At 39.7% G+C, this 43,728-nt stretch carries 39 protein-coding genes and 3 tRNA genes (1 of these 42 cut by a window edge); 32 read left to right on the plus strand and 10 right to left on the minus strand.

Annotated features, from left to right (window positions below; translation table 11 throughout):
- The 3 genes from mscM to rsgA all read right to left on the minus strand — a co-directional run.
- A protein-coding gene (gene mscM / locus JEP36_RS11995) for a miniconductance mechanosensitive channel MscM (RefSeq protein ID WP_198630248.1) crosses the window boundary here: on the minus strand, positions 1 to 2,429 show its 5' portion. It extends 907 nt beyond the left edge of the window; only the first 2,429 of its 3,336 coding nucleotides appear in the window; the start codon lies at positions 2,427 to 2,429; its stop codon lies off the left edge, out of view.
- A 22-nt stretch (positions 2,430 to 2,451) separates the two neighbouring features.
- Positions 2,452 to 3,348 (minus strand): archaetidylserine decarboxylase, encoded by an 897-nt coding sequence (gene asd / locus JEP36_RS12000; RefSeq protein WP_151436684.1) that lies wholly within the window; start codon positions 3,346 to 3,348, stop codon positions 2,452 to 2,454.
- An 88-nt stretch (positions 3,349 to 3,436) separates the two neighbouring features.
- Entirely contained in the window at positions 3,437 to 4,495 is a 1,059-nt protein-coding gene (rsgA, locus tag JEP36_RS12005; protein ID WP_198630249.1) for a small ribosomal subunit biogenesis GTPase RsgA, read from the minus strand.
- Between the two features lie 115 nt (positions 4,496 to 4,610).
- Here rsgA and orn point away from each other — a divergent pair, with 115 nt between their 5' ends.
- The 4 genes from orn to JEP36_RS12025 all read left to right on the plus strand — a co-directional run bounded on the left by orn (position 4,611) and on the right by JEP36_RS12025 (position 5,621).
- Positions 4,611 to 5,156: an oligoribonuclease gene (gene orn, locus JEP36_RS12010; RefSeq protein ID WP_109372712.1), complete on the plus strand. Its 546-nt coding sequence runs from the start codon at positions 4,611 to 4,613 to the stop codon at positions 5,154 to 5,156.
- A gap of 166 nt (positions 5,157 to 5,322) precedes the next feature.
- Positions 5,323 to 5,398: transfer RNA gene (locus JEP36_RS12015), tRNA-Gly, on the plus strand.
- A gap of 36 nt (positions 5,399 to 5,434) precedes the next feature.
- Positions 5,435 to 5,510, plus strand: a tRNA-Gly gene (locus tag JEP36_RS12020).
- Positions 5,511 to 5,545: 35 nt separating this feature from the next.
- Positions 5,546 to 5,621, plus strand: a tRNA-Gly gene (locus JEP36_RS12025).
- 865 nt (positions 5,622 to 6,486) lie between these two features.
- On the opposite strand, the gene queG is transcribed toward JEP36_RS12025, so the two are convergent.
- Positions 6,487 to 7,641 carry a tRNA epoxyqueuosine(34) reductase QueG gene (queG, locus tag JEP36_RS12030; RefSeq protein ID WP_109372709.1) on the minus strand — a complete coding sequence of 385 codons (1,155 nt, stop codon included), beginning with the start codon at positions 7,639 to 7,641 and terminating at the stop codon, positions 6,487 to 6,489.
- Positions 7,642 to 7,865: 224 nt separating this feature from the next.
- On the opposite strand from queG, the gene tsaE reads away from it, so the two are divergent.
- The 16 genes from tsaE (at position 7,866) to rplI (ending at position 24,362) form a co-directional block, all read left to right on the plus strand.
- Entirely contained in the window at positions 7,866 to 8,333 is a 468-nt protein-coding gene (gene tsaE, locus JEP36_RS12035; RefSeq protein ID WP_198620234.1) for a tRNA (adenosine(37)-N6)-threonylcarbamoyltransferase complex ATPase subunit type 1 TsaE, read from the plus strand.
- Positions 8,334 to 8,346: 13 nt separating this feature from the next.
- Positions 8,347 to 9,678, plus strand: a complete 1,332-nt coding sequence (locus JEP36_RS12040; protein WP_198630250.1) for an N-acetylmuramoyl-L-alanine amidase — start codon at positions 8,347 to 8,349, stop codon at positions 9,676 to 9,678.
- Between the two features lie 23 nt (positions 9,679 to 9,701).
- Entirely contained in the window at positions 9,702 to 11,714 is a 2,013-nt protein-coding gene (gene mutL / locus JEP36_RS12045; protein WP_198630251.1) for a DNA mismatch repair endonuclease MutL, read from the plus strand.
- The gene (gene miaA, locus JEP36_RS12050; RefSeq protein WP_196533568.1) at positions 11,683 to 12,624 is read left to right on the plus strand and encodes a tRNA (adenosine(37)-N6)-dimethylallyltransferase MiaA; all 942 of its coding nucleotides are present in this window, start codon (positions 11,683 to 11,685) and stop codon (positions 12,622 to 12,624) included. Before mutL ends, miaA begins: the two co-directional genes overlap by 32 nt.
- Before the next feature lie 109 nt (positions 12,625 to 12,733).
- Positions 12,734 to 13,021, plus strand: a complete 288-nt coding sequence (gene hfq / locus JEP36_RS12055) for an RNA chaperone Hfq (protein ID WP_075672788.1) — start codon at positions 12,734 to 12,736, stop codon at positions 13,019 to 13,021.
- Between the two features lie 94 nt (positions 13,022 to 13,115).
- A complete protein-coding gene (gene hflX, locus JEP36_RS12060) occupies positions 13,116 to 14,399 on the plus strand; it encodes a ribosome rescue GTPase HflX (protein ID WP_198630252.1) in 1,284 nt (427 codons plus the stop codon).
- A gap of 92 nt (positions 14,400 to 14,491) precedes the next feature.
- A complete protein-coding gene (gene hflK / locus JEP36_RS12065) occupies positions 14,492 to 15,766 on the plus strand; it encodes an FtsH protease activity modulator HflK (RefSeq protein ID WP_198620231.1) in 1,275 nt (424 codons plus the stop codon).
- Between the two features lie 2 nt (positions 15,767 to 15,768).
- Positions 15,769 to 16,773, plus strand: coding sequence for a protease modulator HflC (gene hflC / locus JEP36_RS12070; RefSeq protein WP_075672791.1), 1,005 nt, complete (start codon positions 15,769 to 15,771; stop codon positions 16,771 to 16,773).
- A 456-nt stretch (positions 16,774 to 17,229) separates the two neighbouring features.
- Positions 17,230 to 18,528 carry an adenylosuccinate synthase gene (locus tag JEP36_RS12075; RefSeq protein WP_099076371.1) on the plus strand — a complete coding sequence of 433 codons (1,299 nt, stop codon included), beginning with the start codon at positions 17,230 to 17,232 and terminating at the stop codon, positions 18,526 to 18,528.
- Positions 18,529 to 18,954: 426 nt separating this feature from the next.
- Positions 18,955 to 19,383, plus strand: a complete 429-nt coding sequence (gene nsrR / locus JEP36_RS12080) for a nitric oxide-sensing transcriptional repressor NsrR (RefSeq protein ID WP_109372704.1) — start codon at positions 18,955 to 18,957, stop codon at positions 19,381 to 19,383.
- A 39-nt stretch (positions 19,384 to 19,422) separates the two neighbouring features.
- Positions 19,423 to 21,915, plus strand: a complete 2,493-nt coding sequence (rnr, locus tag JEP36_RS12085) for a ribonuclease R (RefSeq protein WP_198620230.1) — start codon at positions 19,423 to 19,425, stop codon at positions 21,913 to 21,915.
- Positions 21,916 to 22,017: 102 nt separating this feature from the next.
- On the plus strand, positions 22,018 to 22,749 hold the full coding sequence (gene rlmB, locus JEP36_RS12090; protein WP_164996193.1) for a 23S rRNA (guanosine(2251)-2'-O)-methyltransferase RlmB: 732 nt from the start codon (positions 22,018 to 22,020) through the stop codon (positions 22,747 to 22,749).
- Between the two features lie 163 nt (positions 22,750 to 22,912).
- Entirely contained in the window at positions 22,913 to 23,311 is a 399-nt protein-coding gene (rpsF, locus tag JEP36_RS12095; protein ID WP_023583607.1) for a 30S ribosomal protein S6, read from the plus strand.
- Positions 23,312 to 23,319: 8 nt separating this feature from the next.
- Positions 23,320 to 23,640: a primosomal replication protein N gene (priB, locus tag JEP36_RS12100; RefSeq protein WP_006535746.1), complete on the plus strand. Its 321-nt coding sequence runs from the start codon at positions 23,320 to 23,322 to the stop codon at positions 23,638 to 23,640.
- A 4-nt stretch (positions 23,641 to 23,644) separates the two neighbouring features.
- The gene (gene rpsR / locus JEP36_RS12105; RefSeq protein ID WP_000135199.1) at positions 23,645 to 23,872 is read left to right on the plus strand and encodes a 30S ribosomal protein S18; all 228 of its coding nucleotides are present in this window, start codon (positions 23,645 to 23,647) and stop codon (positions 23,870 to 23,872) included.
- 40 nt (positions 23,873 to 23,912) lie between these two features.
- On the plus strand, positions 23,913 to 24,362 hold the full coding sequence (rplI, locus tag JEP36_RS12110) for a 50S ribosomal protein L9 (protein WP_023583606.1): 450 nt from the start codon (positions 23,913 to 23,915) through the stop codon (positions 24,360 to 24,362).
- Positions 24,363 to 24,447: 85 nt separating this feature from the next.
- Here the strand turns inward: rplI and JEP36_RS12115 are convergent, their stop codons facing one another.
- Both JEP36_RS12115 and JEP36_RS12120 read right to left on the minus strand, forming a co-directional pair.
- Positions 24,448 to 25,092 (minus strand): LysM-like peptidoglycan-binding domain-containing protein, encoded by a 645-nt coding sequence (locus tag JEP36_RS12115; protein ID WP_232805453.1) that lies wholly within the window; start codon positions 25,090 to 25,092, stop codon positions 24,448 to 24,450.
- 68 nt (positions 25,093 to 25,160) lie between these two features.
- On the minus strand, positions 25,161 to 26,855 hold the full coding sequence (locus tag JEP36_RS12120) for a hypothetical protein (protein ID WP_198630254.1): 1,695 nt from the start codon (positions 26,853 to 26,855) through the stop codon (positions 25,161 to 25,163).
- Between the two features lie 235 nt (positions 26,856 to 27,090).
- On the opposite strand from JEP36_RS12120, the gene JEP36_RS12125 reads away from it, so the two are divergent.
- The 3 genes from JEP36_RS12125 to zinT are packed head-to-tail and all read left to right on the plus strand — an operon-like array spanning position 27,091 to position 28,127.
- Positions 27,091 to 27,339, plus strand: a complete 249-nt coding sequence (locus tag JEP36_RS12125; RefSeq protein ID WP_023583603.1) for a type B 50S ribosomal protein L31 — start codon at positions 27,091 to 27,093, stop codon at positions 27,337 to 27,339.
- A gap of 10 nt (positions 27,340 to 27,349) precedes the next feature.
- Positions 27,350 to 27,475: a type B 50S ribosomal protein L36 gene (gene ykgO / locus JEP36_RS12130; RefSeq protein ID WP_006535739.1), complete on the plus strand. Its 126-nt coding sequence runs from the start codon at positions 27,350 to 27,352 to the stop codon at positions 27,473 to 27,475.
- A 4-nt stretch (positions 27,476 to 27,479) separates the two neighbouring features.
- Entirely contained in the window at positions 27,480 to 28,127 is a 648-nt protein-coding gene (gene zinT / locus JEP36_RS12135; RefSeq protein ID WP_198630255.1) for a metal-binding protein ZinT, read from the plus strand.
- A 142-nt stretch (positions 28,128 to 28,269) separates the two neighbouring features.
- Here zinT and JEP36_RS12140 read toward each other — a convergent pair whose 3' ends face one another.
- On the minus strand, positions 28,270 to 29,718 hold the full coding sequence (locus JEP36_RS12140; RefSeq protein ID WP_198630256.1) for an NAD-dependent succinate-semialdehyde dehydrogenase: 1,449 nt from the start codon (positions 29,716 to 29,718) through the stop codon (positions 28,270 to 28,272).
- Between the two features lie 260 nt (positions 29,719 to 29,978).
- On the opposite strand from JEP36_RS12140, the gene JEP36_RS12145 reads away from it, so the two are divergent.
- The gene (locus tag JEP36_RS12145) at positions 29,979 to 30,599 is read left to right on the plus strand and encodes a peptidylprolyl isomerase (protein WP_006535733.1); all 621 of its coding nucleotides are present in this window, start codon (positions 29,979 to 29,981) and stop codon (positions 30,597 to 30,599) included.
- Between the two features lie 142 nt (positions 30,600 to 30,741).
- Complete coding sequence (cysQ, locus tag JEP36_RS12150; protein WP_196533595.1) at positions 30,742 to 31,482, plus strand: 3'(2'),5'-bisphosphate nucleotidase CysQ; 741 nt, start codon at positions 30,742 to 30,744, stop codon at positions 31,480 to 31,482.
- A gap of 53 nt (positions 31,483 to 31,535) precedes the next feature.
- On the opposite strand, the gene JEP36_RS12155 is transcribed toward cysQ, so the two are convergent.
- Positions 31,536 to 32,096 carry a YtfJ family protein gene (locus JEP36_RS12155; protein WP_198626356.1) on the minus strand — a complete coding sequence of 187 codons (561 nt, stop codon included), beginning with the start codon at positions 32,094 to 32,096 and terminating at the stop codon, positions 31,536 to 31,538.
- A 283-nt stretch (positions 32,097 to 32,379) separates the two neighbouring features.
- Between JEP36_RS12155 and JEP36_RS12160 the strand changes: the two genes are divergently transcribed.
- Positions 32,380 to 32,586, plus strand: coding sequence for a DUF1107 domain-containing protein (locus JEP36_RS12160; protein WP_100159789.1), 207 nt, complete (start codon positions 32,380 to 32,382; stop codon positions 32,584 to 32,586).
- Between the two features lie 79 nt (positions 32,587 to 32,665).
- Here JEP36_RS12160 and JEP36_RS12165 read toward each other — a convergent pair whose 3' ends face one another.
- Positions 32,666 to 34,045: a hemolysin family protein gene (locus tag JEP36_RS12165; RefSeq protein WP_109372696.1), complete on the minus strand. Its 1,380-nt coding sequence runs from the start codon at positions 34,043 to 34,045 to the stop codon at positions 32,666 to 32,668.
- A 149-nt stretch (positions 34,046 to 34,194) separates the two neighbouring features.
- Positions 34,195 to 34,773 carry a peptide-methionine (S)-S-oxide reductase MsrA gene (gene msrA / locus JEP36_RS12170; protein ID WP_232799444.1) on the minus strand — a complete coding sequence of 193 codons (579 nt, stop codon included), beginning with the start codon at positions 34,771 to 34,773 and terminating at the stop codon, positions 34,195 to 34,197.
- A 186-nt stretch (positions 34,774 to 34,959) separates the two neighbouring features.
- Between msrA and tamA the strand changes: the two genes are divergently transcribed.
- From tamA to JEP36_RS12200, 6 genes are all read left to right on the plus strand, one after another.
- Positions 34,960 to 36,702, plus strand: a complete 1,743-nt coding sequence (tamA, locus tag JEP36_RS12175) for an autotransporter assembly complex protein TamA (protein WP_198620223.1) — start codon at positions 34,960 to 34,962, stop codon at positions 36,700 to 36,702.
- Positions 36,699 to 40,523 (plus strand): autotransporter assembly complex protein TamB, encoded by a 3,825-nt coding sequence (gene tamB, locus JEP36_RS12180; RefSeq protein ID WP_198630258.1) that lies wholly within the window; start codon positions 36,699 to 36,701, stop codon positions 40,521 to 40,523. Before tamA ends, tamB begins: the two co-directional genes overlap by 4 nt.
- A gap of 5 nt (positions 40,524 to 40,528) precedes the next feature.
- The gene (locus JEP36_RS12185) at positions 40,529 to 40,876 is read left to right on the plus strand and encodes a gamma-glutamylcyclotransferase family protein (RefSeq protein ID WP_109372692.1); all 348 of its coding nucleotides are present in this window, start codon (positions 40,529 to 40,531) and stop codon (positions 40,874 to 40,876) included.
- A gap of 337 nt (positions 40,877 to 41,213) precedes the next feature.
- Complete coding sequence (locus JEP36_RS12190) at positions 41,214 to 41,483, plus strand: XRE family transcriptional regulator (RefSeq protein WP_198620221.1); 270 nt, start codon at positions 41,214 to 41,216, stop codon at positions 41,481 to 41,483.
- 49 nt (positions 41,484 to 41,532) lie between these two features.
- Positions 41,533 to 42,825 carry a dTDP-4-dehydrorhamnose 3,5-epimerase family protein gene (locus JEP36_RS12195; protein ID WP_198620220.1) on the plus strand — a complete coding sequence of 431 codons (1,293 nt, stop codon included), beginning with the start codon at positions 41,533 to 41,535 and terminating at the stop codon, positions 42,823 to 42,825.
- 8 nt (positions 42,826 to 42,833) lie between these two features.
- The coding region (locus tag JEP36_RS12200) for an MFS transporter (protein WP_198630259.1) at positions 42,834 to 43,728 on the plus strand (895 nt) is incomplete at its 3' end.

Raw genomic sequence — 43,728 nt, forward strand, 5'->3', positions numbered from 1 at the left:
GTGTTTAATTCAGACCACAATAAGATCATCGAGACTAATGCAATCATCGTTAGAATAGAGCGAACTAAACCAATGGATTGCGCACTGATAGTATCAAGGTCTATTTCTTGAGCTTCAATTTCAAGCCCTACTGTGCTCTCACCACTGCTCCCAACAATCGTATTTTCATCTTCACCTTTTGCACGCTGAGCCAGAATTTCTGCACGCTTTTGTTTAGCTCGTTCAAAGGCTAATTTTCGGCGCTGAATAAGCATCCATCGCTGAATAATGTGGTAGATAATCAGTAGAGCAAACCAAATGGCGACAGACATTTCTAAACGACCGAGTAAGACAATCGATGTAGAAAGGTAACCTAAGACGGCGGCTAAACCTGCAATAACCGGAGCAAGCAGTAAGAACCACCATAAAATGGTATTGATAAGGTTATCGCCAGATCCATGTTTATCTAGATAAAGTGGGACGTGAGCTTTTTTAAGGCTAGAGGTAATAAAGCTTAGGGCGATACAGAGCAGTAAGAAACAGAAACGACCAACCGTTGGCGCAAATTCTCTATCGCTATAATATTCAAAGGTAACTAATGACATCATCAGCGGAACGATGACAAAAATAGAAAGCTGGTAAAAGCGCATCGCTTTTTTAACACGGCTCTCTTTCCATTTAAATTGAGCAATAAATAGACCGTTATGACGTGCAAAGGTTGCACTTATCATAAATAACCACAGCACAGGTGCTGCTGCTGTGACTCCATATCCAATCGCTCCCGCCATTGGATAACGCCATTCAACACTTTGTAAGCCATAACCTACAGCAGACCATAACAGAGGTAATGGCAACGCAATTAAAATAGACCAAAAAACCGTGCGTATCGTCAGTGAAAAGTGATCTTGTGTGACTTTACCAATACGGTTGCTGACTCTTTCAAGAAATGCGTTGTAGTGTTTTCGAGTGCGCAGACTAAAGCCCACAATAGATAAAGTGACAAATAGGAACAAAAAGGTATCTTGATTTTTAAGCATGCTGACAGCCGCATGACCTAATTGTGAAAAGGTATCTAGCGAAAGCAATCGAGTGATATCTTTGACTAATAAAACCGGATAATTAAATTTGATGGGGCTGATATCAGCAACCCAGAACATATAACGGTTTGTGGCGTCTTTTGTCTCTTTTAATGCATCCGCTAATTGAGTTGTCGCCACTTTTAGTTTTGTTAACTCAAGAATTTGAGAGTCATAACCGGATAACAACGAATTCAATAATTCATGACGTGCTTGGATAAGAGAATCAAAAATATATTGCTGAGCTTCAGGCAATTTAGAGCCATCTGCGGTTTCTGGCGGCTGGATCTTACTTAAGTTTTCCAGCATATCCTCATAGCCTAAACGCTCGACACGTAACTGAATAATATCTCTATCAAGTTCTTGTGAACGAGGCATTTCAGGTAAGCGGGAAAGTTGTGTTCTTAATGCTTCACCTAATGCTGTGGAGCCACTTAACCACTGTGCTTGCTCTCGAATAGTGGTAAGCGTTTGGCGAACTTGTTGTGTCTGCTGGGTGGTAATGCGTTGTTTTTCTGATAACTCACTCATTTCCTGTGTTTGTTTATTCAGGATTTGAGAGAGTTCACGGTTAGTTTGGATCTGTTTTGTCAGAAACTCAGGGAGCTCACCACCTTTCTCCGCTAACATCTCTGTTTTTTCTAATGCCAGATCAGCCACTTCTTGGCGCTTTATATTTAATAAGCTGCGCAATTGTTGTAGTTGCACATCAAGACGCTGATAGCGTTTTTTAAATAATTCTAAGCGAAGGCGAGCAATTTCTTGGCGGTTATTAGCCGAAAGTTGTGCCATTTCAAGCTCATTAACCATTGCTTTACGTGCGGTGACTTCAGCTTGTGTTAGCTTATTTTGTGCCTCTGTTAACGGTGTTGTTGACGCACTGGCAGCCGCGAGTCTTGCTGTTGCATCGCTGAGTAAACGGCGCGCTTCAGAAAGCTGTTGGGGTAATAAGTTTAAAGATTCGCTAATTTCTCGGCTTTTATCTTGCTCTTGTTGCTGAAGCCTTGCTTGTTCCATTAATTGGCTACTGATTTGAATAATTTTCTGTTCTAAATCAGGGATGCTAATTTTTTCTGGAATAGTAGGAACAGCATGGCTTTCTTCTAGAAGTTTAGTTCTTAGCTCTTGCGTGATTTGAGGGTAATCATCAATGGTTTTTTGATAATTATCTGCATTCGTTTGCGCTTTTTCACCATCATTAATCCAATTGATAGTGCCTTGTAGCGCCTGAACTGCCTCAATATCTTGAGGATTGGTACTTCCTTCAAGTTGTTTAATATCTTGACGTAATTTCTCTACATCCGCTGATATTGCAGATGAGCTTAACGAAAGCGTCAAAAAGAGCGAGAAGAAAAGACTGATTATCAGGCGCACAAAGGTTACTCCGAATTACGTGTTATTCACTGATGGCATTATTGTCATTACCAGCGACATTGATGATGGAACCCAATTGTTCCCCCATTAATGTAACGGAGCCATTCATAAGATCTTTATTCAGTTGAACGGTATTTTCTGGGAAAAGGTTGATGACCGTTGAGCCTAACTTAAATCGACCCATTTCTTCACCTTTTTTCAAGAATATCGCTCCTGCTTTATCCGCTTGAGGATATGTCCAACGTTTAATAATACCTTCACGAGGTGGCGTTACCATGCCACACCAAACCGTTTCAATACTACCAACAATTGTTGCACCAACTAGAATTTGTATCATTGGACCAAATTGAGTTTCAAAGAGGCAAATAATACGTTCATTACGTGCAAATAAGTTAGGGACATTAGCCGCTGTTAATGGATTAACAGAGAAGAGATCGCCTGGAACATAAATCATCTCTTTTAATAAACCATCACAAGGCATGTGAACGCGGTGGTAATCACGAGGTGAAAGATAAGTCGTAATAAACTGACCATTACGGAATTTATCTGCCAGCATAAAATTACCTGCAAGTAACGCTTCAAGGGTGTAATGATGTCCTTTGGCTTGCAGAATTTGATCGTCTTGAATAAGACCGAGTTGGCTTACTGCGCCATCAGCAGGCAATGCGAGTTGGTCATCACCTTCGATAATAGGACGAGCGCCGTCTTTTAATGCACGAATAAAGAAATCGTTGAATGAAGAATAAGCTTGGAACTGGCTATCTTTTGCTTCATTCATATCGACTTTATAGGCTTTAGCAAAGGCTTTGATCGCAAATTGGGTAATTACACCCGCTTTTTTGTTTGCAAACCAACCTGCTAGCTGTGTGAGCCATAATTTAGGCAATAAATACTGTAGTTTAATTTTTAGCTTGTCCAAAATGGCAACCTCTGGGATTGAACGATAAAAAATAGACAAAAGGGGTCTATTGTACCTACCCTTAATAGGGTTGTCAGTGAATCAATTATTAAGAGTCTAAATTAATGTTCTTACGAACTTTCACCTGACTCATACTTTCTAAAATACGATGGTAATTTTCAAAGCGCGTTTCTGAGATCTCACCGTTATTTACGGCTTCACTAATTAGGCAACCTGGATCGTCTAAATGCTTACAATCGCGGAATTTACAACCACCAAGGTACGGTCTGAATTCAATAAACCCTTTTGTTACTTGTTCTGGTGTTAAATGCCAGAGACCAAATTCACGCACACCCGGCGAGTCAATGACATCTCCTCCTTGCGGGAAATGGTAAAGGCGTGATGCGGTGGTGGTATGCTGACCTAAACCTGAATTATCAGAAACCTGATTAACCAGAATGCTTTCTTCCATTGGTGGTAATAACGTATTGAGTAAGCTTGACTTTCCGACACCAGATTGCCCCGCAAAAATGGAGATACGGCCAATCAACTCTTGTGTCAATGCATCAAGACCTTCTTTGGTGTAGCTAGAGACTTCAAGAACACGATAACCAATATCTTTATAAGTTTGCATCCATTCACTGATAGTCTTACGGCTTTCCTCGTCTAACATATCGATTTTATTGAGTACAATCAGAGGCTCAACGTTTAAAGTCTCACATGCGACAAGGTAACGGTCGATAATATTTAAAGAAAGTTCAGGCAAAATAGCCGAAACGATAATAATTTGATCAATATTAGCAGCAATAGGCTTAATGCCATCATAATAGTCAGGACGAGTAAGTACTGAAGTTCGTTCGTGTACAGCTTCTACAATACCATTTACGCGGACATTTTCTTGTGTTTGTAGCGCAGGACGCCAAACAACTTTATCACCCGTTACCAGTGATGAAATTGTGCGTCGAATATTGCATCGTGTAATAGTGCCGTCAGTAGCTTCGATATCTGCATGTTGACCAAAACGGCTGATCACTAAGCCTTCGGTCGCTTCGCCTAATTGCGTATCGTCTAATTCAACGTGGTTTTTTTTCTCTTTGCTCTGCAAACGCTTTTTATGATTTTCTTGTACTCGGCGTTGCTGGCCTTTAGATAATTTACGTTTTGTCACCGATCCTCACTTGTATTATTCGGTTAGATGTTCTTCTGTCGTGCTTATTGAGTAAACGCGCTATGATAAACGCTAAAATATCATGTCTCACACTTAGAAACAGCTAGGATATATTATGTCAAAAAGCGAGAACAATCTGATCTGGATAGATCTGGAAATGACAGGTCTTGATCCTGAATGTGACCGTATCATCGAAATTGCCACTATCGTGACAGATCCTCAACTTAATATTTTAGCCGAAGGCCCTGTAATTGCAGTACACCAATCTGATGAACAATTAAGTTTAATGGATGAATGGAATACACGTACCCATACTGGTAGTGGCTTAGTTGAGCGCGTAAAAAACAGTTCATATGATGACAATTCAGCACAAAAAGCGACAATTGAATTCCTAGAAAAATGGGTACCAAAAGGCGTATCACCTATCTGTGGTAATAGTGTGGGGCAAGATAGGCGTTTTCTATACCGTTACATGCCAGAGCTAGAGCAATATTTTCACTACCGTTATCTTGATGTGAGTACATTAAAAGAATTAGCACGTCGTTGGAAACCTGAAATTTTAGAAGGTTTTGAGAAAAAGAATACTCATCAGGCATTGGATGATATTCGTGAGTCCATTGCAGAGCTAGCTTATTATCGTAAAACCTTTATTAAAGAGTAAAAAGCGTGCATTCATGATTGATATTGCATCATTGTGATGATTTTATCGGCATGTAATCAAAAAAACGTATTTTTTTGTTGATAAGGGCTTGCGGTTAAGCATTTTTCTCGTATAATGCGCTTCCCGTACCGATGAAGAATTTCGTTTGTACGGGTGTAAGAAAGACGCGGGAATAGCTCAGTTGGTAGAGCACAACCTTGCCAAGGTTGGGGTCGCGAGTTCGAGTCTCGTTTCCCGCTCCAATCTTTCTTAGGCAGTTATGAGTAGTGTTATGCGACGCGGGAATAGCTCAGTTGGTAGAGCACAACCTTGCCAAGGTTGGGGTCGCGAGTTCGAGTCTCGTTTCCCGCTCCAAATCTTTCACTTATAATTGTCAAAACTTACCAAATGCGGGAATAGCTCAGTTGGTAGAGCACAACCTTGCCAAGGTTGGGGTCGCGAGTTCGAGTCTCGTTTCCCGCTCCAAGTTTTTCTCTTCTAGTTTTATTCTTCTAATCAAAAATCAATACGTTATCCTAATAGTCTACGGCTAAGTAGCGCTTTCATATCTCGTCTACCATCAGTAATAACGTAAATAATAATTTGCCGAAATTTATGAATACCTAAAGTTTGTAACTCATAAGGTACAGTTGCTTTATTCGCTAGTCTAAAATATAACCAAAAAATCTTTATTTTTTCTCTCGCTTTTTTAAATATCGACTACACTGTTTTAGGGTGCAGATTAGGGAATTTTACTTAATACTCGTAAAGAGAGTGTGTTGGATTATTGTTCAAAAAAGAAAATGTCATTAATACATGTAAGATCAAGCTATTTTTTTGTGATCTATCTTTGATCTTTGCTTGCATTTCTATTTTGACAGCACTAGAATGTGCGCCTTTCCTCATTTAGAGGGGAAATTAGAGGCAAGATCATTTTTTAGGTTTTAGGCCTTTATTCTGTTAAACATGCATTGAATAGTATTTTAGAAAAAGAAAAGGGTTTCTCAGGCTTTTCTTTAAAAAAATGTGATATATATTCTACTATTCTTAAAATCTTCCCAAATCGATTTATCCACAGTGAGATGCTAATAACCACCGCATCTAAGCACTATTTATTTTTTTACTGCACAGAGTTATCCACAAGCACGTATCCTTAAGTGATAAGGATATTATTCTCTTCAACAAATTGATTGGATTTTATATCTAATTGATAACTAAGTTTATTTTAATTTTTTTAAATTTTGAGTCTTAGTTCGCTTGAATTTTTTTTTCATGTTGATAGGCAAGGGATTTTTATTTTATTCACAGAGGAAATTAATGGTTATTCGTAATGCGTTTATCCTGTTAAAAATTAAGCGTCACGAGGTAAGCCTTTAGTTATCGCCCTTACTAAGCGTTTTTGTTGTGAAGTCTGTATTTTTACTTCTTTTTCATTTCTCTTCGCTGTCTGCTGTGCAATCGCCCAGTTTAAATGTTCATCTAAAACATCACTCAATCCAAAGCGTTCTTGCAAGGCAAGTATAATTTTATCTTGATAAGGTGCATTTCCTAACGCCACGCTAATATTTCTAAGCCAACGTAAATAACCAATACGACGGATCGGCGAACCTTCAGTGATACGCAAAAATTTATCTTCATTCCATTGAAAGAGATCGAGTAATTCTGGGGTATGAAGTGCTCTTCTTGGTGAAAAATCTTCTTCGTCAGTCAGTGATGAAAAACGATTCCAAGGACAGATAAGCTGGCAATCATCACAACCATAAATGCGATTACCCATTAGAGGGCGAAATTCTTCAGGAATAGCACCATCGAGTTCGATAGTGAGATAAGAAATACAGCGACGAGCATCAATAGTATAAGGTTCAACAATGGCACCTGTCGGACAGGTTGTCATACAGGCGACACATTTACCGCATTGCTCTTCAACTGGGCTATCAATAGGTAACGGCAAATCAATCAGTAGTTCACCAAGGAAAAACCAAGAGCCTGCTTGATTATTAATAACAAGTGAGTGTTTACCAACCCAGCCAAGTCCTGCCTTAACAGCTAATGGGCGTTCCATAATAGGGGCTGAATCAACGAAAGGACGAAAGTTGACTACCCCTTGATATTCAAATTGCTGACAATATTGTGAAATTTTTTCGCCGAGTTTTTTAAGACGCTGCCTTAATACTTTGTGATAATCCCGACCAAGCGCATAACGGCTGATATAGCCTTGTTCTGGGTTATTTAAGGTTCGTGCAAAAGCCGCATCCGTGGGGAGATAATTCATTCTGACACTGATAACGCGTAATGTACCCGGAACCAGTTCATGAGGTCTGGCTCGTGTCATTCCATACTTTTCCATCCATGCCATTTCACCATGATATTGCTTATCTAACCAAGCTTGCAGGCGAGGTTCTTCAAGTGATAAGTCAGTATCACATATCCCTGTTTGTTGAAAACCTAGCTCAGAACCCCATAATTTAATGTTTTGAGCGAGAAGATTAAGATCGAGTGATGACATGAATAAACCGAATCAGTAGGTAAGAGGTGAGTCCTAAGAGCGCGCAGTGTATCATAGTGAGGCGGTAGGAAAAATCCTCGCAATAAATAGATTTATGGTATGGTTATTTGATAGTAATTTCGATAACTATTTGCCTTAAGAAAACATATAAAGCTTAGTATTTGATGTTCTCCAACGATCTCTCTTTATTAAGCCGTTATAACTTAACAATAGATTATATAAATATGAAAGAATGGGTTGTTACATTAGAAGATGAAGCGGCAACAGTTGAACTAGGGCGTACTGTTGCAATAGCGACGGATCATAGCGGATTGATCATTTATTTATATGGCGATCTTGGTGCTGGAAAAACAACCTTTAGCCGAGGCTTTTTACAAGCGCTTGGTCATCAAGGGCATGTTAAAAGCCCAACATATACATTAGTTGAGCCTTATATGCTTTCGCCAAATCCCGTTTATCATTTTGATCTCTATCGTTTAGCTTCCGCTGAAGAGCTGGAATTTATGGGAATACGCGACTATTTTGAACAAGATGCGTTATGTCTTGTTGAATGGCCATCTCAAGGCGAAGGCTTTTTACCCAACGCAGATTTAGAACTTCATTTAAGCTACGAAGATGAAGGTCGAAAAGCGCGTTTTGTTGCCCTTTCACCAAGAGGGAACACTGTTTTATCCCGTATTCAGTCTGCATAAAGGAATATTGATTATGTCGAGTCTCATCACTACTGTGAGTCAAAGTCAGCGCTATGTTGTTGCCTTTCTGTTGGTTGTTTTGTCTTTATTTTTTGTGCAAATAGCACAAGCCGCTACTGTGACAGAAGTAAAAGCAGAAAACGGTATTTCAGCAACAACCCTTACATTTACTTTTAGTGATGGGAAGCCTAGTTATCGATATTACTCATTAAAAAGTCCTGACCGTTTGGTGATGGACTTTAAACAGGGTACAAAAATCACGGGATTACCAGTAACATTAGGCAATGGGCAGTTAGTCCATAAAATTCGCTCAACGCAATCAAAAGATAGCCAATACCAAAGTATGGTCGTGGAGCTTGCTCAGCCTGTTGTGGTGACTGAAAGTTTGATGAATGTAAGTGGTGGCTATAAGTTAGTGCTTACTATCAAAGCTATGAATGCTCGACAAAATAGCAATGCCCAATCGACAGTAAGTGTTGTTGCGTTATCACCAACTGCAACAGCAACGACATCACATTCAAGTGCAAATACAAATCGGGAAATGGCGCCTTTAATGACTAAGCCAGTAACCGAGGTTACGCCTGTTGTTCCCATTGCAAAACCACGCACCACACCTTCAAAACCGCAAGCAGGCTCTCGCCAAATTATTATTGCGATAGATGCGGGTCATGGTGGGCAAGATCCCGGTGCGATTGGTCAGAAAGGTAATCGTGAAAAAGACGTGACGCTAAGTGTGGCAAGAAAGTTAGAAGCTCGCTTACGTAATGATCCTATGTTTAAGCCTGTTCTAACACGCAGCGGCGATTATTTTATCTCAGTTGCGGGGCGTTCTGAAGTCGCCCGTAAGCAAAGTGCAAATATGTTAGTGTCTATTCATGCAGACTCAGCACCCAATCGTAGTGCAAGAGGCGCTTCTGTATGGGTGCTTTCTAATCGTCGTGCAAACAGTGAATTAGGTAAGTGGCTTGAGCAAAGCGAGAAACAATCTGAATTACTCGGTGGTGCGGGTGATGCATTAGACGGGGCTGATCCTTATTTAAGCCAAACAGTACTCGATTTACAGTTTGGTAATTCACAGCGAGTGGGTTATGACGTTGCCGTTGCTGTATTGTCTGAACTAAGAAAAGTGGGTTCACTACATAAGAAAACACCAGAGCATGCAAGCTTAGGTGTTTTACGTTCACCCGATATCCCTTCAATTTTAGTTGAAACAGGCTTTATCAGTCATGCGTCAGAAGAGCAATTACTGATTTCTGATGCTTATCAAGAGAAACTTGCGGCATCTATTCACGCTGGTTTAAGAAATTATTTTCTGGCTCACCCTTTACAAAACGCGCCTAATTGATTGAGTAGAATGGAATAAAGGTAATGGCGATAAATTTATTACCTCCTCAGCTTGCAAACCAAATTGCCGCAGGGGAAGTTGTTGAAAGACCCGCCTCTGTTGTTAAAGAGTTGCTGGAAAATAGTTTAGACGCAGGCGCGACCTCAATTGATATTGATATCGATAAAGGTGGCGCCAAGCTAATTCGCATTCGTGATAATGGATGCGGTATCAATCGTGATGATTTGAAGTTAGCACTTGCTCGCCATGCAACTAGCAAAATATCAAGTCTTGACGATCTCGAAGCCATAATGAGTATGGGTTTTCGTGGAGAAGCATTAGCGAGCATTAGCTCAGTTTCTCGTTTAACGCTGACATCGCGTACTCAAGATCAAGAAGAGGCATGGCAAGCTTACGCCGAAGGCCGAGATATGGCTGTGACGGTTAAGCCTGCGGCTCATCCCGTAGGAAGTACGGTTGAAGTCCTTGATCTGTTTTATAACACGCCAGCAAGGCGTAAGTTTTTACGTACTGAAAAAACAGAGTTTGCACATATTGATGAAGTGGTGCGCCGCATTGCGTTATCGCGCTTTGATGTCTCCATCAATCTTACTCATAACGGTAAACGTGTTCGGCAATACCGTGCAGTGAAAGATGAAAGTCAGCAAAATCGCCGTTTGAGTGCGATTTGTGGTAATAATTTTGTCAACCAATCAATGCAGTTATCGTGGGAACATGGTGATTTAGCAATAAAAGGTTGGGTAGAACATCCTTTATCACCTGTGCAAAGTAGTGAAATTCAGTATTGTTATGTGAATGGACGAATGATGCGTGATAGATTGATTAATCATGCTATTCGTCAAGCCTATGATGGGTATTTACAAGGAGAGCAGCAACCCTCTTACATCTTGTATTTAAGCGTTGATCCTCACCAAGTTGATGTTAACGTCCATCCTGCTAAACATGAAGTTCGCTTCCATGAGTCTCGTTTGGTTCATGATTTTATCTATCAAGGTGTGCTGAGTGTTTTACGACAAGCAACGCAAGAGTCTTTATCACTCACTTCAGATGATGAAGAAGAACACGAAACAGCGTTAAACTTTCCTGAAAATCGTCAAGTTGCGGGTGAAAACGTATTTTCTCAGCCTTATCAAGCACCCGTAGCTCAAACTCCGAAAAATACATCATCATCACACCAATTCAGTGAACGAGAGCACAACAATAACTCACCTCAAAAGCAAGCCTCTCAATTTGGAGATCGTCGTCAGTTTGGTGAGAGCTATCAACGGACACAAGGCGCGCTTTATCAAAAAATGATGCAAGAAAGTATCTCTACATCAAAAGATAAAGAGAAAATACCACTATTTCCTGACCGTGCCCCATTGAATTTAGGTGAAATCGTTCATACAACTAATAATATCGAAGAAGATACTATTTCGGTGATGCCTCGTTCTGTCAATGCGAAAGATGGACGAACTGATTATACTTTTGGGCGAGTATTGGCAATTTATCAGCACAAATATGCGTTAATAGAATCTTCACAAGGTCTTGGGTTGTTATCATTGGAAGAAGCAGATTTTCTGTTAAAATGTGCGCAATTACTGCCTAAAGATGAAACATTGAAGCCACAACCTTTGCTAGTGCCTTTAAAGTTGGCATTGAGTAAAGAGGAGATTAGCGTATTCAATCAGTTTCAATCGCTAATCAGTCATTTCGGGATCGTTATCGAAATTTCTCACGGTAAAGCAACAATACATGCTGTGTCGTTACCTTTGCGCCAGCAAAATTTACCTATGTTACTGACAGCATTATTAGCCTATTTGTCAGCAGAGCAATCTTGTACCGAGCAACAACTTGGACAGTGGTTTGCAAAACAATTAGGTGCAGAGCAAGCACAGTGGTCGCAAGCTCAAGCAGTAGGACTATTGGCTGATATTGAAAGACTTTGTCCGCAATATGTCAGACGGCCAGCAAAAAACTTATTACAATTAATAGAATTACAACCGGTGGTAGCGGCATTAAATAATGAGCGAAGTAAACACGCAAATAAAACCTAAAGCAATTTTCCTAATGGGGCCTACAGCGTCAGGTAAAACGGCATTAGCAATTGCACTAAGACAAAAGTTGCCTGTAGATATTATTAGTGTGGACTCTGCGCTTATCTATCGTGGTATGGATATTGGTACTGCAAAGCCAGATGCGACAGAGCAATCGCTTGCGCCACATCGATTAATTGATATTCTAGACCCCGCATTACCCTATTCCGCAGCTGATTTTCGACGTGATGCATTAAATGCCATGGAAGAAATTACCGCAGCTGGGCGAATTCCACTATTAGTGGGCGGGACTATGCTATATTTTAAAGCGTTACTTGAAGGTCTATCGCCTTTACCCAGTGCAAATCCTGATGTTCGTGCTGAAATAGAGAAAAAAGCAGCAGAACAAGGGTGGGAGGCAATACATAAAGAGTTAGCATTAGTTGATCCTGTTGCAGCACAACGGATCCATCCTAATGATCCTCAACGACTTTCTCGTGCACTAGAAGTTTACCTGATTTCAGGTAAGACAATGACAGAATTGACAAAAATATCAGGCGAGTCTTTGCCCTATGATGTTTATCAATTTGCGATTGCTCCGAAAGATAGAAATGTTCTTCACCAACGCATTGAAGCTCGTTTTAAACAGATGTTAACGTGTGGATTTGAAGATGAAGTAAAATCATTATATGAACGGGGCGATCTGCATGAAGATTTACCTTCTGTACGTTGTGTCGGTTATCGCCAGATGTGGTCATATTTATCTGGCGAAATAGATTATGATGAGATGGTTTATCGAGGGATCTGCGCTACCCGGCAATTAGCGAAGCGACAAATCACCTGGTTAAGAGGTTGGAATGACATTCACTGGCTTGATAGTGAAGATCCAAAACAATCTCTTGACACTGTTTTGCAGGTAGTTAGTGCATAGATGGTAGGTTTGTGTAAAATTGATAGTTGCCAAAGCGCAATTTTTGAGTAGTTCATTTTTCGAACCAATTGGGTTCTAATATAAAACAACAAAATAAGGAAAACATAGAATGGCTAAGGGGCAATCTTTGCAAGATCCTTTCCTGAACGCATTACGTCGTGAAAGGGTTCCCGTTTCTATCTATTTGGTAAACGGCATTAAATTGCAGGGTCAGATCGAATCTTTTGACCAATTTGTTATTTTGCTGAAAAACACAGTAAGTCAGATGGTATACAAACATGCTATCTCTACCGTGGTACCTTCGCGTCCTGTTTCTCATCATAGCAATACAGGCACGAACCAAACTGGTACAGGCTACAATGGTGGTGCTGCTCAGCAGGATGATGTTGCAGAGTAATAATTCAATATTATTCTTGATATAAGAAAAACATAGGTAGGGAGACTTTACCTATGTTTTTTCCTGTTTTTATAAAGTCCAAGAGGTTTCGCCTTTGTTTGATCGTTATGAAGGTGGCGAATTAGCCGTTTTAGTGCACGTATTCTTTTCTCAAGAAAAGAACGTTGATGATTTGCAAGAATTTGAATCTTTGGTGACATCTGCGGGTGTTAAACCGGTTCAGATTATTACAGGAAATCGTAAAGCACCTCATCCTAAATATTATGTGGGTGAAGGTAAGGCAGAAGAAATTGCCGAGGCTGTAAAAGCAAGTGGTGCAGATGTTGTTTTATTTAATCATGCACTGACACCTGCACAAGAGCGAAATCTGGAAAGACTTTGTGAATGCCGTGTGGTTGATCGCACGGGAGTTATCCTTGATATCTTTGCTCAAAGAGCAAGAACTCATGAAGGAAAGCTACAGGTAGAACTCGCCCAGTTACGTCACTTATCAACCCGTTTAGTCAGAGGGTGGACTCACCTTGAAAGACAAAAAGGGGGGATCGGGTTACGAGGACCAGGCGAAACTCAGCTAGAAACAGACCGCCGCTTACTCCGAGGTAAAATTAGTCAAATTCTAATGCGATTGGGTAGGGTTGAGCGTCAGCGTGAACAAGGACGGCAAGCGCGGAGTAAAGCTGATATTCCAACATTATCCCTTGTTGGTTACACGAATGCAGGGAAATCGAGTTTATTTAATCTCATTACCTGTTCTGATGTGTATGCAGCAGATCAGCTCTTTGCAACATTAGATCCGACACTAAGACGTATTCAAGTTGATGATGTGGGAACCGTTGTATTAGCCGATACTGTTGGATTTATTCGACATTTACCTCACGATCTTGTTGCTGCTTTTAAAGCGACTTTGCAAGAAACACGAGAAGCGACCTTACTTCTTCATGTTATTGATGCAGCAGATAGCCGTTTTGAGGAAAATATTCATGCCGTTGAAAGTGTATTAGAAGAGATTGATGCTCAAGAAATACCAACACTGCATGTTATGAACAAAATTGATCTTCTTGAAGACTTCACTCCAAGAATTGATCGAAATGAAGAAAACTTACCCGTTAGGGTTTGGGTTTCTGCACAAACAGGCGAAGGTATTCCTCTGTTGTATCAGGCGTTGACAGAACGTCTTTCAGGTGAGATCGCACACTTTGAATTACGTTTACCGCCAGAAAATACAGGGCGCTTACGTAGTCGTTTTTATCAATTACAGTCGATAGAACGTGAATGGATTGAAAAAGACGGTAAAGTTGGGCTAATCATACGTATGCCTATGGTAGACTGGCGCCGCCTTTGCAAGCAGGAACCAAATTTATTGGATTACGTGGTCTGAAACTCGGCCATAATAATGAACATTAACTGAGAGCTGGCGACGAAATCGGCTCTTAAGCCTGATAAATCTAATCATAATAATGGAGCTAGAACATGGCGTGGAATCAGCCCGGTAACAACGGACAAGACCGCGACCCGTGGGGTAACCGAAACAGCGGCAATAATAATGGCGATGGCAACGGTAACTCTAACGGCAATCAAGGAGGTCGGAATCGCGGAGCATCAGATCTCGATGATATGTTCCGTAAACTGAGTGAAAAGCTTGGTGGTTTCGGCGGTAAAAAAGGTGGAAACTCCTCTTCTGGGCAAAATGGCGGTCCTCGTAGTAATGCTGGAAATCTTTTGATTTCTCTTGCATTAGGTGCGGTAGTCGTGGTTTGGGCTGCAAGTGGTTTTTATACCATCAAAGAGGCAGAACAAGGTGTAGTGACTCGTTTTGGTAAATTTTACCAAATCGTTGAACCTGGTCTGAACTGGAAACCGACTTTCATTGATGAAGTTCAGCCTGTTAACGTAAAAACTATCCGTGATTTAACTACGGGTGGCATGATGTTAACGTCAGATGAAAACATGGTTCAAGTTGAGATAAACGTGCAGTATGTTGTCTCCGATCCAGAAACATTCCTGTTTAACCTGACAACACCAATTAACAGCTTAGGTCAGGCAACTGACAGCGCAGTACGTGGCGTTATTGGTCGTTCAGAAATGGAAAAAATTCTGACTTCTAACCGTTCAGAAATTCGTGACCAAACACGTCAAGAATTAGAAGAGACTATCCGTCCTTATAACATGGGTATCTCGATTGTGGACGTCAACTTCCAAGTTGCTCGCCCACCAGAAGCGGTAAAAGCGGCATTCGATGACGTAATCGCTGCCCGTGAAGAAGAACAAAAAACAATTCGTCAAGCTGAAGCGTATAAAAACGAAGTGTTACCGTTAGCAAAAGGTAACGCGCAACGTATGATTGAAGAAGCGACGGCTTATAAAACCAGTGTGGTGATGAAAGCAGAAGGTGAGGTAGCAAGCTTTGCTAAAATCTTACCTGAATATCGTGCTGCTCCTGAAATTACTCGCGAGCGTCTTTACATTGAAACGATGGAAAAAGTGCTATCAAAAACACGTAAAGTTATCGCTAATGATAAAGGTAACAGCATGTTAGTGCTGCCTTTAGAGCAAATGTTACGTCAGCAACCTCAATCTACACCATCGAATACGTTTGAGGCGCCAGCTCGTGTAACGGCACCTGCTCCAGCTGCAAATCCAGCACCGACACAAAAACCAGCGACAACGACTTATGGTAATGGTGGATATGGTAGTAATAATGGCGGTTATGGTCAGCCTTACGGCAATAATCAAGGAGGACAATAATCATGCGTAAAGTTATCGCTGTTGTTGCAGTTATTATTTTAGCGTTGTTGTACTCTTCTGTATTTGTCGTTCAACAGTATGAGCGTGGTATTATTTTACGCTTTGCGAAAGTTGTACGTGATGCTGAAAATAAACCTGTTGTTTATGAACCTGGTCTTCACTTTAAAATTCCATTTATTGAGAATGTGAAAAAACTGGATGCGCGTATTCAAACTATGAATATCCAGCAAGACCGTTTCTTATCAGGCGAGAATAAAGACTTATTAGTCGACTCTTATCTGAAATGGCGTATCAGTGATTTCAGCACCTACTATCTGGCAACAGGTGGTGGTAATACAACGCAAGCGGAAACATTACTGCGTCGTAAATTCAGTGACCGCTTACGTTCTGAGATTGGTCGTATGAGCGTAAACCAAATTATTACGGATTCTCGTGGTCGTTTAACCATTGATGTTCGTAATGCACTGAATGAAGGTACTCCATCTCGTGATTCAAGTGCTGCTGATGATGCGATTGCCATTGCTGCGAAGAAAGTAGCTGAAGAAACCAAAGGTCAAGCGCCTGCTATCAATATGAACAGTATGGCGGCTTTAGGTATTGAAGTGATTGACGTTCGAATCAAGCAAATAAACTTACCTATGGAAGTTTCTGAGGCGATTTATCAGCGCATGCGTGCAGAGCGTGAAGCCGTTGCTCGTCGTCACCGCTCTCAAGGTCAAGAGCAAGCTGTGAAAATTCGCGCAGCTGCGGATAAGACCGTAACAGAGACACTTGCTGAATCTGAGCGTGAATCATTACGTCTTCGCGGTGAAGGTGATGCTCAAGCGACTAAACTGTTTGCTGATGCGTTCAACCAAGATCCAGACTTCTATGCCTTCATTCGTAGCTTACGTGCTTATGAAAAGAGCTTTAACCAAGATGGCAATGACGTCATGGTGTTAAGCCCAGATAGCGATTTCTTACGCTATATGAAAGCACCAACAAAAGCGCGAGCGATTGAAGAGTAATTTCCAAACGTATTAAACCGTTTGAGTAAATAATAAAATCCTCCACCTTAAAAAGTGGGGGATTTTTTTTGATATCAATAAGATAAAGCGAGTAATCTAGCTAAGAAATAAATAATTGTGCATAAAAAGATGAAAATTTACGCTTAATGGTTTCCAAAATGGTTTTAGCTGGGATAGTATAAAGTGAAAATTGCATTTCAAGATAAACCTTCGGCAATTCCGAAGCGTCTTCTTCGCCATTTTCACTTTTATGTCACTCTGCTTCCTGTTTTTGCGATCAAAACTGTTGATAAAATTCACAATACGTTTGTGATGCGGATTTTTCGGGCAAAAATATTGACAATGGCAAGATAATCTATTGCTTAAAAGCGGGGATGACATAATTAGATAAAATCTACTGTAACTCTTGAATTGAGATGGTAGAATCCTTTTTTAAGCAACCGAGTGTATTTTGAAATGAGTAATAACGTTGTCGTATTGGGCACCCAGTGGGGTGACGAAGGCAAAGGCAAGATAGTCGATTTGCTGACAGAACGCGCTAAATATGTTGTTCGCTACCAAGGTGGCCATAACGCAGGCCACACTCTAGTCATCGACGGTGAAAAAACCGTTCTTCATTTAATCCCATCAGGCATTCTCCGTGAAAATGTTGTTAGCATCATAGCAAACGGTGTCGTTTTATCGCCAGAAGCCCTGATGAAGGAAATGACTCAACTTGAAGATCGTGGCATTCCTGTTCGTTCTCGTTTACTTCTATCTGAAGCTTGCCCGTTAATCCTTCCTTATCACATCGCATTAGACAATGCGCGTGAAAAAGCGCGTGGCGAAAAAGCTATCGGTACAACAGGTCGTGGTATCGGTCCTGCTTACGAAGATAAAGTTGCTCGTCGCGGTTTACGTGTTGGCGATCTGTTTGATAAAAAAGCGTTTGCACAAAAACTCAAAGAAATCATCGAATACCATAACTTCCAACTGGTGAACTACTACAAAGTTGAACCTGTTGATTACCAAAAAACCTTAGATGATATCATGGCAATCGCTGATATTCTGACAGGTATGGTTGTTGATGTTTCAGACTTACTGTACAAAGCAACACAAAACGGTGAGTTAGTGATGTTTGAAGGTGCACAAGGTACTTTATTAGACATCGACCACGGTACTTATCCGTATGTAACCTCTTCAAACACAACCGCTGGTGGTGTGGCAACAGGTTCAGGCTTAGGCCCTCGCTATGTTGGTTACGTATTAGGGATCATCAAAGCTTACTCTACTCGTGTAGGTGCAGGTCCATTCCCAACTGAATTGTTTGATGAAGTGGGTGACTTCTTACGTGAGAAAGGCCAAGAATTTGGTGCAACTACAGGCCGTAGCCGTCGTACTGGCTGGTTAGATATCATCGCTATTCGTCGCGCTGTTCAAATCAACTCACTGTCTGGTTTCTGTATGACTAAACTGGATGTGTTAGATGGTCTGAAAGAAGTGAAACTGTGTGTTGGTTATCGTTTACCAAATGGTGAAGTGATTGATACAACACCTTTAGCAGCTGATGATTGGGAAGGTATCGAGCCTATCTACGAATCAATGCCAGGTTGGAACGAAAGTACTTTTGGTGTGAAAGATCATGCTCAACTGCCACAAGCAGCGCTGAACTACATCAAACGTGTAGAAGAACTGACAGGTGTTCCTGTTGATATCGTTTCTACTGGTCCAGACCGTTCAGAAACCATCATTCTCCGTCATCCATTTGATGCATAATTTGCATTAAATTGGTTTGATGTGAACATCGTCCCTGAAAATGACAGGGGCGATTTTTTCGTATCTGTTTGTTGGTTAAATTGAGATAAAAATACGTGTTACACATAAGATAAGACAGCTTTACACTCGGTTTTGCTTCTGTTCTATCAGTAACGCGTAAAAAACAGTAAGACAATGTTATTGTTGTAATATCAGAAATAAGAAAGCGATCTGTTGAAAATCGACAGTATCGCTTTTTCTTTGTCTGTGATATCGCTATTATTTTGTTAATAGTCAAGTGAGAGACGGAAATAACTCACTTTTGAGCATATCTTTGCTAAATGTCCAAAAATTAAACATAATATTGCTTAATAAAATGATATTCTCATTAATAATTACTGATCCCTTAACGACTTTAATAGGGAAAACCACTTTTCAGAGGTCATTGTGCAATTAACCAGTTTTACAGATTATGGATTGCGGGCATTGATATATATGGCTTCACTGCCAGAAGGCAAAATGACGAGTATCACTGAAGTGACACAAGTCTATGGTGTCTCGCGTAACCATATGGTGAAAATTATTAATCAACTTAGCCATTTAGGTTTTGTTGAGGCTATTCGCGGTAAAAATGGAGGGATCCGTTTAGGCAAGCCTGCAACAAACATCATCGTGGGTGAGGTTGTTCGTGCTTTAGAGCCACTTTCATTAGTAAACTGTAGTGCTGAGTTTTGCCACATTACCCCAGCTTGTCGACTAAAACTGGTGTTAAATCAGGCAATTGAGCAGTTTTTGAAAGAGTTAGACCGTCACACACTCGCCGAGCTAGTTGAAAATAATAGCTCCTTATATAAATTGTTATTAGAAGATGTTTGAGTCTACTATTTCATCAAATCTGATAGCTTGGAGGTCATAATGTCAAAAGATCCTTTTCAGGATAGAGAAGCAGAGAAATACGCCTCTCCAATTGCTAGTCGCGAATATATTTTAGAAGAAATGAAAAAACGCACGGCACCAATGAGTCGCGAAGATTTAGCACAGGCGTTAAAAATTTCTGGTGAAGAAGACTTAGAAGCGTTGCGTCGCCGTTTAAGAGCAATGGAACGTGATGGCCAATTAGTTTTTACCCGTCGCCAATGCTACGCATTACCTGAACGCCTTGATTTGTGGAAAGGCAAGGTAATCGGTCACCGAGATGGTTATGGTTTTTTACGTGCAGAAGGTCAAAAAGATGACCTCTATCTTTCACAAGATGAAATGAAAAAAACTATGCATGGCGATGTGATCCTTGCTCAACCTTTAGGTATGGATAGAAAAGGTCGCCGTGAAGGTCGTGTTGTTCGTGTTATTGAACCACGAAATAACCAAATTGTAGGTCGCTATTTTATTGAGTCAGGTATGGGATTTGTTGTACCTGATGATAGCCGTTTAAGCTTTGATATTCTTATTCCTAAAGAAGATATCATGGGCGCACGAATGGGAAATGTGGTTGTTGTTGAAATCACAACAAGACCTACTCGTCGCACTCAAGCAGTAGGACGTATCGTTGAGATCCTAGGCGAAACGATGGGAACAGGTATTGCAGTAGAAATCGCCCTGCGTACTCATGAGATCCCTTATACATGGCCTGAAAAAGTTACAAAAGAAGTTGCTGATTTAAAAGAAGAAGTTCCAGAATCAGCTAAGCAAGGACGTGTTGATTTACGCAAATTACCATTAATTACCATTGATGGTGAAGATGCACGAGATTTTGACGATGCGGTTTATTGTGAACGTAAGAAAGGCGGTGGCTGGCGTTTATGGGTCGCAATTGCGGATGTGAGCTATTATGTGCGTCCACAAACGGCATTAGATACAGAAGCGCGTAGCCGAGGAAACTCTGTTTATTTTCCTTCTCAAGTAGTGCCGATGTTGCCAGAAGTTCTGTCTAATGGATTGTGTTCATTAAATCCACAAGTTGACCGCTTATGTATGGTTTGCGAGATGACGATTTCTGAACAAGGGCGTCTTTCTTCTTATAAATTCTATGAAGCAGTCATGAGTTCTCATGCACGAATGACTTACACCAAAGTGTGGAAAATCATTCAAGGTGATGAGGAACTGCGTGAACACTATAAACCTATCGTTCAAGATATTGAGCATCTATATGAATTGTATCAAGTGCTAGATAAAGCGCGTGAGCAACGTGGTGCGATTGGTTTTGAATCAGAAGAAGCGAAGTTTATCTTTAATGCAGAGCGTCGTATTGAGCGTATTGAGCCAGTGGTTCGTAATGATGCACACAAATTGATTGAAGAGTGCATGATCCTTGCTAATATCGCAGCCGCTCGCTTTGTTGAGAAAAATGAAGAACCTGCACTTTATCGTATTCATGATAAGCCCAAAGAAGAGAGCGTCCTGAATTTGCGTTCAGTCTTTAATGAATTAGGGTTAACGTTGCCAGGAGGCTTAACGCCAGAGCCAGCAGACTACGCGCGTGTTATGAAAGAGGTTGAAGAGCGCCCTGATCGTGAAATGCTGCAAACCATGATCTTACGTTCTATGAAGCAAGCGATTTACGATCCTGAAAATCGTGGACACTTTGGTTTAGCATTGAAATCTTATGCTCACTTTACCTCGCCAATTCGTCGTTATCCTGACTTAGCCTTGCATCGTGCAATTAAATATCAAATTGCGAAACAAGCAGGTCACGGTTCACAGCGTTGGACACCAACAGGTGGCTACCATAGTGATATGGACACCATGTTGCAATTAGGCGAGCACTGCTCTTTAACGGAGCGCCGTGCTGATGAAGCAACACGAGATGTCGCTGATTGGCTGAAATGTGACTTTATGCTGGATCAAATTGGTCAACAATTTACAGGTATTATCACCAGCGTAACGGGCTTTGGTTTCTTTGTCCGCTTAAACGATCTGTTTATCGATGGTTTGGTGCATGTTTCCACATTAAATAATGATTACTATCAATATGACAATGTTGGTCAGCGCTTGATTGGTGAGTCTTCAGGGCAAGTTTATCGCCTTGGTGATGAAGTGGAAGTGAAAGTGGAAGCAGTGAGTATGGATGAACGTACTATTGACTTCTCTTTAATTTCAACAACACGTACCGCGCGTAATCCGGGTAAAACAGCCCGTGTTCGTGGCCTAAAAGGTGAAAAAGACAAGAAAAACGCAAGTTCTAGTAAGTCTCGTCGTCGTGATGCAAGCAAAGACAAAAACTTTGAGCCAGATAGTGCTTTCAAAAAAGGCAAATCATCAGGTCGAGGTAATGCGAGCAAAGACAAAGCTGTAAAAGACCAAGTTGCGAAAGATAAAGCAAGTAGCAAACGTAAGAAAGCATCATCACAAACCAAAAAGATAGAGGCAAAACTTAAAGCTAAACGCGCAGCCAAACGCGATAACGCATAAAGTTTCGTTCTTCTGGTTCTTTTTTAAAAGGCGGAGACTCCGCCTTTTATCTGTTTTGTGCCTTTTATTTTTTAATGAGTAAGCACCGCTATGAGCGAAGAAATTATTTATGGTATTCACGCAGTAACCGCATTACTTGAGCGTGATCCTGCACGTTTTAAAGAAGTTTATGTATTAAAAGGGCGCGAAGACCGCCGTTTAACACCTGTTATTCATGAATTAGAAGCTCAAGGTATTCTGGTTCAAGTGGCTAATCGTCAATGGTTAGATAGCCAAACAGAAGGTGCTGTTCACCAAGGTATTATTGCTAAAGTAAAACCCGGTCGTCAGTATCAAGAACAAGATTTACCAGACTTATTAGCTAAAGTCGGCACACCTTTCTTATTAGTGCTAGATGGTGTTACTGATCCCCATAATTTAGGGGCTTGTTTACGTAGCGCAGATGCAGCTGGTGTGCATGCTGTTATCGTTCCCAAAGATCGTTCTGCACAATTAAACGCAACAGCCAAAAAAGTGGCTTGTGGTGCAGCAGAAAGTGTTCCTTTAATTAAAGTGACTAACCTTGCTCGTACATTACGTTTCCTGCAAGAAGAGAACGTTTGGATTGTCGGCACAGCAGGCGAAGCAGACCATACTTTATATCAAAGCAAACTCACTGGCCCAATGGCATTAGTGATGGGCGCTGAAGGTGAAGGTATGCGTCGTTTAACTCGAGAGCATTGTGATGAGCTGATTAGTATCCCAATGGCGGGTACGGTGTCTTCACTCAACGTTTCTGTGGCAACCGGCGTTTGCTTATTTGAAGCGATGCGCCAGCGTATTATTGTTAAATAATCGCTGAGTTTATTTTATTCTCTATACTCCCTTGAGTTTTATTGGCCGCGGGGGTATAGTTACGCGTCAATTTTTTCAGTCACAACTTAAACAAGTTCCTTGCCTCCATGGGTGGTGACTGACCCTGACAGGAGGCTGATAAATCCGTAAGGAGCAATATCAAATGCGTCATTACGAAATCGTTTTTATGGTTCATCCTGACCAGAGCGAACAAGTTCCGGGCATGATCGAGCGTTATAAAACCGCTATCACTAATGCAAATGGTCAGATCCACCGTCTAGAAGACTGGGGTCGTCGTCAATTAGCTTATCCAATCAACAAACTGCACAAAGCACATTACGTTCTGATGAACGTTGAAGCTCCGCAGGAAGTGATTGATGAACTGGAAACTACTTTCCGTTTCAACGATGCCGTTCTCCGCAACATGATTATGCGTACTAAACACGCAGTAACTGAAGCTTCTCCAATGGTTAAAGCAAAAGACGAACGCCGTCGTGATATCGCTGATGACCTCGATGATGAAGATGAAGTTGATGATGTAGCAGAGGATTCTGAAGAGTAATTAGTGCTGTGACGGCTAATAATCATTTGGTGCTAACTGGCACAGTGTGCAAAGCATTAATTCGAAAAGTTAGCCCCGCTGGGATCCCGCACTGTCAATTTGTTATTGAACATCGTTCAATACAAGAAGAGGCGGGATTAAAAAGACAATCATGGTGTCGAATGCCCATTATTGCTAGCGGGAAAGCGTTACAAGCAGTTACTCACAGTATAACGGTCGGCAGCCAAATCACCGTTTCTGGATTCATTAGTAGCCATCAGGCGCGAAATGGATTGTTTAAATTGGTGCTTCATGCCGAGCAGATTGAATTGATAGATTCTGGAGACTAGCCATATGGCACGTTATTTCCGTCGTCGTAAGTTCTGCCGTTTCACAGCAGAAGGCGTACAAGAGATCGATTATAAAGATATCGCTACGCTGAAAAACTATATCACTGAAAGTGGTAAAATTGTACCAAGTCGTATCACCGGTACTCGTGCAAAATACCAGCGTCAGCTGGCTCGTGCTATCAAGCGCGCACGCTACCTGTCTTTATTACCTTATACTGATCGTCATCAGTAATAGGTATATAGTCCATTAATGACTTGTAGAGGATAAGGTAATGCAAATTATTCTGCTTGATAAAGTAGCGAATCTGGGTAGCCTGGGTGATCAGGTTAACGTAAAATCGGGCTATGCTCGTAACTATTTAATCCCACAGGGTAAAGCTGTTTCTGCGACTAAGAAAAACATCGAGTTTTTCGAAGCGCGTCGTGCTGAGTTAGAAGCTAAATTAGCTGAAACTTTAGCAGCAGCTGAAGCTCGTGCAGCGAAGATCAATGCACTGGGTTCTGTCACTATCAGCTCTAAAGCGGGTGACGAAGGTAAACTGTTTGGTTCAATCGGTACTCGTGACATCGCTGATGCAGTAACTGCAGCTGGCGTTGAAATGTGTAAGAGCGAAGTTCGCCTGCCAAATGGCGTTCTGCGTACTACTGGTGACCACGAAGTTCACTTCCAAGTTCACAGTGACGTATTCGCTGAACTGAATGTTATCATCGTTGCTGAATAATCTTTGATTAAACAGTTAATGTTGATAAAAAAGAAAAACGCCAGCTTAGCTGGCGTTTTTTTTTGGATAAATAAAGGCTTTTTTACTATGGTGTACGGTAATAACTTCCATCACTCAAACGAGTGTAAGTGATAACAGTACCGGCGCTATTTGTCACTTCTAGCATACTGACATCACCTTGTGGATTACGCTGTAAGCGAATAGCTTGCCCTGAGCGCAATTGGCTTAATGATTTCTGTTGGTCTTCTGATTTCGCCATAGAAAATGCATCATTGACAGGAAGTTGATTGTCTCTAAAAAGCTGCGCTAAGGTTTGCCCCTCTTTAATGGTGTAAGTCTGCCATGTTTGCGCTGGTGTTGATTGAGTGTCTTGTTGCGGTGTTGTTTGAGTAATATTTCCCTCAGGATCATTTGTCGTTGGAGCCTCAATTGATGGAGAAATCCTAGGTTCGGCATTTGAGTTTATTTGTGCTTGAGGGATCGGTGTTTGATACGCTGGATCATTGGTAGATGCTATTGGCACAGGAAGATCATGCGTTGATGATGACGGTTGAGGTGGCTCACTAGTGTTTTCACTTGTCGGCCAAAAAAACACGACCAATAAAGCAATAGCAATAACCAGTATTGCTCGACGATGTAAGCCAGGGAATTTGCCCATATTCACCTCATTATTGATCTGTGAATCAGTATTATGAATTGCTGTAACATCTTTTTTATTCCTTGTAGCCATACTAGCACGAACCATGATCCTAACCTGCTCCCTGAATTCTTTTCAGAATTATCTATTCGCTCTAACCGTTAATGTTCTTTATTCCCTTGATGGTTAACTAAAAACAGTTTCATACGTTGATACACATTTTTATCAGTTTCTATGGTTAAAGCCTGTGTTAATTCACCATAAAGATCATGAGGCAATAATGTGTCAGACCATGTTGAAAGAACATTCAGCGCCATATTTCTATCACGCAATGTTGGACTGCGTAATTGCCTTTTGATAAGTGACCAGCCGATACCAGGAAAACCACCAAGATCTTGCATAATATATTCAACGGCATGATGAGACTGATATTCAGAGTCGGTAGTTATTAATGGATCATCTATGCTATCTAATGCTGTTAATTCAATTTGTTGTTCTGCAAGTTTAACTACTCTTTCTATTTTGTGAGAAGCATCTGTTTGCATTAATTGGTGCCACCAATCCGCATTGGGGTTGTCTTTTTGTAGTGAAAAGAGTAATTCCCAAATATCAAGGCGAAGAGATTTAGCGACAAGGCTTGCTTGGTAATTTTTTGAGCGAGAAGGATTTTGTAATGCTTCGATAATGAGTGTCGACCATTCTGGTTTTTGAATAATATTTTGTGAAGCAGAGATAATTTGTTGTTGGCATTGATCGTTCCAGCCGAGAGACTCGAGTAATAACCAATCTTCACCACTATTTTGCACAAAATCAGCGATTTCACAGACACAATAAAGGAGCTTTAACTCTTTTGGTGGCAAAGTATCGACTTGTGAAATAAAAGCATTACACGCTTGGGTGCCCTCTACATAATCATAGATATCTTTTGCAGGACCTCCATTAAGCAGTGCGCGTAAAAGATCACTACAACCAAGTAGTAACTCATTATCTAAAGGATGCGTGTTCAACATCGCTAATAATGCCCCTTTTGTGACACAGTCATAGGCCACATATTCTGTCATCACATTATTTTTATACCCTTCAGTCAGCAGCCAATAGCGATTATTAACAGACAGTGTTGAAGGCAGATGTTCGATAAATTGAATACGTCCCCAGCCTTTAGTTCGTTGACCTAGGGAATATAAAAAAGGCTCAAATTCTTCACAGGAGAGACGCTGTTTCAGCGATCGAATAGCATAAAGTGTAAATTCAGGGTGAAGAGCAAACAATAAAAGTAAACGTTGAGAAGTACTATCGTTAAACGATCCTAATAGCCCTAAGGCGATTTTGATCGGATTCTTATCAGGACTTAACTTCAAGATCCATAAAATGAGTTGAAAATAGATCTCATGATTAATCAGTGTTTCATCTTGTTCTATTTTCTCTATCAGATGTGAAAGATAGGTAATAGGCGCGAGTTTATCTTGGCAGGCCATTAAATAAAAAGAATCGACATGCTCTTTATCAGGCAAAAGAACGACATGCTTTATTGCATGATAGAGCGACAAGGCAAATTCTTCACATACTTTTTGAGAAGGCTGTTGTTCAATCGCTCGACCTATTCGTTGGTGCAAAATAATACCTTCGCGAGCACCTGCTGACCAACTAAAAGGGATTGAATCATAATCAGATTTTATTTTTAGGTGAGAGTCTGACAATAGATTTAATTCATCAGGTAAAGGTGTATCACCTATTTCATAAGGAGCTAATTGTGAAAGAATTGAAGGAACAGAAGAAGGACAAACCTTAGGAAAGTCTATTGTGAGGTCGATAGACAGAGGTGACTTACTGAAAAGCTTATCGCGCCAATTAGTCATAATAGATCCTATTTGTTTTGCCGTCTTAGTATAACTTTAGCGGAAAATAGGAAAGCTGGACAAAAAAAGCCAGAAAATCCACTTATATCACTTAAAAAATCCCTACCCGAAACATACCTCCCTTCTTGAGATAAAAAACAAATCAAAAAAAACTGGTCAATAAAATTAAAAAGCGGTACATTAGCGCAATTCTAGATTTGTTATATTATAACATTACAAATAAATAGGGTTTATTATGAAACTAGGTATCCACCCTCAATATCGAACAGTGATTTTCCATGACACTAGTGCAGATGCTTATTTTAAAGTGGGTTCAACCATCCAAACGGAAAAGACAATAGAGTATGAGGGGCAAACATACCCTTATGTGACATTAGATGTCTCCTCTCAATCACACCCATTTTATACCGGTAAGCAGAAGACTCATTCTCAAGAAGGTAATGTGGCACGCTTTAATAAACGTTTTGGTCAATTTATTAAGTAAGGAAGAAAAAATGCAGGTATTAAGTTCATTGAAAAGCGCTAAACAACGCCATCCAGATTGTAAAGTGGTGCGTCGCCGTGGTCGCCTTTATGTAATTTGTAAGTCAAATCCACGTTTTAAAGCTGTTCAGGGGTAAGATCATGCAAAAACCAATTCTTTCTTGTGTTTTGATTATGGGATTATTGGGTAGTGCAATGTCGGTTTTAGCACATGGTCACCATCATGAAAAAGTACAAACACAAGCACAGCGAGATGCAGCGAATGGGATTTTCGAGGACAAGAATGTTCTCGATCGTAAACTCAGCGATTGGGAAGGGGTATGGCAATCTGTAGAGCCTTATCTTCTTAGTGGCGAACTCGATGTTGTTTTACAGAAAAAGGCAGAGACGAAAAAAGATAAAACTATTGAAGAGTATCGTGCCTACTACACACAAGGCTACAAAACAGATGTGGATATGATTGGTATTGAAAATAATATCATTGAATTTCATCAAGGTGAGAAAGTAGAGAGTTGCGAATATCACTATGATGGTTATCGTATTTTACATTATGAGTCTGGTAAAAAAGGGGTTCGTTATTTATTTAGATGTGACGATGCTACAAGCCAAGCACCTAAATTTATTCAATTTAGCGACCATATTATTGCACCAGAGAAAGCAGGGCATTTCCATTTATATATGGGCAATACATCGCAAGATGAATTACTTAAAGAGCTGAGTAATTGGCCAACTTACTATCCTTATTCTATGAAGGCAGATGATATTGTTCATGAAATGCTTTATCACTGATAACTAATTGATAAAAATATTGGGCTAACACCTTATACCCTTGGTTATTACCGAGGGTATTTTTTCTTAACAATAATGATAAAAAAGGAAAAAGTAGTAGCATCCATGCTGACTTACTTTTATAAGTTGGGTTAACGATTATTTATAACCCTTGGCAGAGGTATTTCATTTCCATATAGTCTTCAATGCCGTGTTCAGAGCCTTCACGACCTAAACCTGATTGTTTAATGCCACCAAATGGTGCAACCTCATTGGAAATTAAACCTGTATTAATGCCCACCATGCCGTATTCTAAATTTTCAGCGACACGCCAAATACGTTGTGGATTTTCACTATAAAAATAAGCGGCTAAACCATAAATCGTGTTATTCGCTAAATGCACCACTTCATCTTCATTTTCAAAGATAACTAAAGGTGCCACAGGGCCAAAGATCTCTTCTTCAAGAATATGACTATCTGCGGGAACATTACCCACAACAGTAGGTTGGAAGAAATTTTCACCCGCTTTATCGCTTTCACCACCACAAAGTAGTGTAGCGCCACGTTTTAGTGTGTCAGCCAGTAAAGATTGTGATTTTTCAACTGCTTTGCGATTAATAAGAGGCCCAATAGTGACACCTTCTTCAAAACCGTTACCCACTTTGAGTTTTTTAACAGCAGCAACAAAGCGTTCACTAAATTGTTGATAAACATCTTTATGAATATAAAAACGGTTAGCACAAACACAGGTTTGTCCTGCATTGCGGAATTTAGCGTCCATAGCCCCTTCAACGGCTTTATCTATATCAGCGTCGTCAAACACGATAAATGGTGCATTGCCGCCCAATTCTAAAGAGACTTTTTTTACGCTATCAGAACATTGGCGCATTAATAAACGTCCAACGCCTGTTGAACCCGTAAAACTTAATTTACGAACGCGATTATCAGAGGTGAAGACTTCGCCAATTTTAATGGCATCACCTGTAACAATATTAATAACACCCGCAGGAATACCTGCTTGAGCTGCTAATTCCGCTAAAGCTAATGCGGTATAAGGTGTTTCATTGGCAGGTTTAATCACCATGGTGCAACCTGCGGCTAATGCTGGTGCGGCTTTTCGGGTGATCATAGCAGCAGGGAAGTTCCAAGGCGTAATGGCAGCACAAACACCAATACCTTGTTTAATCACCATCAAGCGTTTATCAGCAGAAGGTGAGGGAATAATTTCACCGTTGGTTCTCTTACCTTGCTCTGCAAACCACTCGATAAAAGAAGCAGCATAAGTAATTTCACCTTCAGCTTCAGCAACAGGTTTACCCTGCTCAAGGGTCATTAATTCAGCAAGTTTTCTTTTATTTTCAGTGATTAATCTAAACCAGTTTTGCAATAATGCTCCGCGCTGATGTGCTGTAAGTGCACGCCATTTTGGTAAGGCTTTTTGTGCAGCATCAACAGCCATTATTGCTTCTTGTGTTGCCATATTGGGTACAGTACCAAGTAGAGCACCTGTGGCAGGATCGATAACATCAACGGTTTCGTTATTTTTAGCATTACACCAAAGACCATCAATATAGCCTTGTTCACGGAAATAGGGATTTGTCGTTATCTTCACTTAATACCTCTCTGAACATATTATATATTGATATTTATAAGGCTAGGCAGTTCGGTGCCTGCTTATAATTATATGCCTGTGTTGCGATGTTGTGAAAATAAGTATGACAAATGCCAAGAAAAAAATGTCAAATTGAGGTGAATAGGGTCAATTGCTTATGTTTTTAATGAATAATCCCCATTACTCAAGACTGAAGGTTTACGCTGTACCTTACCACTGTTATTCTTGGGTTTAACTTTCATAAAAAACAGGTATTTTTCATGTCAAAACCATCATTTGATTCTATTGAATCACAGGCAAGTTACGGTATTGGTCTGCAAGTCGGTCAACAACTGACTGAATCAGGTCTTCAAGGATTAGAGCCCGCAGCACTGTTAGCTGGCTTGACCGATGCATTAGAAGGTAATGCGCCTTCTGTACCTGTTGAAACATTACACAATGCCTTACGTACTATGCACGAGCGTGCTGAAGCTGTTCGTCAAGAACGCCAAGCAGAGCTGGCTGATGCTGGTAAAGTTTTCTTAGAAGAAAATGTGAAAAATGAAGGCGTTCAGGTTACAGAATCAGGTTTACAGTACAAAGTCCTGACAGCGGGTGAAGGTGCAATCCCTGCGCGTACTGATCATGTTCGTGTTCACTACACGGGTCGTTTAATTGATGGTACTGTGTTTGATAGCTCAGTTCAACGTGGCCAACCTGCTGAATTCCCAGTAAATGGCGTTATCGCAGGCTGGATTGAAGCATTAACATTAATGCCAGTAGGCTCAAAATGGGAATTATATATTCCTTACCAATTAGCTTATGGCGAACGTGGAGCTGGTGCGGCTATTCCTCCATTCGCGACATTAGTATTTGAAGTAGAATTATTAGAAATTTTATAATTTCTTATTCTGCGGTAAATCAGAGTAAAAAATAGCTGGTTTTTGCCAGCTATTTTTGTCTCTATACTAAAATAAAGAGATAGTCGGGTAATTAATTTTTATAAGGGGCGTTATCTGCTTATAAAAATAAGAGAGGTGCATGATGTTAGAACAAGTCAGCAAATTAGCCCGCCAAGCAGGTATGGCGATAATGCAAATCTACCAGCAATCAGAGCCTATCCAAGTACAGGAAAAAAGTGATAATTCACCTGTCACAGAGGCTGATTTGGCCGCTCACCAAATTATCAAACAAGGACTTGCTTCTATTGCCCCAGATATACCTCAATTATCTGAAGAAGATCCCCCTGAATGGGAAGTTCGCCGTCATTGGGATCGCTATTGGTTGATTGATCCTTTAGATGGAACTAAAGAATTTATTAGCAAAAATGGTGAGTTTACGGTGAATATCGCCTTAATTGAAAAAGGTATTCCCGTTTTAGGCGTTGTTTATGCACCGGTTCAAAATGTGTTATATGCGGCTGCCAATAAACAAGCATGGAAAGAAATGTGTGGTCGGAAATTACCTATTCATGCGAGCCGTGCTGAACCACCAGTGATTGTGATTAGTCGTTCTCATCAAGATGATGAATTAAAAGAGTATTTATCTCAACTTGGCGAACATCAAACGGTTGCCGTTGGCTCTTCTTTAAAATTTTGTCTTGTGGCGGAAGGTAAAGCGCAACTTTATCCTCGTTTTGGACCAACACACACATGGGATACTGCCGCAGGTCATGCCATTGCGATTGCCGCTGGTGCGCATGTCACCGATTGGAAAGGGATCACGTTAGATTATTCCCCTAAAGAATCGCTGATAAACCCAGGATTTAGAGTTTCTATTTTTTAAATAGACCAGATGAAGTTGGAGCCCTTGATGTGAAAGGGCTCTGACATGGTAAGCTATTCTTTAATTAAATCGTTGATAAGGTTGATTGCCGTCGTAATCTCCGCACCGCTTAATACACCTTCTTTGACGAAACGAACCTTACCTTGCTTATCTAAAACAACAATAGTTGAACTCTCTTTTTCTAATCCCCAGCCTTTTAATGCTACGCCATCGGCATCAACAATAAACTGTGACCAAGGAAATTCTTTTTTACTGTCTTCAACACTGCTACGAACAAATGGACCTGTGCCAAAGACTGCATCATCAGTATTAATAATCGTTGTAGTTTGATAACTGGTATGTGGGAATTTAGCCAGTTTTACGGCTTCAATAAACGGTGCATTCATCCCCTTAGCCTTGCTACGTCCTGCTATATGCTGAACAGTACGTACTTTTCCACTGAGCAGACCACTATTCCAATTTTGGTAGCTAAACTTATCTTTGGTTGTGTCATAAAGTAGCTCACCTTTGTCATTGATTGTGACAGCAGGAAGTACTGTATTTTCAGTGATGTTATGTGCAAACGCCCATGTGGATGTGCTGAGTAAAAGAGCAGCTAAGGTTATTTTGTGCATAGCCATTGTCCTATTATTGAAATCGACGTTAGATTCTATCTAAGCATAGAAGCTAGTGAAGAATAATACCTCATCACTGATACATTTATTTAACATTGAGTGGGTAAAATAACACACACACTATCTTTATTTATATTCTTTACTGTCAATAAATGTAAAAACAGATAAGAAAATCAAATAAGTTGAACCTAGTACTTATAATTAGGTCTTTAAATTTGATATATAAAGATAAGTCTTTATGACTTATTAAACTCAACAACGAGCATGGGAGACTAACTGAAAGATGAAAATCTTCAATCGCTATAACCCTGAAAAAATTGCTCTCTACGTTAAGACGTTATTTCGTGGACGGTTTTACATCAAAGGAATGGGTGCATTTGAATTCGATTATGGCAAAATACTACTGCCTAAAATAAAAGATAAGCTACATTTTAATGTGATGAGTGAAGTGAACCAGCAGGTGGTTTTGCTGAAAGCAGAACTGGGCTAACTTTTATCTGATAGATAACTGAGTCTTTCTCGTGAAAACTTTCGATAAGACTCAGTTATTAATTTCAATTTGTTACTAGTTAACTTGTCGTTTTATTTTCATCTACTTTGATATCGACTTCGGTTGTTGTCTGTACAACAGGAACGTGTTCTTGCAAAACAGGTTTAACCGGTGGAATATCATCAACTTTAGTTACGAGTAATTGATCTATTTTGTAATTATCAATATCGACAACTTCAAATTTATACCCTGAGAACTTCACATAATCAGTACGTTTTGGAATTTTACGTAAACGGTACATCATAAAGCCCGCAATGGTTTCGTAGTTACTTGAATCAGGGAAATCATCAATATCAAGAACGCGCATTACATCATCAATTGGCGTACCGCCTTCAACTAGCCATGAGTGCTCATCACGGCTCACAATTTGTTCTTCTTGCCCTGGTCCAATTAAATCCCCCATCAAGGTTGTCATTACATCGTTTAACGTAATCACACCCATCACCATCGCGTATTCATTAAGGATGATGGCAAAGTCTTCACCAGATGTTTTAAAGCTTTCCAACATATCTGAAAGCGTTAATGTATCAGGAATAATCAGCGCTTTACGGATATGAACACCTTCATTGAGGTTTAAGCTTTGTCCGTTAATAACGCGATTAAGAAGCTCTTTAGAATCAACATAACCAATAATATGGTCGATATCGCCTTCACAAACCAAGAATTTAGAGTGAGGCTGTGTGGCAATTTTTTCTTTGATATCACTTTCTGTTTCTTCACGATCAAAATAGACCACATCTTCTCGTGGTGTCATGGCCGAAGGGACAGTGCGTGACTCTAACTCAAAGACGTTTTCAATCAGTTCATGTTCTTGTTTACGTAAAACACCAGCAACAGCCCCCGCTTCTACAATGGCAAAAATATCATCAGAAGTAATATCTTCATTTCTCACCATCGGGATTTTAAATAATTTAAAGATAAGATCAGCCATGCCATTGAATAACCAAACCAGCGGGCGAAAGAAGGCAAGGCAGAAACGCATTGGGTTCACAATTCTTAATGCGATAGCTTCTGGTTTTATCATACCAATGCGTTTTGGCGTTAAGTCAGCCAGTAAAATAAACATTGATGTGACAATAATAAAAGAGCAAATCGATCCTAATTGTTGTGAGAGTGCTTCATCAAAAAATTGTAGGAAAAAGCTTTTTAATGAAGGCGAAAATGCAGATTCACCCACAATACCCGCTAAGATAGCGACAGCATTTAATCCAATTTGCACAACGGTAAAAAACATGCCCGGCATTTCTTGCATTTTTAATACACGAGCAGCGTTAATATTGCCCTCATCAACAAGTTGTTTGAGCTTAATTCGACGAGAAGCAGCAAGAGAGATTTCAGACAGCGAAAAAAAGGCGCTGATAGCACAGAGCAAAAGCACAATGAGTAAACTATTAAGCATATAAGGCTCACACCACCCCAAGTATTTAGTCCAAAGGGTAATACTAGAGTGTTAAAATAGAAGATAAATCAATATATTGTGATGAAATTATTCACAAAGAAAGATAAGAGGGCGTAATTATATCATCGCCCTGCTATTTTCTGCTAGTTTTACTTTTCAGGAGGATAACAGATACCTATCCCACCTAATCCACAATAACCTTGTGGGTTTTTATAGAGATATTGTTGGTGATAATCTTCAGCAAAATAAAAAGGGCCCGCTGGCTGAATTTCTGTGGTGATTACTTCTGTAGCACCTTGAGTATTCATAGCTTGTTGATAGCGTTTTTTGGACTCAATAGCTTGCGCATATTGATCTGCATTAACCGTGTAAATTGCCGAGCGATATTGGCTGCCAATATCGTTACCTTGACGCATACCTTGTGATGGATTGTGATTTTCCCAAAAAAGAGTCAAAAGTTGTGAATAGCTAATCACTGAGGGATCAAAAACCACTCTCACGACTTCACTATGACCTGTTAATCCTTGGCAAACTTGTTGATAGGTTGGGTTTTCTGTTACACCACCGCTATAACCCGCACTTGTTGAGTAAACGCCCTGTTGTTGCCAAAACAGACGTTCAACTCCCCAAAAACAGCCCATCGCAAAATAAGCGATACTCATCTTTTCAGGAATATCATTAATAGAATGCCCATTTACTGCATGATTAGCAGATATTTCTAATGGCATCGAAGTACCCCTTAAGGCATTCTCTGGTTGGTAAGCTTTATGTTGCAAGGTAGACTCCAGTTTTTATATTTGTAAACGCTTTACTATGGTAAAGGCTTAATATTGTTATAAACTAAATCTACAATAAAGCTTAAAATAGTTTGTCGTCAATTCATCACATGGATTAAATCATATTGAGGAGAAAACGTGCCGAGATACTCCGTTATCTACGTTCTCTGTCTGTCTTTTATCGCACCTGTTGCCTATGGGGCAAATTTGCGTTTAAAAGTAGAAGGTTTAGAAGGGCAACTCGAAAAAAATGCGCGAGTCCAGCTATCAAACATTACAACAGAAGAAGTTGCACCTGACGGGCGTTTTCGTGCGCGTGTTGAAAAGGCAATTCAAGAAGGACTTCGCCCATTAGGCTATTATCAGCCTACTGTGACATTCTCTTATCAAGAAAATACACCGCCAGCACGTTCGATATTAACGGCAAAAGTAGAGCCGGGTATTCCTATTTTACTCAAAGGTGTGGATATTGTTCTTGAAGGTGGCGCTAAAACCGATGAGCAATATGCTAAGGTCATTAAAGAGAACACCCCGCCACTTGATAGCGTGTTAAATCATGGTGATTATGAAAAACTCAAAGGTTCGTTAACAGGGCTTGCCGTTCGCCGTGGCTACTTTGATGCTGAAATGGAAAAAAGTCAGCTTGGTGTTTCTTTAGATAATCACGCCTCTTATTGGGATTTTGTCTTTAATAGCGGTGAACGTTACCGTTTTGGTAAGGTGAATTATACTGGCTCTCAAATCCGTGAAGACTATCTACAAAATATTGTTCCTTTTAAAGAAGGGCAATATTACTCCTCAGAAGAGCTTGCCGAATTTAATCGACGTTTAGCGGCAACAGGTTGGTTTAACTCAGCACTTGTGACGCCTGATATCGCAAAAGCACGCAGTGAACATTCTTATTTGCTACCTATGGATGCGGTTGTCACTCCTCGCTCTCGTAACTACGTTGAATTAGGGGGAGGTTATGCAACTGATGTAGGGCCTAGGTTGAATATGCAGTGGAATAAACCTTGGATGAATTCTCGTGGTCATAGCCTGACGTCAGATCTTAGTATTTCTCAACCCGAACAATCTATTGGTGCAAAATACAAAATCCCATTAAAAATTAATCCATTAGAGCAATATTATGCGGTAGACGGTGGTTTTAAGAGAACAGACTATAATGACACGCGTTCTGATACTACAACGCTGAACCTTTCTCGAAATTGGGATATGTCTACAGGTTGGCAATATAGCGTAAATACCCGCTGGAGCCTTAGCCACTTTACTCAAGGGCAAGACACTTATACTACCATGCTGTTATACCCAGGGGTTAATGCGAGTCGGGTTCGTCAACGTGGTGGCATGATGCCTTATTGGGGAGATAGCCAACGTTACTCTATAAATTACTCAAATAAAATTTGGGGTTCTGATGTTGAGTTCTTAGCTTTCAATGCTCAACAAGTGTGGATACGCACGCCTTGGGAAGGACATCGTTTTGTTGTCAGAGGCAATTTTGGTTGGATTGAAACCAATGCTTTTGGGCAAGTGCCACCTGAACTTCGTTTCTTTGCGGGTGGTGATAGAAGTGTTCGTGGTTTTAAATACCAAAGCATTTCACCTGAAGATAGCAAAGGTAACTTAACGGGTGCCTCAAGAATGTTAGTTGGTTCAGCCGAATACCAATATAACGTGACAGGAAACTGGTGGGGTGCAGTCTTTATTGATAGCGGTGAAGCAGTCAATGATTTTACTCGAAGTGATTTTAAAACAGGTGCGGGTGCGGGTGTTCGTTGGGCATCACCTGTTGGTCCCATTAAATTTGATTTAGCATTACCTGTTAGTGATGTAGATAAACGTAGACTCCAGTTTTATATCGGGTTAGGAGCAGAGTTATGAAGAAGTGGTTGAAATGGATTGCACTTACCCTCCTTATCCTTATTTTGCTTACTTTCGGTGCTGTAGCTTGGATTTTAGGCACACAGTCAGGCTTACATTTTGCCATTAACAGCGCAGCGCGTTGGGTTCCCGGTTTAGCCATTAAAGAGGTTAACGGAGGCTGGCAAGATCTACGTTTAACCGGTGTTGAATATCAAATGCCTGGCGTTGACGTTAATGTGGGTGAATTATCATTAGGATTACGTTTAGCGTGCCTGACTGATAAACAAGTTTGTGTCGATACATTAGGCACGCGAGATGTTGTTGTTAATATTGATACTAGTGCTTTCCCTCCTTCTGAAGAAACGCCACCTTCAGAGCCTTTAACTGAGCTTAATGCACCATTACCTATCTATTTAAATTCACTTTCATTAGAAAATACGCATGTGAAGATTGACGATATGGCGATCTCACTTGGTGAATTTAAAACAGGCGCACAGTGGGAAGGTCGTCAAGTTACATTAAATCCAACACTCATTAATGATTTGCTGGTGGCATTACCAAAGACACCAGAAGAAGGAAGTGTTGAAGCAACGGCTCAAGATGTAAAAGAAGTTGCTACGGCAAAACCTCAAGCTGAACCCACAACACCAGAAGAAAAAGAACAGGCATTAGCCGACACGATTAAAGCGATTTTTGCTAAACCTCTGTTAGCTGATTTACCCGAAATTATTATTCCTGTTGATGTGAATGTTGAAGGTATTGAAGGTAAGCAGTTACAAATAACAGGGGATACACCTGTTACGATTAACCAATTATCTTTTGAAGCCAATACGAAAGGTAAGCAAGTTAATCTCACTAAATTAACTGTTGATGCACCAGAAGGTGAAGTTAGTTTAAATGGGGGAATTACCTTAGATAAACAATGGCCTGTTAATTTAGATGTGAATGCGACTATTCGTGATGTTGCAGGGCTTGAAGATTTTAAAGATCAAAAAGCGACGCTTTCTTTGCAAGGCGCATTACTTGAAGAGCTTAAATTAGCACTCTCTTTAACAGGAACGGTTACAGCAACTTTAGACGCTCAAGCTGAACTGGCAAAACCACACCTTCCATTAAAATTAACCTTAGAGAGTCAAAAAGTCCGCTGGCCGTTAACGGGGGATGTGCAGTATCAACTCAATGATACTCGGTTGCGTTTAAATGGTCAGACAGATAACTACGATCTTTCATTACGCTCAGATATTGAAGGTCAAGAGATCCCACCTGCGAAATTAATGCTGGATGCAAAAGGTAATGAAGAAAAAATTGAATTAACACGTCTGCGTTTAGCTGCATTACAAGGCCATGCGGATATCACGGGGATTGCCGATTGGAGTAAAGCAATTAGCTGGAATGCGTTATTAACCATTTCAGGTATTAATACCGTTAAACAATACCCAGATATGCCCGCGAAATTAGATGGGCGCATTGCTACAACGGGCAGTTTATATGGTGGCAGTTGGCAATTACGTGTTCCTGAAATCACCTTAGATGGTAATTTCAAAAATAATTTGATTAAGGCGAGAGGGAACGCGTATGGCAACGATTCTGGTCAATGGAATATCCCGCAACTAAAGCTCATTCTAGGTAAAAATAATCTCGATATTGACGGACATTTAGGCGACAAGTGGGCATTAGATGCCAATATCAATGCACCTGGTTTAAATGGTTTAGTACCAGGATTAGCAGGTGTGATTAAGGGCAAAGTGAATATTCGAGGTGATATTAATACACCTAAGATTATCGCTGATATCAATGCTCATGGTATTAAATGGCAAGATCAAGTTAGTGTTGAATCCATCACTATTAAAGGTGATGTTCAATCGGACAAAGAAATTGGCGGCAAGCTAGCGATTACTGCTCGTCAGTTAAAACAAGCCGATTTAATTATTCGCAATTTAACGCTGGATGCTGCTGGTACAGAAAAACAGCATAAACTGACGTTAAAAATGGAGGGTGAGCCTGTTTCTGGTGGACTGACATTAGCGGGTTCATTTGATAAAGAAAAACAGCAATGGAAAGGAACGCTAAATAATACAGCATTTGATACTCCTGTAGGGGAGTGGCGTTTAAATAAAGCTATTGCATTGAATTTATTGGCTGAGAAGCAAGAAGTTACCATTGGCTCTCATTGTTGGATAAACCCAAATGCACAAGTTTGTGTGCCAAAAGCGATAACGGTTGGTGAAAGTGGCAGTGCAGCTATCACGCTAACGCGTTTTGATTTAGCGATGATCAAACCTTTCTTACCGCCTGAAACGTCTGTTAGTGGTGTATTTACGGGTGATGCAACTGCAACGTGGAATTCAAAAGGCGGATTACCGAAAGCATCTGTAAACCTTAAAGGGCAAGGTGTTGGCGTAAAACAGAATATTGATGGAACTGTTTTACCAATTGATTTTGATACAATTACTTTAAATGCTGGCGTAAATAATGGCAAAGCCACATTGCAATGGCTGATTAGTATCGCGGGCAATGGTGACTTCAAAGGTAATGTGCATGTTGCTGATCTTGAGAAAAAACGCCAACTGTCTGGTACGGTTGATATTGATAATCTGACATTAGATTTAATCAAACCGTTCTTAGGGAAAGGTGAAATAGCTCAAGGAAGCGTGGGTGCTCAATTCCGTTTAGGAGGAAGTGCGCAATCACCACTGCTATTTGGTCAATTCGGTATTAATCAATTAAAAGTGGTTGGACATTGGATCCCATTTGATATCACCAAAGGAAATGTTGATATTAGCTTTAATGGTGCAACCTCTGACTTAAGTGGCAGAATCGAAACACCAGAAGGTTATTTAAATCTTACGGGTAATGCAGATTGGCGTAAATTAGATGAATGGCGCGCTGTTGTGGCTGCAAATGGTAATAAGTTACGAGTGGCACTACCGCCAATGGTGCGTATCGATGTCAATCCTGATTTGGTGTTTGAAGCAAGCCCGCATTTACTGAAATTAGACGGTCGCATTGATATTCCTTGGGCGCGTATTGTGGTGCAAGATTTACCAGAATCTGCGGTATCAGTGTCTTCTGATGAAGTGATGCTGGATAAAAACTTGCAACCTATTGCGCCAAAAGAGACATCCATTCCAATTCAAAGTAATTTAGCGATTAATATTGGCAATGATGTGACACTGGACGCATTTGGGCTTAAAGCAAGATTGACGGGCATGCTGAAAGTCAATCAGAATAAACAAGGGCTTGGTTTAAATGGTCAAATTGATATTCCTAAAGGGGAATTCAAAGCCTATGGACAAGACTTACAAGTGCGTAAAGGACAAATCTTGTTCTCTGGGCCTGTTGATCAGCCTTACTTAAATATTGAAGCGATCCGTAATCCTGAAAACACAGCAAATAATGTTATTGCGGGTGTACGAGTGACAGGGCTTGCAGATAAACCTAAAGTTGAAATTTTCTCTGAACCTGCATTTACCCAGCAAGAGGCGTTATCTTACTTGCTAAGAGGGGAAGGGTTAGATAAAAGTGGTGATGCAGACTCATCACAAATGACGGCAATGCTGATAGGATTAGGTGTTGGTCAAAGTGGTCAGCTTGTAGGGCGCATTGGTGAAACCTTCGGTGTTTCAGATTTAGCATTGGATACGCAAGGTGTGGGTGATAGCTCACAAGTTGTGGTCAGTGGCAAGATAACCAACGATCTACAAGTAAAATATGGAGTGGGTATATTTGATTCGCTAGCGACGTTAACTTTACGTTATCGCTTGATGCCCAGGTTGTATTTACAAGCAGTGTCTGGTATGAATCAGGCAATAGATCTGCTTTATCAATTTGAGTTTTAAATTATATGCGAATTATTGTTTATGGTAGTTTACGTCAGAACCAAGGTAACCATCACTGGATGACCTATGCGCAGCTATTAGGCGAGCATAAATTAGTGGGGTATAAACTTTATGATTTAGGGTTTTATCCTGCTGTGGTTGAAGGTGATGGCGAAATAGAGTGCGAAGTTTATCGGATAACGCCCTCTATTTTGACAGAGCTTGATGAATTGAAAAAGAACGATCAAGATTACAAGCGCCAACTGATTTCAACGCCTTATGGCAGTGCTTGGATCTACCTTTATCAAAAGCCTGTTGATGGTTTACGTGAAATAAAAAGCGGTGACTGGTTAAAACGTCACGAAGAAGAGTAATTGGTCAGATTCACCTTTTACTGAAAAGATGTCTGAAAACGGCTCGATAGTGATATCGAGCCGTTTTTATTGATGGAATAGTCAGTATTTTTTTAATTCAATAATATTTTTAATTATATTAAGTTTATAAAAAATATTAGTAATAATTATTTTCAAAAATTGAAATTAAAATAAATACTTTTTTATTTATCTATATAGATATGAATTTTATTAATGGTGTGGCTAATTGACAATAAAATTAACTTAATGTTAAAACAGTAATTGAGTTTTTGGGTAAAAGAATGAAAAATATTTTATTGTATGCGAATAATTAAATAAATTTTAATAAGGTACTTTTATGGATGAATTAAATGAGATTTCTCGCCTTTATAAAACCCCTCCCAAAGAAGTAAAGCAAAATCAAAATATAGAAAATCATCACTTTACTGATATGATTTTACAAACAAAAGTAACTGCAAAAGATGCATTTGATAAATTAGCTTATCTTGCTGGCATTAAAAATGCACCCGCTGATGATAAATATTCAAAATTGAATACATCTAATCTAGATTCACTTCTAGAAAGCGCAAATTTATTAGGTTATGACATCGAAATAGTCAGTGTTTAATTAAAATAAAGCAGCCTTCTGGCTGCTTTATTAACTCAAGGAGAAAATAATGAATAAGGATATTATTGAGTTAAATAAAAATATTAATATAGTAGGATTACATTGGATCTCTCGGTGGCGAGTTAATAATGGAAAAAAAGATTCTTATGTTATTCCTTTCGCGACGACCTATCCGATTAATATTATTTATCATGGTGAAAATGAATTTAAATATGGGCAATATGGTATTCATCTAGGGCAACAAGATACATTAACTTTTTTAGGTGATAAAAATAAAAAAATACTCGCTAAGTTTATCGATTGTCGTAAAAATTCACCAACTTTCAAATCAAGATTAAGCTTTTATATTACGCCCTCATCGGCAAGAACGTTGATTATTCCTCCTGGTGTTGCTCATACTTTTCATCACTTAGAAAATATATTTACTTTAAATAGTTACACTTTACTTTTACCTCCGATAGATAAATTAGCGAGTAAAGCACTGATGTGGTCACCAAATAATGACGTTATTAATCTTCCTGAAGATATTGATATTAATGATATTGATGGTTATGAACCTATGACAGAGGAAGCCTCTGATCTGGTCTACCATCGAATAGCAGATATACAACATGAGATCTTAAGCCAACATGCTTTTTTACATTCAGAAACACGAAAAATTCGTTTAGATGATGGCGATGAAGTTAATTTAAGATTCAGAGAAAAAATAACAGAAAACCAGAAACGGCAATTACCTATATCAAAAATTTTAGGTGTGGCGTTTCGTGACATACCTACCATGCAAACAGGCAAAGAGAGTGGCATCGTTCCGTTAACACGAAAATCGCCTATGTATCTTGTTGAACATGGTAATGAAGATTACAACTTTGACTCTTATGGCTTACACCTAGGGCAAGAAGACCATTTAACTTTTTTAGGGGATGCTTCTAGTGAGATAACATTAAAACTTGTCGACATGCGAGAAGGCTCCGCCACTCTATTTTGTGAAGATGAAATAACGTTCAAGCCTTTACCTAATATGGAATTAGTGATCCCCTGTGGGGTAGCTCATGCATTGTTTAATATGGCTAATATTATTACAGTTAATCGGCCTGTTATCTATTTAGATGAAGAAAAAGAGTATATTCCAGGGCATGATGTTATCGACTGGGAAATTGCTAATAAAAATTATCAAGCATATTGCACTAATAAAATAGAGGCTGACTTAGGTTATTATCAATTTATTGTCTCTAAACAAAAAGAGATAATTAAACAGAAACCTACTCATCATACACCAAAGTCAATTATTATATATGACAAGAATAATAAACCGATTAAAGTCTTAATTAAAGAAAAGGTTTAGTTATTATTATGCGTATTATCTTTTTTTATATGCTTTTTTTTGTTTTAACAGCTGATGGATTAATGGTATTTCTTACCCCCGTTATTGTTTATCAGTTAACAACAAGTATTGAATATTCAGGATTAACATACGCATTATGGTGGTTACCTCGACTTTTTTTAATACCACTTATTGGTAAGTATATTGATGGTCTAGGTATTCGTCCTATCGCTGTTATTTCTGATAGTTGTAAAATAGTAGGGTGTTTATTTTTATTAATTACTCATTTTACATCTGATTTGATGATAGCGATAAGTTTTGGTTTGATTGGTAGTTTAATTTCTATTGGAAATTCACAAACATTGATTTCTTATGAAAAAATTATTGCGTTGATAAGTCATCATAAAGAGCATCATATTAATCTAATGTCTAGAATTGATTTCTTAGGTATGGTCATTGGACCATTATTGGGGATTGTTCTTATTGATTTTGGCTACAAGTATTTACTTGTTATACCGTGTCTATTCTATTTTATTAATGCTATCTTCTTTTTATTCTTTTATGCAAGAAAAGAGATTAACCCTGAAAATATAAATAACCCGGAAGAGAAAATCTTTTTTACTAAAAAATTTATTTATATTTTTTCCTCACCCATACTGATATTTTCTGTTTTTATTGCTATTGGTAATAATATGTTTGATGGTTTAATTGAATCAAGTGGAACGGCGTTAATTGATCAGGTTATGAATTTACCGATTAAATACTATGGTTTTATTGATATTGCTGCGGGGATCTTCGGTGTATTTGGAACATATTTATATGGCTGTTTAAATCAGTACATAAGTAGAGTGTTGTTAACGATTATTTCAATTGCTATTATTACTATAAGTTCCTCTTTGCTTGTGTTTTTTCAAAGCTCAATAA

The organism is Proteus sp. PR00208 (assembly GCF_016238545.1).
GTDB lineage: Bacteria > Pseudomonadota > Gammaproteobacteria > Enterobacterales > Enterobacteriaceae > Proteus.

Bases quoted from the DNA above. Each gene is read 5' to 3' on its own strand.
- orn (WP_109372712.1), top strand. From the start codon at position 4,611: ATGTCAAAAAGCGAGAACAATCTGATCTGGATAGATCTGGAAATGACA.
- queG (WP_109372709.1), bottom strand. From the start codon at position 7,641: ATGTCATCACTCGATCTTAATCTTCTCGCTCAAAACATTAAATTATGG.
- tsaE (WP_198620234.1), top strand. From the start codon at position 7,866: ATGAAAGAATGGGTTGTTACATTAGAAGATGAAGCGGCAACAGTTGAA.
- JEP36_RS12040 (WP_198630250.1), top strand. From the start codon at position 8,347: ATGTCGAGTCTCATCACTACTGTGAGTCAAAGTCAGCGCTATGTTGTT.
- mutL (WP_198630251.1), top strand. From the start codon at position 9,702: ATGGCGATAAATTTATTACCTCCTCAGCTTGCAAACCAAATTGCCGCA.
- miaA (WP_196533568.1), top strand. From the start codon at position 11,683: ATGAGCGAAGTAAACACGCAAATAAAACCTAAAGCAATTTTCCTAATG.
- hfq (WP_075672788.1), top strand. From the start codon at position 12,734: ATGGCTAAGGGGCAATCTTTGCAAGATCCTTTCCTGAACGCATTACGT.
- hflK (WP_198620231.1), top strand. From the start codon at position 14,492: ATGGCGTGGAATCAGCCCGGTAACAACGGACAAGACCGCGACCCGTGG.
- hflC (WP_075672791.1), top strand. From the start codon at position 15,769: ATGCGTAAAGTTATCGCTGTTGTTGCAGTTATTATTTTAGCGTTGTTG.
- JEP36_RS12075 (WP_099076371.1), top strand. From the start codon at position 17,230: ATGAGTAATAACGTTGTCGTATTGGGCACCCAGTGGGGTGACGAAGGC.
- rnr (WP_198620230.1), top strand. From the start codon at position 19,423: ATGTCAAAAGATCCTTTTCAGGATAGAGAAGCAGAGAAATACGCCTCT.
- rpsF (WP_023583607.1), top strand. From the start codon at position 22,913: ATGCGTCATTACGAAATCGTTTTTATGGTTCATCCTGACCAGAGCGAA.
- rpsR (WP_000135199.1), top strand. From the start codon at position 23,645: ATGGCACGTTATTTCCGTCGTCGTAAGTTCTGCCGTTTCACAGCAGAA.
- rplI (WP_023583606.1), top strand. From the start codon at position 23,913: ATGCAAATTATTCTGCTTGATAAAGTAGCGAATCTGGGTAGCCTGGGT.
- JEP36_RS12115 (WP_232805453.1), bottom strand. From the start codon at position 25,092: ATGGCTACAAGGAATAAAAAAGATGTTACAGCAATTCATAATACTGAT.
- JEP36_RS12120 (WP_198630254.1), bottom strand. From the start codon at position 26,855: ATGACTAATTGGCGCGATAAGCTTTTCAGTAAGTCACCTCTGTCTATC.
- JEP36_RS12125 (WP_023583603.1), top strand. From the start codon at position 27,091: ATGAAACTAGGTATCCACCCTCAATATCGAACAGTGATTTTCCATGAC.
- ykgO (WP_006535739.1), top strand. From the start codon at position 27,350: ATGCAGGTATTAAGTTCATTGAAAAGCGCTAAACAACGCCATCCAGAT.
- zinT (WP_198630255.1), top strand. From the start codon at position 27,480: ATGCAAAAACCAATTCTTTCTTGTGTTTTGATTATGGGATTATTGGGT.
- JEP36_RS12145 (WP_006535733.1), top strand. From the start codon at position 29,979: ATGTCAAAACCATCATTTGATTCTATTGAATCACAGGCAAGTTACGGT.
- cysQ (WP_196533595.1), top strand. From the start codon at position 30,742: ATGTTAGAACAAGTCAGCAAATTAGCCCGCCAAGCAGGTATGGCGATA.
- JEP36_RS12155 (WP_198626356.1), bottom strand. From the start codon at position 32,096: ATGCACAAAATAACCTTAGCTGCTCTTTTACTCAGCACATCCACATGG.
- JEP36_RS12160 (WP_100159789.1), top strand. From the start codon at position 32,380: ATGAAAATCTTCAATCGCTATAACCCTGAAAAAATTGCTCTCTACGTT.
- JEP36_RS12165 (WP_109372696.1), bottom strand. From the start codon at position 34,045: ATGCTTAATAGTTTACTCATTGTGCTTTTGCTCTGTGCTATCAGCGCC.
- msrA (WP_232799444.1), bottom strand. From the start codon at position 34,773: ATGCCATTAGAAATATCTGCTAATCATGCAGTAAATGGGCATTCTATT.
- tamB (WP_198630258.1), top strand. From the start codon at position 36,699: ATGAAGAAGTGGTTGAAATGGATTGCACTTACCCTCCTTATCCTTATT.
- JEP36_RS12185 (WP_109372692.1), top strand. From the start codon at position 40,529: ATGCGAATTATTGTTTATGGTAGTTTACGTCAGAACCAAGGTAACCAT.
- JEP36_RS12190 (WP_198620221.1), top strand. From the start codon at position 41,214: ATGGATGAATTAAATGAGATTTCTCGCCTTTATAAAACCCCTCCCAAA.
- JEP36_RS12195 (WP_198620220.1), top strand. From the start codon at position 41,533: ATGAATAAGGATATTATTGAGTTAAATAAAAATATTAATATAGTAGGA.